Source organism: Acetobacter musti (assembly GCF_011516835.1).
In the GTDB taxonomy this organism is placed as follows: Bacteria; Pseudomonadota; Alphaproteobacteria; order Acetobacterales; family Acetobacteraceae; genus Acetobacter; species Acetobacter musti.
On sequence record NZ_WOTB01000003.1, the window covers coordinates 1 to 55,205 of the forward strand.

The 55,205-nt window shown below is 60.7% G+C and carries 55 protein-coding genes and 1 pseudogene (1 of these 56 running past the window's edge); 24 read left to right on the top strand and 32 right to left on the bottom strand.

Going from position 1 to position 55,205, the window contains the following annotated elements; genetic code table 11:
- Positions 1–320: 320 nt before the first annotated feature.
- Positions 321–1,004 (top strand): DUF2268 domain-containing putative Zn-dependent protease, encoded by a 684-nt coding sequence (locus GOB93_RS02815; protein ID WP_173582023.1) that lies wholly within the window; start codon positions 321–323, stop codon positions 1,002–1,004.
- Positions 1,005–1,148: 144 nt separating this feature from the next.
- Here GOB93_RS02815 and mscL read toward each other — a convergent pair whose 3' ends face one another.
- Entirely contained in the window at positions 1,149–1,613 is a 465-nt protein-coding gene (mscL, locus tag GOB93_RS02820; RefSeq protein WP_173582024.1) for a large conductance mechanosensitive channel protein MscL, read from the bottom strand.
- Between the two features lie 335 nt (positions 1,614–1,948).
- Here mscL and rpmE point away from each other — a divergent pair, with 335 nt between their 5' ends.
- Both rpmE and GOB93_RS02830 read left to right on the top strand, forming a co-directional pair.
- On the top strand, positions 1,949–2,179 hold the full coding sequence (gene rpmE, locus GOB93_RS02825) for a 50S ribosomal protein L31 (RefSeq protein ID WP_173582025.1): 231 nt from the start codon (positions 1,949–1,951) through the stop codon (positions 2,177–2,179).
- 250 nt (positions 2,180–2,429) lie between these two features.
- Positions 2,430–3,005, top strand: a complete 576-nt coding sequence (locus GOB93_RS02830; protein WP_173582026.1) for a DUF1013 domain-containing protein — start codon at positions 2,430–2,432, stop codon at positions 3,003–3,005.
- Positions 3,006–3,080: 75 nt separating this feature from the next.
- On the opposite strand, the gene GOB93_RS02835 is transcribed toward GOB93_RS02830, so the two are convergent.
- Complete coding sequence (locus tag GOB93_RS02835; protein WP_173575589.1) at positions 3,081–3,251, bottom strand: YdcH family protein; 171 nt, start codon at positions 3,249–3,251, stop codon at positions 3,081–3,083.
- Between the two features lie 378 nt (positions 3,252–3,629).
- Between GOB93_RS02835 and GOB93_RS02840 the strand changes: the two genes are divergently transcribed.
- Genes GOB93_RS02840 through GOB93_RS02850 form a run of 3 tightly spaced genes read left to right on the top strand, consistent with a single transcriptional unit; the run spans position 3,630 to position 5,558 of the window.
- The gene (locus GOB93_RS02840; protein WP_173575588.1) at positions 3,630–3,830 is read left to right on the top strand and encodes a YdcH family protein; all 201 of its coding nucleotides are present in this window, start codon (positions 3,630–3,632) and stop codon (positions 3,828–3,830) included.
- A gap of 32 nt (positions 3,831–3,862) precedes the next feature.
- Positions 3,863–4,414, top strand: a complete 552-nt coding sequence (gene purE, locus GOB93_RS02845; RefSeq protein ID WP_173582027.1) for a 5-(carboxyamino)imidazole ribonucleotide mutase — start codon at positions 3,863–3,865, stop codon at positions 4,412–4,414.
- Positions 4,398–5,558 carry a 5-(carboxyamino)imidazole ribonucleotide synthase gene (locus tag GOB93_RS02850; RefSeq protein WP_173582028.1) on the top strand — a complete coding sequence of 387 codons (1,161 nt, stop codon included), beginning with the start codon at positions 4,398–4,400 and terminating at the stop codon, positions 5,556–5,558. The genes purE and GOB93_RS02850 overlap by 17 nt, the downstream gene beginning before the upstream one ends.
- Positions 5,559–5,967: 409 nt before the next feature.
- On the opposite strand, the gene GOB93_RS02855 is transcribed toward GOB93_RS02850, so the two are convergent.
- The 3 genes from GOB93_RS02855 to GOB93_RS02865 form a co-directional block, all read right to left on the bottom strand.
- Positions 5,968–6,474 carry a peptide deformylase gene (locus GOB93_RS02855; protein ID WP_173582029.1) on the bottom strand — a complete coding sequence of 169 codons (507 nt, stop codon included), beginning with the start codon at positions 6,472–6,474 and terminating at the stop codon, positions 5,968–5,970.
- A gap of 172 nt (positions 6,475–6,646) precedes the next feature.
- Complete coding sequence (locus GOB93_RS02860; RefSeq protein ID WP_173582030.1) at positions 6,647–8,317, bottom strand: NAD(P)/FAD-dependent oxidoreductase; 1,671 nt, start codon at positions 8,315–8,317, stop codon at positions 6,647–6,649.
- 144 nt (positions 8,318–8,461) lie between these two features.
- Positions 8,462–9,625, bottom strand: a complete 1,164-nt coding sequence (locus tag GOB93_RS02865; RefSeq protein WP_173582031.1) for an acyltransferase family protein — start codon at positions 9,623–9,625, stop codon at positions 8,462–8,464.
- Positions 9,626–9,777: 152 nt separating this feature from the next.
- Here GOB93_RS02865 and GOB93_RS02870 point away from each other — a divergent pair, with 152 nt between their 5' ends.
- Positions 9,778–11,673 (top strand): tetratricopeptide repeat protein, encoded by a 1,896-nt coding sequence (locus tag GOB93_RS02870; protein ID WP_173582032.1) that lies wholly within the window; start codon positions 9,778–9,780, stop codon positions 11,671–11,673.
- Positions 11,674–11,767: 94 nt separating this feature from the next.
- Here the strand turns inward: GOB93_RS02870 and GOB93_RS02875 are convergent, their stop codons facing one another.
- On the bottom strand, positions 11,768–12,496 hold the full coding sequence (locus tag GOB93_RS02875; RefSeq protein ID WP_338422280.1) for a GNAT family N-acetyltransferase: 729 nt from the start codon (positions 12,494–12,496) through the stop codon (positions 11,768–11,770).
- Positions 12,497–12,783: 287 nt separating this feature from the next.
- Between GOB93_RS02875 and GOB93_RS02880 the strand changes: the two genes are divergently transcribed.
- A complete protein-coding gene (locus tag GOB93_RS02880) occupies positions 12,784–13,563 on the top strand; it encodes an SDR family oxidoreductase (protein WP_173582033.1) in 780 nt (259 codons plus the stop codon).
- Between the two features lie 3 nt (positions 13,564–13,566).
- Here GOB93_RS02880 and mazG read toward each other — a convergent pair whose 3' ends face one another.
- Together mazG and GOB93_RS02890 are read right to left on the bottom strand one after the other, a co-directional pair.
- The gene (mazG, locus tag GOB93_RS02885) at positions 13,567–14,361 is read right to left on the bottom strand and encodes a nucleoside triphosphate pyrophosphohydrolase (protein ID WP_408742346.1); all 795 of its coding nucleotides are present in this window, start codon (positions 14,359–14,361) and stop codon (positions 13,567–13,569) included.
- Positions 14,362–14,527: 166 nt separating this feature from the next.
- A complete protein-coding gene (locus GOB93_RS02890) occupies positions 14,528–14,995 on the bottom strand; it encodes an NUDIX hydrolase (RefSeq protein ID WP_173582035.1) in 468 nt (155 codons plus the stop codon).
- A gap of 83 nt (positions 14,996–15,078) precedes the next feature.
- On the opposite strand from GOB93_RS02890, the gene GOB93_RS02895 reads away from it, so the two are divergent.
- The gene (locus GOB93_RS02895; protein WP_338422281.1) at positions 15,079–16,782 is read left to right on the top strand and encodes a SulP family inorganic anion transporter; all 1,704 of its coding nucleotides are present in this window, start codon (positions 15,079–15,081) and stop codon (positions 16,780–16,782) included.
- Positions 16,783–16,816: 34 nt separating this feature from the next.
- Complete coding sequence (locus tag GOB93_RS02900) at positions 16,817–18,301, top strand: carboxypeptidase M32 (RefSeq protein WP_194299957.1); 1,485 nt, start codon at positions 16,817–16,819, stop codon at positions 18,299–18,301.
- Positions 18,302–18,329: 28 nt separating this feature from the next.
- Here GOB93_RS02900 and GOB93_RS02905 read toward each other — a convergent pair whose 3' ends face one another.
- The 3 genes from GOB93_RS02905 to GOB93_RS02915 are packed head-to-tail and all read right to left on the bottom strand — an operon-like array spanning position 18,330 to position 21,521.
- The gene (locus GOB93_RS02905) at positions 18,330–18,902 is read right to left on the bottom strand and encodes a phosphatase PAP2 family protein (protein WP_173582036.1); all 573 of its coding nucleotides are present in this window, start codon (positions 18,900–18,902) and stop codon (positions 18,330–18,332) included.
- Positions 18,899–20,314, bottom strand: coding sequence for a hypothetical protein (locus GOB93_RS02910; protein WP_173582037.1), 1,416 nt, complete (start codon positions 20,312–20,314; stop codon positions 18,899–18,901). Before GOB93_RS02910 ends, GOB93_RS02905 begins: the two co-directional genes overlap by 4 nt.
- A 37-nt stretch (positions 20,315–20,351) precedes the next feature.
- The gene (locus GOB93_RS02915; RefSeq protein ID WP_173582038.1) at positions 20,352–21,521 is read right to left on the bottom strand and encodes a glycosyltransferase; all 1,170 of its coding nucleotides are present in this window, start codon (positions 21,519–21,521) and stop codon (positions 20,352–20,354) included.
- Between the two features lie 225 nt (positions 21,522–21,746).
- Between GOB93_RS02915 and GOB93_RS02920 the strand changes: the two genes are divergently transcribed.
- Positions 21,747–21,938 (top strand): hypothetical protein, encoded by a 192-nt coding sequence (locus tag GOB93_RS02920; RefSeq protein ID WP_173582039.1) that lies wholly within the window; start codon positions 21,747–21,749, stop codon positions 21,936–21,938.
- Between the two features lie 219 nt (positions 21,939–22,157).
- On the opposite strand, the gene GOB93_RS02925 is transcribed toward GOB93_RS02920, so the two are convergent.
- Both GOB93_RS02925 and GOB93_RS02930 read right to left on the bottom strand, forming a co-directional pair.
- Positions 22,158–22,745: a polysaccharide biosynthesis/export family protein gene (locus tag GOB93_RS02925; protein WP_173582040.1), complete on the bottom strand. Its 588-nt coding sequence runs from the start codon at positions 22,743–22,745 to the stop codon at positions 22,158–22,160.
- A gap of 143 nt (positions 22,746–22,888) precedes the next feature.
- Positions 22,889–24,217, bottom strand: coding sequence for an outer membrane beta-barrel protein (locus GOB93_RS02930; RefSeq protein ID WP_242010499.1), 1,329 nt, complete (start codon positions 24,215–24,217; stop codon positions 22,889–22,891).
- Positions 24,218–24,776: 559 nt separating this feature from the next.
- On the opposite strand from GOB93_RS02930, the gene GOB93_RS02935 reads away from it, so the two are divergent.
- The 4 genes from GOB93_RS02935 to GOB93_RS02950 all read left to right on the top strand — a co-directional run bounded on the left by GOB93_RS02935 (position 24,777) and on the right by GOB93_RS02950 (position 29,146).
- Positions 24,777–25,376: a sugar transferase gene (locus GOB93_RS02935; protein WP_242010500.1), complete on the top strand. Its 600-nt coding sequence runs from the start codon at positions 24,777–24,779 to the stop codon at positions 25,374–25,376.
- Between the two features lie 85 nt (positions 25,377–25,461).
- Positions 25,462–27,672, top strand: a complete 2,211-nt coding sequence (locus GOB93_RS02940) for a GumC family protein (protein WP_173582042.1) — start codon at positions 25,462–25,464, stop codon at positions 27,670–27,672.
- Positions 27,672–28,751 (top strand): glycosyltransferase family 4 protein, encoded by a 1,080-nt coding sequence (locus GOB93_RS02945; protein WP_173582043.1) that lies wholly within the window; start codon positions 27,672–27,674, stop codon positions 28,749–28,751. The genes GOB93_RS02940 and GOB93_RS02945 overlap by 1 nt, the downstream gene beginning before the upstream one ends.
- Positions 28,751–29,146 carry a hypothetical protein gene (locus tag GOB93_RS02950; protein ID WP_173582044.1) on the top strand — a complete coding sequence of 132 codons (396 nt, stop codon included), beginning with the start codon at positions 28,751–28,753 and terminating at the stop codon, positions 29,144–29,146. Before GOB93_RS02945 ends, GOB93_RS02950 begins: the two co-directional genes overlap by 1 nt.
- A gap of 29 nt (positions 29,147–29,175) precedes the next feature.
- On the opposite strand, the gene GOB93_RS02955 is transcribed toward GOB93_RS02950, so the two are convergent.
- Positions 29,176–30,132, bottom strand: a complete 957-nt coding sequence (locus GOB93_RS02955) for an aldo/keto reductase (RefSeq protein WP_173582045.1) — start codon at positions 30,130–30,132, stop codon at positions 29,176–29,178.
- 156 nt (positions 30,133–30,288) lie between these two features.
- On the opposite strand from GOB93_RS02955, the gene GOB93_RS02960 reads away from it, so the two are divergent.
- On the top strand, positions 30,289–30,942 hold the full coding sequence (locus tag GOB93_RS02960) for a CatB-related O-acetyltransferase (RefSeq protein ID WP_173582046.1): 654 nt from the start codon (positions 30,289–30,291) through the stop codon (positions 30,940–30,942).
- Positions 30,943–31,058: 116 nt separating this feature from the next.
- On the opposite strand, the gene sucD is transcribed toward GOB93_RS02960, so the two are convergent.
- Complete coding sequence (gene sucD, locus GOB93_RS02965; protein ID WP_173582047.1) at positions 31,059–31,934, bottom strand: succinate--CoA ligase subunit alpha; 876 nt, start codon at positions 31,932–31,934, stop codon at positions 31,059–31,061.
- Positions 31,934–33,133, bottom strand: a complete 1,200-nt coding sequence (gene sucC, locus GOB93_RS02970; protein WP_173582048.1) for an ADP-forming succinate--CoA ligase subunit beta — start codon at positions 33,131–33,133, stop codon at positions 31,934–31,936. Before sucC ends, sucD begins: the two co-directional genes overlap by 1 nt.
- Positions 33,134–33,499: 366 nt before the next feature.
- Here sucC and GOB93_RS02975 point away from each other — a divergent pair, with 366 nt between their 5' ends.
- On the top strand, positions 33,500–34,288 hold the full coding sequence (locus GOB93_RS02975; RefSeq protein ID WP_173582049.1) for an inositol monophosphatase family protein: 789 nt from the start codon (positions 33,500–33,502) through the stop codon (positions 34,286–34,288).
- Positions 34,289–34,472: 184 nt separating this feature from the next.
- The gene (locus GOB93_RS02980) at positions 34,473–35,165 is read left to right on the top strand and encodes a YfdX family protein (RefSeq protein WP_173582050.1); all 693 of its coding nucleotides are present in this window, start codon (positions 34,473–34,475) and stop codon (positions 35,163–35,165) included.
- A 257-nt stretch (positions 35,166–35,422) separates the two neighbouring features.
- Here GOB93_RS02980 and GOB93_RS02985 read toward each other — a convergent pair whose 3' ends face one another.
- Genes GOB93_RS02985 through GOB93_RS02995 form a run of 3 tightly spaced genes read right to left on the bottom strand, consistent with a single transcriptional unit; the run spans position 35,423 to position 38,481 of the window.
- Positions 35,423–36,208, bottom strand: coding sequence for a 3-hydroxybutyrate dehydrogenase (locus tag GOB93_RS02985; protein WP_173582051.1), 786 nt, complete (start codon positions 36,206–36,208; stop codon positions 35,423–35,425).
- A gap of 11 nt (positions 36,209–36,219) precedes the next feature.
- Positions 36,220–37,590 carry a TIGR00366 family protein gene (locus tag GOB93_RS02990; RefSeq protein ID WP_173582052.1) on the bottom strand — a complete coding sequence of 457 codons (1,371 nt, stop codon included), beginning with the start codon at positions 37,588–37,590 and terminating at the stop codon, positions 36,220–36,222.
- A gap of 57 nt (positions 37,591–37,647) precedes the next feature.
- Positions 37,648–38,481 carry a BKACE family enzyme gene (locus tag GOB93_RS02995; protein WP_173582053.1) on the bottom strand — a complete coding sequence of 278 codons (834 nt, stop codon included), beginning with the start codon at positions 38,479–38,481 and terminating at the stop codon, positions 37,648–37,650.
- A 591-nt stretch (positions 38,482–39,072) separates the two neighbouring features.
- Between GOB93_RS02995 and GOB93_RS21920 the strand changes: the two are divergent.
- Positions 39,073–39,162: pseudogene (locus tag GOB93_RS21920) on the top strand (helix-turn-helix domain-containing protein); the annotation flags it as partial.
- Positions 39,163–39,234: 72 nt separating this feature from the next.
- Entirely contained in the window at positions 39,235–39,765 is a 531-nt protein-coding gene (locus tag GOB93_RS03000; protein ID WP_277877206.1) for an IclR family transcriptional regulator domain-containing protein, read from the top strand.
- 59 nt (positions 39,766–39,824) lie between these two features.
- On the opposite strand, the gene glmS is transcribed toward GOB93_RS03000, so the two are convergent.
- On the bottom strand, positions 39,825–41,648 hold the full coding sequence (gene glmS / locus GOB93_RS03005) for a glutamine--fructose-6-phosphate transaminase (isomerizing) (RefSeq protein WP_173582055.1): 1,824 nt from the start codon (positions 41,646–41,648) through the stop codon (positions 39,825–39,827).
- Positions 41,648–43,009: a bifunctional UDP-N-acetylglucosamine diphosphorylase/glucosamine-1-phosphate N-acetyltransferase GlmU gene (gene glmU / locus GOB93_RS03010; protein WP_173582056.1), complete on the bottom strand. Its 1,362-nt coding sequence runs from the start codon at positions 43,007–43,009 to the stop codon at positions 41,648–41,650. Before glmU ends, glmS begins: the two co-directional genes overlap by 1 nt.
- A 114-nt stretch (positions 43,010–43,123) precedes the next feature.
- Here glmU and GOB93_RS03015 point away from each other — a divergent pair, with 114 nt between their 5' ends.
- Entirely contained in the window at positions 43,124–43,792 is a 669-nt protein-coding gene (locus tag GOB93_RS03015) for an HAD hydrolase-like protein (protein ID WP_173582057.1), read from the top strand.
- Between the two features lie 37 nt (positions 43,793–43,829).
- Here GOB93_RS03015 and GOB93_RS03020 read toward each other — a convergent pair whose 3' ends face one another.
- The 5 genes from GOB93_RS03020 to GOB93_RS03040 all read right to left on the bottom strand — a co-directional run bounded on the left by GOB93_RS03020 (position 43,830) and on the right by GOB93_RS03040 (position 48,743).
- The gene (locus tag GOB93_RS03020; protein WP_173582058.1) at positions 43,830–44,732 is read right to left on the bottom strand and encodes a DUF3108 domain-containing protein; all 903 of its coding nucleotides are present in this window, start codon (positions 44,730–44,732) and stop codon (positions 43,830–43,832) included.
- A 68-nt stretch (positions 44,733–44,800) separates the two neighbouring features.
- Positions 44,801–45,625 carry an IclR family transcriptional regulator gene (locus GOB93_RS03025; protein ID WP_173582059.1) on the bottom strand — a complete coding sequence of 275 codons (825 nt, stop codon included), beginning with the start codon at positions 45,623–45,625 and terminating at the stop codon, positions 44,801–44,803.
- A 274-nt stretch (positions 45,626–45,899) separates the two neighbouring features.
- Positions 45,900–47,471, bottom strand: a complete 1,572-nt coding sequence (gene prfC, locus GOB93_RS03030) for a peptide chain release factor 3 (protein WP_173582060.1) — start codon at positions 47,469–47,471, stop codon at positions 45,900–45,902.
- Between the two features lie 133 nt (positions 47,472–47,604).
- Positions 47,605–48,222 (bottom strand): 30S ribosomal protein S4, encoded by a 618-nt coding sequence (gene rpsD, locus GOB93_RS03035; protein ID WP_173582061.1) that lies wholly within the window; start codon positions 48,220–48,222, stop codon positions 47,605–47,607.
- 191 nt (positions 48,223–48,413) lie between these two features.
- On the bottom strand, positions 48,414–48,743 hold the full coding sequence (locus GOB93_RS03040; protein ID WP_173582062.1) for an ArsR/SmtB family transcription factor: 330 nt from the start codon (positions 48,741–48,743) through the stop codon (positions 48,414–48,416).
- Positions 48,744–48,969: 226 nt separating this feature from the next.
- Between GOB93_RS03040 and GOB93_RS03045 the strand changes: the two genes are divergently transcribed.
- Positions 48,970–50,046, top strand: coding sequence for an alkene reductase (locus tag GOB93_RS03045; protein ID WP_173582063.1), 1,077 nt, complete (start codon positions 48,970–48,972; stop codon positions 50,044–50,046).
- Positions 50,047–50,101: 55 nt separating this feature from the next.
- Here the strand turns inward: GOB93_RS03045 and GOB93_RS03050 are convergent, their stop codons facing one another.
- Positions 50,102–50,533 carry a DUF4167 domain-containing protein gene (locus GOB93_RS03050; protein WP_173582064.1) on the bottom strand — a complete coding sequence of 144 codons (432 nt, stop codon included), beginning with the start codon at positions 50,531–50,533 and terminating at the stop codon, positions 50,102–50,104.
- On the opposite strand from GOB93_RS03050, the gene GOB93_RS03055 reads away from it, so the two are divergent.
- Complete coding sequence (locus GOB93_RS03055) at positions 50,504–50,659, top strand: hypothetical protein (RefSeq protein WP_173582022.1); 156 nt, start codon at positions 50,504–50,506, stop codon at positions 50,657–50,659. The two genes, GOB93_RS03050 and GOB93_RS03055, sit on opposite strands and share 30 nt — an antisense overlap.
- A gap of 183 nt (positions 50,660–50,842) precedes the next feature.
- Here GOB93_RS03055 and prmC read toward each other — a convergent pair whose 3' ends face one another.
- Positions 50,843–51,742 carry a peptide chain release factor N(5)-glutamine methyltransferase gene (prmC, locus tag GOB93_RS03060; RefSeq protein WP_408742337.1) on the bottom strand — a complete coding sequence of 300 codons (900 nt, stop codon included), beginning with the start codon at positions 51,740–51,742 and terminating at the stop codon, positions 50,843–50,845.
- An 87-nt stretch (positions 51,743–51,829) separates the two neighbouring features.
- On the opposite strand from prmC, the gene GOB93_RS03065 reads away from it, so the two are divergent.
- Positions 51,830–52,294: a hypothetical protein gene (locus GOB93_RS03065; RefSeq protein WP_242010502.1), complete on the top strand. Its 465-nt coding sequence runs from the start codon at positions 51,830–51,832 to the stop codon at positions 52,292–52,294.
- 32 nt (positions 52,295–52,326) lie between these two features.
- Here GOB93_RS03065 and GOB93_RS03070 read toward each other — a convergent pair whose 3' ends face one another.
- The 4 genes in view from GOB93_RS03070 to GOB93_RS03085 are tightly spaced (at most 6 nt apart) and all read right to left on the bottom strand, a layout consistent with a single transcriptional unit that may run on beyond the window.
- Positions 52,327–53,088 (bottom strand): ABC transporter ATP-binding protein, encoded by a 762-nt coding sequence (locus GOB93_RS03070; RefSeq protein ID WP_173582065.1) that lies wholly within the window; start codon positions 53,086–53,088, stop codon positions 52,327–52,329.
- Between the two features lie 6 nt (positions 53,089–53,094).
- Positions 53,095–54,168: an ABC transporter permease gene (locus GOB93_RS03075; protein ID WP_338422283.1), complete on the bottom strand. Its 1,074-nt coding sequence runs from the start codon at positions 54,166–54,168 to the stop codon at positions 53,095–53,097.
- Positions 54,110–54,550 carry an NUDIX hydrolase gene (locus tag GOB93_RS03080; RefSeq protein WP_173582066.1) on the bottom strand — a complete coding sequence of 147 codons (441 nt, stop codon included), beginning with the start codon at positions 54,548–54,550 and terminating at the stop codon, positions 54,110–54,112. The genes GOB93_RS03075 and GOB93_RS03080 overlap by 59 nt, the downstream gene beginning before the upstream one ends.
- A 5-nt stretch (positions 54,551–54,555) precedes the next feature.
- Positions 54,556–55,205: the 3' portion of an MFS transporter gene (locus tag GOB93_RS03085; RefSeq protein ID WP_173582067.1), read on the bottom strand. The gene runs 586 nt beyond the window's last position; only the last 650 of its 1,236 coding nucleotides appear in the window; the start codon falls outside the window, past its right edge — the gene reads right to left on this strand; its stop codon occupies positions 54,556–54,558.

Genomic DNA, 55,205 nt, shown 5'->3' on the forward strand with positions numbered 1-55,205 from the left:
GAAACATCCCGCCAGCAGAAGCTGAGGCACGCTTTTATGCACAACAGAAATCACATGCATTAGCCGCTTAAATCAGATAAAAAACGTCTCCACAAAACCCGGGGCAATTCAAAGGTTATGAATCGCGAAACGGCTGTCTGATTGGTTATTTCCTCCGCGAGAGACTGATTTATCAGGTTCATTACCGGGTAATGGCAGGGCTTACGCTCCGTGAAGTGATTTGCCGGTAATGGAAAAAGACGCCATCACGGTTCAGGTCATTCCGTACTTTTATTATCCTGGACTGACGTCCGGAAAGCACGGCTGAGGATCTGTTGCCGATGATATCAGATCGCGGTGATGCTGATCGCTGGCATCTTCACTGGCTGACAGCTGGCGGAACGCCGAATCTGCCGGTTCGCGAGGCTGTCATGGCCGGGCGGGATGAAGCCTTTCTGGCTCTGGCCGGTCTGCGTCGGCCTCCGGCTCTCGATATTCTTGTGAACTGCTCGCGCGCCGTTATCCCTGAGACCGGATGCGGTGGCCGGGCTCTGCGTCCTGACCTTTTTGAACTGCGGCTTGATCCGAAGAATGCTGCTCTGGGCGGCAATCTTGCCACGGGGGTGATCCGCCGGACTATTCTGCATGAAGTGCATCACTGCATGCGGATGGCCGGACCGGGTTACGGACTGACTCTCGGGGAAGCTCTGGTCAGCGAGGGGCTGGCGGGGCGTTTCGTGCAGCATCTTCTGCGCACTCCGCCTGAACCGTGGGAGTGCGCGGTCGGGGAAGAAGTTTTGCCGGATTTTATGCCGTCTGATGAGCAGCTGTGGACGCGGCCGTACGATCACGCCGGATGGTTTTTTGGGGCTGGCGGGCGGTATCCGCGCTGGCTCGGATACAGTCTCGGGTTCTGGCTGGCCGGATGCTGGGTTCGGAGCGTCAGACCTGAAGGCGAAGCGTGGACCGGGGTTTCGGCGCGGGAGGTCATTGAAACCGGGCGCCGTGTTCCGGACGAGAGCTGATCCGGCTCGTTCTGTTGCCGGTGTGTCTTGTGATTTTCATGTATTCCGGGCGCTAGCAAATTCCGCGGCTTTGTTTTTCGGAATACGGATAAAAAAAGGAGGCCGGAGCCCCCCTTTTTCAGATCGCTGCGAGGACTGAGCGTTTCAGCCGTGCGTCTGCTGTTTTGCGAGCAGGTCGCGGATGTCTTCGAGAAGGATTTCGCTTTTTGGCGGCGGAGGCGGCGCGGCGGGAGCCTCGTCTTTCGTGGTGTGCATCTTGCTCAGCAGGCGGACGACCCAGAAGATGACCAGCGCCACGATCAGGAACTGGATGACGGCGTTCAGGAAGACGCCGTAATTGATGGTAACGGCACCTGCTTTCTGAGCGTCTGCGAGGGTCGGCTCGACGGGGCCTTTCAGGGTGACGAAGAGATTGCTGAAGTCAATGCCGCCGATGAGGAGCCCGAGGAACGGATTGAAAACGTCTTTCACCAGGCTGTTTACGATGGCCGTGAAAGCCGCGCCGATGATGACACCGACGGCCATGTCGACGACGTTGCCGCGCATGATAAAGGTTTTGAAGTCGGCAACCCATCCCGGGGTGTGCACTTTCAGCTTAGTCTCGGCCATCTGGACCCTCAGAAGTTTTGTGTTCCGGGTCGTTATCCGGCTTTTCCGGTCGTTTTACAACAATAATGTTAAACGAACTGTAACATATTGCTGACATATTTCGGGTCTGACCGTTAATCTGGCGATATACAGAGTCAGTAATGCCTTAATGTTTCCTGCTGTAGATACGGATATTGCAGTTGTCATGTTCCGCATGGATGGAAACGCGGCGGAAAGTGCCGGATGCGGCGAATTTCCTCTCTGTCCGGGCATTGCAACGCGCGGATGATATCCCTATAGCATGCGGCAGCATGTCCCGGTCGGCATCGGGACTCTCCCCATCGAAAGATTCTGACATGAAGCCCAATATTCATCCCGATTATCACGAGATCAACGTCATTATGACCGACGGGACGGAGTTCAAAACCCGTTCCTGCGCCGGCGCGCCCGGTCATACGATGCGTCTGGACATCGACCCGAAGTCGCATCCTGCCTGGACCGGTGTCCAGCGTATGCTTGATACGGGTGGCCAGGTTGCGAAGTTCAACAAGCGTTTCGCCGGTATCGGCAAGCGCAAGCAGGACTGATCCCGCGGTCCTTCGTGGTGATTATTCAGCGGCCCTGCTTCCGGGAAGTCTCCCGGAAGCAGGGTTTTTTTATACCTGCCGGTCAGGCTCATTCAGATGATTCCGGCTTGACCCCGACGCATGTCGCGGCCATTACCGTTTCCCAAGAGCGCGCCGGCAGGCACGCAGGGACCGGAGCCCCGCTCCTGCCCGAAGACCGGAACCGGTGCCTGCGTGAGCGCCGAACGACACGCAGCAACAGGACCGATCGATGACGACGCTTCCCTTAATGCCAAAAGCGACGGCCGTCTGGCTGATCGAGAAGACCGCTCTGACATTTCAGCAGGTGGCTGAGTTCTGCGGGATGCACCCGCTTGAAGTGCAGGCCATCGCGGATGGTGAAGTCGCGCAGGGCATTGTGGGTTATGACCCGGTTGCCAATCATCAGGTGACGCAGGCGGAAATCGACCGCTGCGAGAAGGACCCGAACGCGCGGCTCAAAATCCTGAGCGCCAGCAATCCGGTGAAGCGGCGCGCCAAAGGTGCGCGTTACACGCCTGTGGCCCGCCGCAATGACCGTCCGGACGGGATTGCTTTTCTGCTCCGGAATTATCCTCAGCTTCAGGATCAGCAGGTTGCCAAGCTGCTTGGCACGACCAAGGACACGATTGCCAAGGTTCGTGACAAACAGCACTGGAACAGCCCGAACATCAAACCGCGTGATCCGGTTACGCTGGGGCTTTGCAGCCAGACCGACCTGAATGCGGCTGTGACGGCGAGCAATGAGCGTCTGGCGCGCGAGGGTCGCGAGGCCCCTGCCCCGCTTGAGATCGGCGACGACGAGTAAGACGGTGAGACCGCTTTCGCGGCCTGCCTCTGCGGGTGGCCGCGAAAGCGGATTGTGACGTCAGTTGGCGGGATATCAGATAGCGGAGCGAAGCCTGTCCATTTCCTCTTTCACGCGCAGTTTCTGCAGCTTGAGCGACATCAGCACGCGCTGATCGGGCATCGGGCGATGGCCTTCGTCATGGATTTTGGCGTCGAGTGTTGAGTGGCGGCGGTGAAGACTTTCGATCCGTGACTGTTTGCTCATGGTCACTCTCCCTGTTCTGGTGATGATGACGAACTGACGCTAACGCGTTTCCCTTCGGTTTTGTCATGAAAATTTGCTCATATTCGGGGGACAGGAGTGACGTTTTCGAGGGGCGCGGACGTGTGGTGGTCTGGAAGTGTTGTGTGAGGAACGCACAGGTCCCCGCGATCATCAGTGATGAGGAATGGTGGGCAAAAGGGGCGGCAGGAACGGGGTTCCGGAACGGCGACCCTTGCATGGAGACATCAGAACGGGGGTACTGGCGCGAAAGCGGAACGTGTCATAACGTAGCGGATACGTCGTGGGCGTGAACGACGGGCGCCTGAGGCGGGAGGACACGGACCTTGACAGAAATCGCCTTGCGAAGCCGGAGGTGGGATGCTGCGTGACCGGGACAGTATGCTGCGCAAGTTACATGAGTTGCGGAGTGAACACCGGGACCTGGATACGGTCATTGACCGCCTGGCCCTCGAACCGATGGACCAGCTCCATCTCCAGAGACTGAAAAAGCGAAAACTCCTGCTGAAAGACGAGATTTCCTGGATCGAGAGTCGTCTTATCCCGGACAATATAGCCTGACCGGGTTCCGGACCCGGTGAAACTGCTGAGCGATGAATGATACTGAAAACGTGCCGGTGACGGAGCGGGAACACGAGGCGGATATCGCCACGGGAGACAGCGGTCAGCCGCGTGTCGGCGTGATTATGGGCAGTCAGTCCGACTGGGAGACCATGCGTCATGCCACGGATACGCTGGACGCGCTGGCGATTGCGTATGAGGCGAGGATTGTTTCGGCTCACCGGACGCCGGACCGGCTTGCGGATTATGCGAAGACGGCTGCCGAGCGTGGTCTGTCGGTGATCATTGCCGGCGCGGGTGGCGCTGCGCATCTGCCGGGCATGTGTGCGGCCTGGACGCGGCTTCCGGTGCTCGGGGTTCCGGTCGAATCAAAGGCACTCAAAGGCATGGACAGCCTGCTTTCGATCGTTCAGATGCCCGGGGGCATTCCGGTCGGAACGCTGGCCATAGGCAAAGCCGGCGCGATCAACGCGGCTCTTCTTTCGGCCTCCATTCTGGCACTGGGAGATTCCGATCTGGCCGCGCGTCTGGATACGTGGCGCGCTTTGCAGACGGCGTCCGTGCGTGATGAACCCGAAGAATAGTCCCGGCGTGGCGCTGCCGCCGAATTCCGTTATCGGCATCGTCGGAGGCGGGCAGCTTGGACGTATGTCGGCCATGGCGGCGGCCCGTCTCGGGTTTCGTTCGCATGTGCTGGCGCATACGGAGGACGATCCCGGCGTGCAGGTGTCGCACCGGGCGACCATCGGGGCGTATGACGACCCGGATGTCCTGACGCGTTTTGCCGAAGCGGTGGATGTTGTCACGTTCGAGTTCGAGAATGTGTCCGCTGACGGGCTGGGGCTTCTCTCCGGTATCCGTCCGGTGCATCCGTCGGGAGCCATTCTGCGGATCAGTCAGGACCGGGAGCAGGAAAAGACTTTTCTCGGCTCGATCGGGGCTGAGGTCGCGCCGTGGCGGCTGGTGACGGATCATGACAGCCTGAGAGCGGCGGCGGATGCGCTGGGTTATCCGTTCATTCTGAAGACGACGCGGCTCGGCTATGACGGCAAGGGGCAGCGTCGGGTGACGGATGAGGCGGGGCTGGAGGCGGCCTTCGAGGCGCTGGCGCCGAAGCCTCTGGTGGCGGAAGGTCTGGTTGATTTCGGAATGGAAATCAGTGTCATGGTGGCGCGTGGCGTTGACGGAACAGTGCGCTGCTTTGATGTGACGGAGAACCGCCACAAAGATGGCATTCTGGATCTGAGCTTCGCTCCGGCGCGGATCGAGGCGCCTCTGGCTGAGAAGGCCCGCGATCTGACGCGGCGGATCGCCGAAGGTCTGGATCTGACCGGTATCCTTGGTGTCGAGATGTTTGTCGGGCGCAACGGGGAGGTTCTGGTCAACGAAATTGCGCCGCGGCCGCATAATTCGGGTCACTGGACGATGGATGCATGTCCTGTGGATCAGTTTGAGATGCATGTGCGCGCGGTGACGGGACTGCCTTTGCCGGAGCCGGTGCGGCATTCGGACGCGGTGATGAAGAATCTCGTGGGACCGGATGACATGGCGCTGTGGCCGGAGATTGTTGCGGCGCAGGGACTGATTCCGCATCTTTACGGGAAGCGGATGGCGCGGCGCGGGCGGAAGATAGGGCATGTGAACGTGCTGTTTCCGCGCGGCGGCCTTCCCGGAGAGTTCGGCGTACAGGCGGCTCTGGGGCCTCTGGCGGGGGATGCGGAGGATTAGCCCGGATCGGGGATCTGCGGGGTCTGGTCTGGTGATGCCGTAAATCTGCCTTGTCGGACCTGTTTCCTGCCCCGGCCTACTTTGCCGGGGAATACCGTTTTCGGAATTACTGAAGAACGATCTTTATCGCGTCCTGTGAGAATGGCAGGTCCGGTGTCGCCGTCTGTCGGCTGGCGCTGACTGAGCAATGTGACTACCCGGTGGAACTGCCTTGCGGCGTTTCGGGTTCCGGCCGGTATGTTCGCCTCTTCCATGGCTCTTGTCCCATCAGCCACATCATGAGGAGACCGTTATGTTTCCGGTGCGTCAGGATAATTCTTATGGCTGGTCCGCAGGAGATGTATCTGAGTCCGATTTTATCGTTTGTGAGGAAGGAAAAATCTGATTTGTGAAATCCGGATCGCCTCTTTTATTCTTTCCGGAAGCGTTTCTGTTTTTCGTATTGTGTCACGAGGCGATTGCGGCGCAGGGGTGAGAGTTTCTGAATCCAGAAGATTCCATTGAGCTGATCGATTTCATGCTGGTGGCAGACGGCGCGCAGGCCTTCGGCTTCTTCCGTTTGCTCCTGCCCGGCGAGATCCTGATAGCGCAGGCGGATCTTTGCCGATCGCTCAACCATGCCGGCGACGCCTTGCATGGAGATGCTTCCTTCTTCATGCCGGATTTTTTCCGACGACATGTGGATGATTTCGGGATTGACGTAAGTCTGAGGCCCGGAGGCGTCCGGGAGGTCGAGCACGACGATACGTTGCAGGACACCGATATGGGGGCCGGTGATTCCGATGCCGGGAGCGGCGCGCAGGGTGTCGAGCAGATCGGCTGCGAGGGTGCGGAGCTGGTCGTCGAAGAGGGTGACTGGGGTTGCGGTCTGACGCAGGCGCTGGTCGGGGAAGGCGATAATGGGGCGCACCGTCACATCGGGTCTCCGGCCTGGAAGGAATCAGATTACAGACTGGGGTGCGGGAGCCGCAATGCGCGGCATGCTTCCGCGTGAGGCTCCTGGCCGGGTCGGACAAAGTCCGGGTCTGTCTGATCCAGACCTGTCTGCCGGATAAAGGGAAATGCCACGGGCGACAGCATGATGTCCCCTACCCTGCCTGTTCGAGGCCGGAGCTGCCGCGGACGAGGCCGGTGGCTTTTTGTCCGGCCATAGCGAGGGCGACGGCTTCGGCGATACGGATGCCGTCGATGGCGGCGGAAAGGATGCCTCCGGCGTATCCGGCGCCTTCGCCGGCCGGGTAGAGGCCGGGGGTGTTGGGGCTGGCGCCGTCGGGTTCGCGGGCGATGCGGAGGGGCGATGAGGTTCGGGTTTCGACGCCGGTGAGGACGGCATCTTCGAGGGCGAAAGCGGAGAGCTTTGAGGCGAAGGCTGGCAGGGCTTCGCGGATGGCATCGGAGACGTAATCCGGCAGACAGGTTGTCAGGTCGGTAGGGGTGACGCCGGGGCGATAGGAGGGGGTGACATCGCCGAGATGGGTTGAGGGGCGTCGGGCGAGGAAGTCGCCGACGCGCTGGGCCGGGGCGCGGTAATCGCCGCCGCCGGCGAGGAAGGCCTGTTTTTCCCAGTGGCGCTGGAAAGCGATGCCGCCGAGGGGGGTGTCGGGGTAGTCCTCGCCGGGACGGAGTTCGACGACGATGCCGGCATTGGCGTTGCGTTCGGCGCGGGAATACTGGCTCATACCGTTGGTGACGACCTGGCCGGTTTCCGATGTAGCGGCGACGACGGTGCCGCCGGGGCACATACAGAAGGAGTAGACTCCGCGTCCGTTTGAGGCGTGGTGGACGAGTTTGTAATCGGCGGCGCCGAGGATTTCCGTGCCGGCCTGGGGGCCGAAGCGGTCTGCGTCGATCAGGGATTGCGGGTGTTCGATGCGGACGCCGATGGAGAAGGGTTTGGGCTGCATGGCCACCCCCTGCTCGTGCAGGGAGGCGAAGGTATCGCGGGCGCTGTGGCCGACGGCGAGGATGACGTGGCAGGCGGGGATGGTCTCGCCGGTGGAGAGGCGGAGGCCGTGGATGTGGCGGTTTTCGTCGAGGAGGAGTTCGTCGACGCGGGCGCTGAAGCGGTATTCGCCGCCGGCGGCTTCGATTTCGTTTCGGATGTGTTCGACCATTGAGACGAGGCGGAAGGTGCCGATATGGGGTTTGGAGACATAGAGAATTTCTTCCGGGGCGCCTGCCCGGACGAATTCTTCCAGCACCTTGCGGCCGAGATGGCGGGGATCGCTGACGTGGCTGTAGAGTTTTCCGTCTGAGAAGGTCCCTGCCCCGCCCTCACCGAACTGGACGTTGCTTTCGGGGGTGAGGACGGATTTTCGCCAGAGGGCGAAGGTGTCGGCAGTGCGTTCGCGAACGACTTTGCCGCGTTCGAGGATCAGGGGTCTGAGGCCTGCCTGGGCGAGGATCAGGGCGGCCATGAAGCCGCAGGGGCCGGCGCCGATGACGACGGGGCGGAGGAAGCCGGGGGCGCTGGCGAGTGCGGGGCCGTTTATGTCGGGGAAGTGGTAGGCCGTGTCCGGGGTCGGGCGGATGCGCTGGTCGTTGGCGCAGCGGGCGAGGAGGGCGGGTTCGTCGGTGACGGTGCAGTCGACGCTGTAGACCAGGGCGATGCGGCCGCGTTTGCGGGCGTCGTAGCCACGGCGGGCGATCCTGAAGTCGCGCAGTTCACCGGGGGTGATGCCGAGGCGGGCGATGATGGCCTCACGCAGGGCTTCCGGGGCATGATCCAGCGGGAGCCGGAGTTCGGTCAGTCGGATCATGATGGTGTTCCCTGAAAGTGTCGCGCGGGCGGCGCTGCATATCACGCCCGGGCGGTTGTCGCGACCCGGCGTGGTCTGGGTGTTGCCGGGTAGTTCTGGTCTGGCGTCGGATGCTCAGATGGCTGAGGGTCGGGCGCCTCGTGGTCAGGCGATAGCGGGGCGGGCTGTGCGTGTCTGTTGCAGCAGCCATAGGTCGGCGGGGCGTGAGAGTGACAGTTCGACGGCGCGGCCCAGACACCAGGAGAGGGCCAGCACGGGCGGGAACCAGAGCCAGCCCAGAGCCATGTTGCCGCCTGTGCGATGGAACAGCGCGACTGCGGGAAAGACGATGAACATGTGTGAGAGATAGATTTCGTAGCTCATGCGGCCGAACGACCGGAGCCAGCCGGTGCCGCGCGTCACGACGGTTGCGCCCCATCCCTGGCGGAACGCGACGAGGAGCGCGGCGACGGAGACTGTCAGGAGAAGGTCCGTGTTATCGCCCAGTATTCCGTAAAGATCGTGATAATCGAGCAGACATGCCGCGAGCGCGATGGTTCCGGAAAGGCCGGAGAGGGTACGAATTCTGCGGCTTTGTTCAGAGCCGGGTTTTGCGCGGCTGAATTTTCCGGCGATCAGTGCGGCGCATATGCCGGTCGCGATGGCTGACATGCCGGGCAGATACGCCTTGTCCTGCCAGATTTCGGAAGCATTTGTCAGAGCGCGGAGGCTCAGGGGCATGGAAAGAGCCAGTGCTGTGCATGCCATGATCAGTAAACGGGGAAACCGGGCGCTGAGAAGGCAGGCGAAGGGGAAAATGAGATAGAACAGCTCTTCGATCGAGAGTGACCAGAGGATATCCCATCCGCCGGGGAGCCATGAGGTCCGCCCTTCGTACCGGTTCAGAGTCATAGTCAGGGCGGAGAAGATGGCACCCCCGAGCGACTGGTCCGGGCGGGTGATCGTGTAATCGGGAACCTGGAGCAGATCGAGAAAACTCAGGATCACGATCAGAACGAGAAGGCATGGTATGATCCGTGCCGCGCGTCTGACCATAAAGGCTCCGGGCGGAACGGATGCCAGGCTGCCCCAGCGGCGGATTGTTGTTTCTGTAATCAGGAAGCCTGAGATGACGAAGAACATGATGACCGCGTTATGGCCGTTCCAGTTCAGCGCGCGCAGGAGCTGAGCGGGGAGAATGCCGGCGAGGGTGGTTTTTCTCAGTGGAATCCGCAGGGCGACGTGATGGATGACGACGAGCACGATGGAGAGACCACGGAGCAGATCGATTCCTGCGTTGCGGTTCGTGGTCGCTGATTCGTTCCGCATCTGGGCTCCGTCTTTGTATTTTGTTTCCCATGTGGAGTGAAATTCTGACCTGAGTGTGGCTGTCGGTCCCTGGCGGTGCCGGACCGGTGTGAGATTTTGCAGTTGCGCCGTTCAGTCCTTATGACCGGAGGCGTCCTGAGGGAGAGACGGCCATGGCACGCCCGGGTGAGAAAGCGAGACAGGCGTTGAGGGCACGCATTTCAGAGGCGCTCCGGCATCTGGACGGGGGCGACGCCCGGCGGGCTTTCAGCGAGCTGACTGTGCTGCGGGCGGAGGCGCCGGATGATCCGCTGCTGCTGCATGCGCTGGCGCGGGCGGCTTACGGGCTGGGGCGTTTCGATCTGGCGGCTGGGTTCGCGGGACAGGCGGTGCGGCATGATCCGCGACCGGCGTTTCATATCACGCTGGGTCTGGCGCTTCTGGCTCTGGGGCATGTCGAACCGGCGCGGGCGGCGCTGCATGTGGCGGTTCTCGGAGCGCCTGATCTGCCGGAGGCGCGTCTGGCTTATGCTGAGGGACTTGAGGCGGCAGGACAGTTTGCGGAGGCGGAAACGGAGCTTCGGGAGGTAGTGCGATTGCGGCCTCTGGAGGCGGGGATGCGGCTTGTGCTGGCCCGGTTTCTGGCGCGGCGCGGGCGGCCTGACGAGGCGCTTCGGGTTCTTGGCGACGCGCGGCGTCTCGCGGCGGAAGACGATGTCGCGATCCGTCAGGAACAGGTGTCTCTGCTTGCGCTCACCGGTGCGATGGATGAGGCGGTTCGGGTTTCAGCTGAGATCTGCGCCGTTCTGCCGGACGATCCGGCGGCGGCAGCGAATCATGGTGCGGTGCTGTTCAGCGCCGGGCGTCCGGAAGAGGCCAGGGCCGTGCTCGGACGTGCTGTTTCTCTGGCGGCTCCGACGGCGGAGACGCTGACCAATCTGGCGCTGGCGGATATGGCGCTTGGTGATTTGCTGTCTGCTGACCAGGCTTTTTCCGAAGCGGCGCGTCTGCGTCCGGACGATACGCGGATTGCGCTGAATCGCGGAACGTTGCTGAACGAGCTTGGTCAGCGCCGGTCCGCCGAAATGCTGTTCGACCGGGTGATCGCGGCGGTGCCTGGCACGATGGATGCGGCGCGCGCGCGGTTTAATCGCGGAACGACTGAACTCGCGGAGGGGCGGTTCAGGGAGGGCTGGCGCGATTTCGAGGCGCGGCGGTCTCTGCTGGCTTCGTTGCCGCGTGCGGATCTGCCGGACTGGAATGGGCGGGAACTGGCGGGGCGCATTCTGCTCTGCGGGGAGCAGGGGCTGGGCGATTTTATCCAGTTTCTGCGTTATGTGCCGCTGGCGCTTGAGCGTGCGCCGGTCTGTCTTGTTGTGCCGGAGGTGTTGCTGCGGCTTGTGACGGAATCGCAAAGTCTCCCGGTGTGGAAAGAGTATTTCCGGTCCGGGCGACTGGTGGTGACACAGAATGTCCCGGTGGAGGGCGTTGTCGCGAAGGCGTCCCTGCTCAGTCTGCCCTGGCTGCTCGGTCAGGGCGCGCCGCCACCTTTTGCGCCGTATCTTCAGTCCCGGAGCGGGGCTGTGGCGGACCGGCTGCATCCGGGGCTGCGGGTCGGGCTTTGTCATGCCGGCAGTGCGGCTTACCGGTTCGACCGGCGGCGGTCGGTTCCGCTGGCGGATCTGGCGCCGCTGCTGGCCGTGCCGTCGGTTCGGTGGGTTTCGCTTCAGCCGGGGGAGACGCCTGAGGGTTTTGAGGCGCTGCCTGCTGGGGATATGGCGACGACCGCGACTGTCATGGCCGGGCTGGATCTCATCGTGACGGTTGATACTGCGATGGCGCATCTCGGGGGGGCGACCGGACGGCCGGTCTGGCTGCTGAACCGCTATGGCGGGGACTGGCGGTGGGCTGAGGGCAACCGGGCTGACGGCCCGGACGGCGCGCCGCGGAGCCTGTGGTATCCGTCGGTCCGGATATTCGATCAGGTGTCACCGGATCTGCCAGTGGTGGCGTGGCGGGAGCCGGTCGGAGCGGTGGCCGGGGCGCTGCGAACTCTGGTTTCGGGCTGAGAGGCTGAGGCGCCGTTTATGTGAAGTGATGGTTCGGATGTGAGTCCAGGAAACGTATGGCGGGTCTCGCCGGTGGGGTTTTCGATACAGGCTTTTAAGGATCGCGGCGGATGACGCTGGCGGTGATGGACTGGAACGGGGTGAAACCGAGGGTTCTGTAGAGAGCGATGGCGCCATGATTGGTGGCGTAACAGTGCAGAAACGGTGTCTCGCCTCTTGCGAGGATAGCGGACGCGACTTCCCGCATCAGGAAGCCGGCATAACCGCGACCGCGAAAGTCGGGATGGGTGCAGACACCACTGACTTCGCAGAATTCGCCGGGTTTTGTGCGTTCGCCGGCCATGGCGACGAGGCGCCCTTCTTCACGGATGCCGATAAAGCCGCCGAGCCGCCATGTTCCGTGGCGGAACGGGCCGGGCGCGGTGAGCGTGGCGAGGGCCAGCATGTCTTCGGCGTCGGCTTCACCGAGTGGCACGGCGTGGAATGTATTTGCGCCGGCCGTAATCGAGCAGGCGGTCATCTGCACACATTCGGTTTCGCGCAGCAGCGTCATGCCTGGCGGAACCGGTGGCGGGGTTTTTTCGAGAAACCATAGTTCCTCGCCCTCCCCTGCCAGATTGCGCAGGGCGGCCATGTCTGAGCCGGAAATATCTGATCCGGACGGGCCGGCGGCGGCGAGAGGACTGACTTCCGTGCGGAAGCGCAGCGATCCTTTGAGGTGACCTGCGGCATGGGAGACGAAGTCTGACGCGAAGTCTGACTGGCGGCCTGTCAGGGCGGACCAGACCGGGCGGTTCAGCGGATGGGAGTCGGGAGCGTGCACTGGTGGGAGCGGGTCCGTTTCTGTGACTGTTTCTGTAATTGTCGGCTGATTCTGTGAGCGTGGGCCGGGATGTGGGTCAGGTGTGTCCGGGATATTCCGGACCGGAATGCCCCGGATTGGGATGCCGGTAAACGGTCACAGATTGTGGGAACCGGTCTGTTTTTCATTCCGGTAATTTACGTAATTCTTGCGCCGGGCATCGTGCGGGTCAACTCTTTTGGCGGACGTCAGTAACCAGACGGTGATAACGGGCGTTAATGCCGGATATCAACACGGGAGATTGCTCCATGGATCTTGGAATTGCCGGTCGCAGGGCCATTGTCTGCGCCGCTTCGAAAGGGCTGGGCTATGCTGTCGCGGAGCATCTCGCGGCGGCCGGGGTGCATCTGACCATCAATGCCCGCAACGAGGCGACGCTTCAGGATGCGGCTGATCGTCTTGCGATCTGTTATGGCGTCGATATTAATTTTGTTGCCGCGGACATCACCACCCGGGAGGGGCGCCGGGCGGTCATGGAGGTTGAACCGGCTCCGGACATTCTGATCAACAATGCGGGCGGCCCCCCTCCGGGCAATTGGGCGGACTGGGATGAGGGTGACTGGCTCGCGGCGATCAACGCGAACATGCTGACGCCGATCATGATGATGAAGAGTCTTCTGCCGGGAATGATCGGGCGGAAATGGGGACGTGTCGTCAACATCACTTCGGCGGCCGTGAAGAGTCCGATTCCGGATCTTGGCCTGTCCAATGCCGCGCGGTGCGGGCTGACCGGTTTCGTTGCCGGGACAGCGCGGCAGGTGGCGCGGCATGGTGTCATCATCAACAATCTGCTGCCTGGTCCGCATGAGACGGACCGGCTGCGCGGCCGGATGAAAAGGGAGGCCACGCAACGCGATATTACGGTCGCTCAGGCGGCCGAGGCTGTCGCGAAGAGCATTCCGGCGGGGCATGTCGGGCGTCCGTCGGATTTCGGGGCGACGGCGGCGTTTCTCTGCAGCGAACATGCCGGTTTCATGGTGGCGCAGAACGTGCTGCTGGATGGCGGTGCGTTCAATTCCACGATGTAATCGTCAGAGGATTTTTGTTTTTGCTTCTGTCTCGCGCTGTTTGACCTCGCGCCAGACGGCGTCCAGGTCGTCTACGGACTGGCCGGCGGGAGTGAGGCCACGTGAGGCGAGGATGGCTTCCAGGGCCTGAAAGCGGCGCGTGAACTTGTCGCTGGCCTGTCTCAGGCAGGCTTCCGGGTCGAGGTCGAGACGACGGGCGAGCGTCGCGACGGAGAAGAGGAGATCGCCCATCTCGTCCTGGAGGGCGGTGCGGTCTCCGGACTCGATTTCGGCTTCGACTTCGGCCAGTTCCTCGTGGACCTTGGCGACGACGCCGGAGACGTCCGGCCAGTCGAAGCCGACACGGGCGGCGCGGGCGGCGATTTTCCGGGCACGCAGCAGGGCGGGCAGTGCGCGCGGGATGCCGGCGAGCGTGCCGTGTTCGGCGCGGGCGATCCGCTCCTGTTCCTTGCCGGCCTCCCATTGAGCGAAGACGGCGCTGCTGTCACCGGTGGTCGCAGGGGTTGTCTCGCCAGAGGTATGGGAGCCGAAAACATGGGGGTGGCGGCGGATCATCTTATCGGTGATCAGGCGGGCGACGGTTGCGAAGGCGAAGCGACCTTCCTCTTCGGCCATGCGTGCCTGATAGACAACCTGGAGCAGGAGATCGCCGAGTTCGTCCGCGACGTCGTCCCAGGCGCCACGGTCGATGGCGTCGGCGACCTCATAGGCTTCCTCGATCGCGTAGGGGGCGATGGTCTGCGGAGTCTGGTCGATATCCCATGGATAGCCTGTCGCGGGGTCGCGCAGCCGTGCCATGACGCCGATCAGCCGTTCCAGTTCCCGCGCTGCATCGGCGGCGGTATCCGTTGCAGTGTCCGGGATGGCGGCTGTGATTGCATCCGGACGGGAGCGGTCGTTTTTTGTGGCCGGGAACGGCGTTTCGCGGGTCATCGGGCGGTCTCCGGGCGGGATGGGGCTGGGGTCATGACGGGTTCTGCAGGCGGGTCAGGACGTCGCCGCAGTCTGTTTCGGCCATTGGCCCTTCATCGCTGAGCGCGGCGCACAGAGGCAGGACGTAATCCCGTGTCAGTGGCGCCAGGATGATGTCGCCGGGCGCGGACGGGTCAACCCAGACCATCTCCTCGATTTCAGCCTGAATTTTCGGGCTGACGGAGCGGGTGACGGCGAAGAGATCGGCCTGGACCCCGAAGCCTGGTTCGTTTGCGGCCGGGGCGGAAAACTGCCCGAGCGTGACGAGGTCTTTGGGGTGCAGATGCAGGGCGAGTTCTTCCTCGAGTTCGCGCAGGACGGCCTGCAGCGCGGTCTCTCCGGCGTCGATTTTACCGCCGGGCTGCATAAAAGCCTGGGTGCCGCGTTTGCGGACCAGCAGCGCCCGTCCGTCGGAATCGCGGATTAAGCCTGTTGCAATGCGGATAATACGTTCAGCCATGAGCCTGTCATTCGGAAAACCGGTCTGTTCCGCTACACTGCGGAGAGACGCCTCAGGCGAAACGTAAAACGAGGTCTGCCCGCGTGACTACCCCTTCGCCGCTGCAAGGCAGGTCGGTTGCTTCTGTCTGCCGGGATGTGCTGGCGGGGATTACGCTGGCGTCCGTCAATATTCCGCAGGTTCTGGGATATACGCGCATCGCGGCCATGCCGGCTGTGACGGGACTTTATACCGCATTGCTTCCGCCTGTTGCTTTTGCGTGTCTCGGATCGTCCCGGCATCTTGTGGTTGCGGCGGATTCTGCGACGGCGGCCATTCTGTCCAGCGCGCTGGCGCCGCTTGCCGCTCCGGGGTCGCCGGAATACGTGGCGATGGTCAGTGTCGTGGCCATACTCTGCGCGGCCTTTCTGGCGATCGGACGGCTGTTCCGGCTTGGTTTCCTTGCGGATTTCATGTCCAGGACGGTTCTGGCCGGATTTCTCGCCGGGGTTGGAATTCAGGTCTCGATCACCATGCTGCCGGAGATGCTCGGGATTATGACGGACGATCATAATCCTGTTCTGATACTCTTTGATATTGCAAAACGATTTTCAGATATCCATGGACTGACCGCCGGCATTTCCGCGGGCATGGTTCTTCTGCTGGTCGCGGGGCGTCGTTTTCTGCCGCGTCTGCCGGTCCCGATGCTGGCTGTTATCGGTTCGGTCATTGCCAGCAGGACGCTGTATCTGGGTACGCAGGGGGTGGCGACGATCGGGCCGGTTGCGGGAGGTCTGCCGGATTTTCATATTCCGCTGATCGGCTGGAACCGGACGCTTGCCCTGCTTCCGGTGGCGGCGTCCTGCGTGTTTGTGATCATTGCCCAGAGCATTGCGACGTCGCGCAGTTTTGCCGGAATGTTTCATGAAAAGATCGACGCCAATGCTGATATTCTCGGACTGAGCGCGGCCAATCTGGCGGCGGCGGTCAGCGGTGCATTCACGGTCAATGGCAGTCCGACCCAGACGGCGATGGCGGTGCGTTCGGGTGCCCGGAGCCAGCTTGCGCAGGTGACGTTCGCGGTGGTGGCGCTGGGCGTTCTTCTGTTTCTGACCGGTCCGCTGGAATATCTGCCGCGCTGTGTGCTTGCCGCGATCGTCTTTCTGGTAGCGATCGACATGATCGATGTGCGCACAGTGCGGGCTATCCGCACGGAAAGTCCGGGGGAGTTCCGTCTGGCGCTCGTGACGGCGGCGGCGGTTGTCGGGATCGGAGTTCAGCAGGGAATTTTTCTGGCCATTGCGCTGTCGCTGTTCCGGCATGTGCGTCACAGCTATGAGCCCCATACCATGCTTCTGCATGAGGACCCGGGAATGCATGCGATTGAGGCCGGTCCGGTGGTTCCTGGCCAGGAGACGGCGCCGGGACTGGTGGCTTACCGGTTCAGCGCCGATCTGTTTTACGCGAACAGCGCGCGGTTTTCGGACGATATCATGACGCTTGTCGATCATGCGCCCGATCCGGTCCGCTGCATCGTGATTGATGCGAGCGCCATGACGGATATCGACTATTCCGCCGCCGCTGTGGTGCGGGACCTTCTGCACGGGCTGGAAGAGCGTGGACTCTCGGTGTATTTCGGCCGGGTCAGTTCCTATCTTCTCGCCGACATGAAGCGGCATCGGATTACGACCGTGGTGCCGCCGGGCAATATTTATCCGACGCTTCACAGAGCGCTCGATGCGGCGCGGGCGGAGATTGCCAGGGGTGGGAATCAGGACTCCCGCCCTGCCCCGCCGTCGAAGAGCTGATTTTACCTTAATCGTTCACAGGATGATGTGCATCATGACCGCTTTTGACTCGCTTGAACGTCTCTTCAGCCGTCTCTCCGCTCTTGATGATGCACTTGGCATTCTGTCCTGGGATCGTGATGTGATGATGCCCGGCGGAGCGGCGGAGCGGCGTGGCAGCGGAGTGGCGACGCTGGAGGGGCTGCGGCATGAGCTGCTGGTCAGCCCGATGACGAATGAGTGGCTCGCGAAGGCGGATGCGGGCGGCGATCCGTGGCGTGAGGCTGATCTGAAGGAGATGCGGCGGCTCCATGCGCGGGCTGTTGCTGTTCCGGGGCCGCTTGTCGAGGCGCTGTCGAAGGCGTGTTCCCGCAGCGAGATGGCATGGCGCCGGGCGCGAGATGCTGATGATTTCGCGGCGCTGCTGCCTGATCTGCAGGTTGTGCTGGATCTGACGCGGGAGAGTGCGCAGGCGATTGGTGAGGCGCTGGGCCTGTCTCCGTATGACGCGCTTCTGGACGGATTTGATCCGGGCATGAGGCAGGCGGCGATTGCGCCGGTTTTCGCCACTCTGGCGCATGATCTGCCGCCGCTTCTGGGGCAGATTCTGGAGCGTCAGGCCTCCGCTCCCGAGGTGGGGATGGTCGGCAGAGCCCCCTTCCCTGTTGCGCGACAGGAAGCGCTCGGTCGCTGGATGATGGAGCGCGTGGGCTTTGATATGACGCGGGGCCGGCTCGATGTCAGTGCGCATCCGTTCTGTGGCGGTGCGACGAGCGATGTGCGGATAACCACGCGCTATGACGAGAGTGATTTTCTGCCGGCGTTTCTTGCGGTGCTGCATGAGACGGGGCATGCGCTTTATGAGCAGGGTCTGCCGGCGGCGTGGCAGAGCCAGCCGGTCGGACGTGCGCGCGGGATGACGTTGCATGAGAGTCAGTCGTTGCTGATTGAAATGCAGGTGACGCGTTCGCGGGCTTTTGTGGATTTCGCGGCACCGGTCATGGCGCGGTTTTTTGATGATGGCGGCGACTGGAGCCCGGAGACGCTTTATCGCCATATGACCCGTGTCGCGCCGGGATTCATCCGTGTCGATGCGGATGAAGTGACGTATCCGGCGCATATCATCACGCGTTACGAGCTTGAAACCGCGATGATCGGGGGAAATCTTGCTCTGCGGGATCTGCCTGAGGCGTTTAACGCCCGGATAAAGGATCTGCTTGGTCTGGATGTGCCGGACGACCGGCGGGGCTGTCTTCAGGACATTCACTGGCCGCTTGGCCTGTGGGGATATTTTCCCTGTTACGCGCTTGGCGCGCTGACTGCGGCGCAGCTTTTCGAGGCGGCGCAAAAGGATAATTCCGGTCTGATGGACGCGATCCGGCGGGGTGATTTCTCGCCGCTCACGGGATGGCTTCACCGCACTGTGCATGAACGGGCGAGCAGCGCGTCCACGATAGAGATTGTGGAAGACGCGACGGGACGTCCGCCCGGGGCGGAGAGCTATCTTGCGCATGTCCGGAAGCGTTATCTGGAGGACTGATTCCCGGAGGATTGACCGGGGACTTTCGTCATTTACGGCAGAAAAACGGGCCGAATACATGACGCGCGGCAGTCTGAATCCAGGCTTCCGCGCCCAGCCGGTATCCATGCAGACCGAAGGCGACAGCGCAGATCAGAGCCAGGGTGACCGGCACGTTCATGCGTGGTCCGGCCATGTCTTTACCGTTCAGAGCAAATCGGAGAAGGCAGACGACAGCGAGACCGACGACGCTGCCGGTAATGACTTCGCAGGTGGTATGCACTCCAAGCGCCACGCGCGACCAGGCGAAAGCGACGGCGAGCAGAATGGTTCCGGCGGCGAATACCCATGTGCGCCGGCACAAAAGCGCCAGCAATCCGCCATAGACCATCGTGCCGCCCATGGAGTGGCCGCTGGGGCTGTAGAGAACGCGGTGGGAAGGGATGCCACATCTCTCGAACCAGAGTTTGAGGATGACGATCAGCGTAGAGCCGGCGAGCATAGCCAGGCCCCAGGATGTTGCGTCGCGTCTGCGGCCGGACAGGGTGAGCGAGAGAAAAACCAGGATTTCGACGGGAATCAGGATGCTCTGATCGGCAAAGTCACTGAACGTTCCGATCATACGGCAGTGATGGCTCCGTTCGGAACTGTCTGTTCCGCCTGGCTGGCCGCGACGCGGATCCTTGTGATGGCTGCTATCACGACGGCGATCATCACGTAGAAATCGGGCATGCCGATTGTGGGGGCTGAGACGATGGCTGAGATCAGACGACCGAGAAGGGCTGCCAGCATTCCTTCTGTCACGAGACTTTCGGCGCATCCGGGTGCGATTTTCAGAGCCTGGCCGGCGGCGCTGACGAGGCGCCAGTCGAACACCAGCAGGCCGATCACGCCGATTGCGCCGACGGTTGCCAGCAGGCCGGGAACGAGGCTTGACGATCTGTTGCTGCCCCATCCGACGCCGAGGCCGTATGTATCTGTGAACTCTTCGATTGAATCCGCATCGGCCTGGCTGCGTTCTTTATAGGAGGCGCTGTCCTTTTTCTCCGCTGTGCCTGAGATCACGTCCTGCGCGCCGCTCACGGCTTTCGGCACGAATGTTACCACGAGGAGGCCGCCGATCCCGAGCAGAACAGCAGCGATCATGGCGAGTTGTCCGACGCGGCCCAGCAGCCTGGCGGCCCCGGTCGCGACGAGCATGACGGGCAGTAGCAGAGCGCCGATCGCGACTGTGGCGAATCCGGTCGTCGACGTCGTGAGACAGAGGCACAGCGCGGACGCGGCGATAAGCGGCCTGACCCATCGGACACGGTAGCCTTTGAGCGTTATCCAGACGGTGGAAAAAAGGACACCGGCAAGATAGGTCGCGCAGGCCGCGGGTTCGGTAAAGCTTGCGTTGATCCTGGGGACAGGTCCTGTCATCTGGGTATCGAGTACGGCCCAGCTGGTATTGGAATACAGAAACGTTTTTGGAAATGGGACGCCGCCGACGCGTGCAGCGAATTGCCAGACACAGATGACGACGACCATCCATCCGGCAACGAGAAAGGCGTAATACAAACGGATAATACTGACCTGCCATCGTGTCAGATATTGCGCACTGCAGACCATCAGCATCACGTTCAGAAGAAGATAGACATCCTGGGTAATGTTACCGAAGCTTGGGGCGAGCAGACTTCGCGCACCGGATGCATCATTTTTCTGGGGCCAGACCAGAACCTGATTCTGAAATAACCTGGGCATCACGAATGAGCCAAAAATGGCCCAGGCGGCGCAAAAGATCATAGGCGCACACAGTCTCATAACGCCGGACTGTCCTGGATAGCGTGCGCCAAGCAGTTTTTGCAGAAGGAAGTAAGAGAGGAATGCCAGACCGGGCGCGAGCGATGGCTGGACGGCCAGTCCGCCGAGAATGAGAGCGGCGGCGGCAGGGAAGATGCCGGCAACAAGAAGAATTTCCAGAAGCCGGTCAGGTTTCATCCAGAAAAGCAGGCAGAGTGGAAACAGGATTACTCCCATAAGCGGAAGCGACATCAGATTTCTCTTTCCGGCGACTTTGCGCTCATGCTGGTCAGATCGCTTCCGCATTGTTTTCGTCGAGCAGGCGATCGACGAGTTCTTCGATATGACCCTGAAATGCCTCCCTTGAAAACCGCAGGGCGTTGTTGCGGCAATTCTCTGCCGTAACCTGATCACGGATCGTCTCGAACCGGCTGACGGCGTCGATGATGGACGCTGCGGTCTGCTGTCCGAATAATACGCCGGAAACGCCTTCCGGACATCCTTCTTCACGCACGATATCCTTCGCGCCGCCTCGGCCAAAAGCGATGACGGGCGTGCCGCAGGCCTGCGCCTCGACCAGCGTGATGCCGAAATCCTCCTCGGCGGCGAAGACAAAGGCACGGGCCTGTTGCATCATGGTCAGCAGTTCGGCATCCGGGACCTTACCGCGCAGGATGATGTTAGGCGCGTCGGCTGCGATCGCGGCGATCCTGTCGTGTTCGGGGCCATCTCCGGCAATGATGAGTTTCCGTCCAGGCATCTGACGGAATGCTTCCGCCACCAGATCGACCCGTTTGTAAGGAACCTGACGCGCGGCGACGAGATAAGCGTGTCTGTCAGGCGAATCCTGTGCCGGCAGAAAACGGTGAACATCCACGGGAGGGTGGATTACCGTCGCGTGACGGCGATATACTTTACGGATGCGGCGCGCGATATAGGCTGAATTGGCGACGAACGCATCCACACCAGCGGCTGACCGCACGTCCCAGTTGCGTATCCGGTGCAGCATCCAGCGGACAAAAAAACCTTTCAGACCATGTTCGAGACCGCTCTGCCGCAGATAGGATGTCTGCATGTCCCACGCATAACGCATGGGAGAATGAACGTAACTGATATGAAGCTGATCTGGCCCGGTAATGATCCCTTTCGCCACAGCGTGATGGCTGGAAAACACGAGATCGAATCCGGCGAGATCGAGTTGCTCTACCGCAACGGGCATCAGGTTGAGATAGTTACGGAAATGCTTTCGTGCGAAGGGGAGTTTCTGAATGAATGTTGTCGTGACTTTTCGTCCGCCGAGGAAAGCCCGTTCAGATTCCGGCAGAAAATCGACCACGGCAAACACTTCGGCGTGAGGAAATATCCTGAGCAGTTCTCCGACCACCCGTTCCGATCCGGCGTAATGTTCCAGCCATTCATGTACAACCGCCACTTTCAGTCCTGAGACGGATACTGTCACACCTGCTTCTCCCAACTCATCTGTCTTCTCTGGCCCGCATCCGGGCCGTCGTCATGTTTCGCAAACATCTGAAGCACGATGCAACATAACTGCTCTCTAGGATCGGTCACTCCCGGACTGATCCTGTCATCGACAGCTTTTCTTCACCAGCCGACGCAACGTTAGCACGACGTTAACACTTATGAACGATTCTGCCGGAACACCGTTATAGAAGTCTGAAAAATCATGAGCACTTCATCCTCGACAGGCATGTTACAGACAATGAATACGGAAGCGGATGCACTGCCTCCGGAGACAGGCGACCCCGCCCGGGCGGCACGTGGGGTTCTGATAGCAGTGGCCCTGGGCGTGGCGGCCTGGTATCCGATTATTTCAGGTGTTGCTGTGACGCTGCGCCATATTCGCCGGGGTTTCTGACCGTCGGGTATAACGGCTTCCTTAGACCTTCCGGCGGAATGACATTTCCGGGGAATGGCTGTACACGCTGTCTGGTCGGGTCCTCATTCTTCCTGCTGGATGTGGTGGCATTTATGCCTTTGGACCGGGTTGTTGCTGTAATCAGGGGTGCCGAACGGAGTATTCTCGGTCCGCCGCTACGGCACTAAAACAAAGGCCCTCAGAGTTTGGTAACTCTCTTTAAAAATGGCGCTCGTAAATCTTCAGGACGTCACCAGGTTTGACGTAATCCTGTGGTTTCAGTTTACCGACAACAGTATGGTCGCCCTCCTGACGTACGACATATGCGCGACTTTCAAGCGAGCGGTAGGTAAAGCCTCCGGCAGCGGCAACCGCGGTCAGCATCGTCATACCAGGCTGATAGGGATACTGGCCGGGTCGTGCGACTTCGCCCAGAACCGCGATCATGCGATATGCCGTTATCTCGACGGAAACTTTCGGATCGCGCAGCATACGTGACTTTTCGAGTGCTCCACGCACCTCATCAGCAAACTGCCCTGTTGTCAGCCCTGCGGCCTGCAGGCCGTCGGTCAGCGGAAAGGCGACCTTGCCATTACTGTCGATCCGGAAATCAGAACTAAGCTGATCCTGACCATAGGTTATGACGCGGATCTGGTCGTCGACACCGAGCGTGTACTGACCCGGATCATAGTGAGGCACTGGTCGCAGCCCGGAACCATCTGCACAGGCTGCGAGAGACAGCGCGATGCAGCCCATCGGCACGACCGATCGCCTGATCCGGCGAAAACTGAAACCCGACGCCGCCATATTTGAAATCCTATCTCTCAGCGTTGACAACGAAACTTTCAAAAAACTCTTACCCACTCGCATGAAAATCGGTTCAGAACAAAAAAGCAGCGCTTCGGGTTTTGAGCCTGTTTTTCCTGCGTGGCATTTTCGCAACGGAAGCTTCAGAGCGCGAAATGAACGCCTCCCATAATGTAATGAACCGGGAACATCGGACCCAGATATGCGCTCTGACTGGAATAATCGTAGGATAAGGTCAGAGAAATGTGACGATTGAGATATATTGTACCATTAATACCGAATCCGTACATATTCTGGTCATGTGCCGGCTGATAAATCGGCGTCCCGACAAGGGCTGACGATGTAGCGGGATAAGCGGCGCTGCTGACCTCTCCATGGACCCCGAAGACAATATTACGGGAAAAGGCATGCGTCACCGTGACCCGGGCCTGAGTGTTCGTGTAACCCACGACTGATTCGAACGCAGAATCCTCAATGCCATGCGTAACGCTTATAACGGCCGATGTAAGTCGGGTCGGAGCCCAGCGCAGCGATGCTTCCGCGATTGGCGAAGTGATGCGCCCGTAAAGCTGCGCAGAATAGTTTCTTAGCTGATAGCCGACAACGGCACGGAACGTAATGGGACTGGCCTCATTGGAATCGAAGCCTCCCAGGACAGAAAACCCGTTAGAATTTCTGGCAGGATAACCCGGATTAGATTGCTCATACTGAATTTCAGTTCCCCGCGCGATAAACAGCAGATGGCTGTTTTTCAGAAGTTCGTAACGGGCAGTAAATCCTTCATTGACAATAACTCTGTTACGATAGCCCTGGCTCTGGGGGGGGGAAGCGCTGTCTGTGACAGGAGGATTTCCGAAATAATAATGCTGGACATTCAGTTCCGGGATAAAGCTTAGTCGGCCACGTGTCTGAAGCAGATAGCTGACACGACCGTCATCAAGATTATACGGAATCCGACCCACGAGAATAAGCGCGCCTGATTCGGTCGGTGTCTGAACAAGCGACAGATGCGTAAAAGCTGCCCCAAGCACGTCGCGTCCGAAATGGTGAGTTGCGCCAATACTGGCATTCCAGGTAGTCCGGTTCTGCAGGGATCGAGACGGATATCGCGTGTCATCAACGCTGATATCCGCATGTGCCTGATTGTCATGCTCGAACATTGCTACGACACCCAGATGACCCTGGGTCTCGATGGACGCACTGCTGTGTCGCACCTGGGGAAGAAGGTCGACATTGCTGGCGTATCCGATTGTCTCGGTACCGTCTGCCTGTATTGAAAGAGGACCCCATCGCGCCCCGAGGGGCTGGTAGGATTGAGTTGCACGAATCTGTGCTGGCTCCTCACTGAGTTCGCCGGCTCCGGTGCCAAGTGCAGGAAAATACTGATCCACGACCTGGCCCTGAGCGGCTACCGGAATCAGTAAAGCGGCAATGCCAAGAACCCGGTGAAGCATCGACATGTTATTGCTCATGCCTTTTACCCGGACCCCTTCCGCACCACAGGCTGAGACGATTCTCAGCACGGAGCAATGCGAACTCACTTACAGCCGGCTGTAACCCTGCGTCCATTATAAAAGTGATAAAGAAGCCAGTTTGATGACTACTTCACATCTGGCGCTATGTTGAGTCGTTAATAGCTCGTTTTCACATCTTCGTGATAGACGGCCCGGCTTTGTTTTTGGTATTGTCGCACGAGAATTTACATATGAGCCCGTGGCGAGAGATTTATCCGTAAAAATACTCTGTCGTTTTTTTTCGGAATTAAGCTGTGTTCTCGACTCATTACAGCTTCATCAGAAGCCAGAATGTTGCATCTGGAGGTTAACAATGCGTTCGTCTTTCTCCGGTGCGGCAAAAAAAGATCATAAAGATAGTGCGTTATGGTTTCGCGGCGGCAGCGCAGAAAAACAGAACAGAAACAGTTACGATACCGAACCTGGTATGACGTCAGCACCTGATTTGTCCGATAAATTTCCTCGCGATATCTCTGCTGCGGAGGCTGACCCGGCTGTTCGCAGAACGGGCAGCCAGTTGGCGAAAGTTGTTTTTGATGTGACGATTTCAACGCTTTTATTTCTCATGGCGCTGCCGGTTTTCGCGGTGATCTGGTTTCTTGTCCGGCGGGATGGTGGCCCGGGTTTTTACGGTCATCTGCGTGTCGGGCAGCATGGGAATATGTTTCATTGCCTGAAATTCCGTACCATGACCGTGAATGCTGATCAGGCTCTTGCTGACCACCTGGCCTCTGATCCCGTTGCTGCGGCTGAATGGTCAGTCTGCAGGAAACTCACGAAAGATCCACGCGTTACACCGGTCGGCCGCTTTCTGAGGCGTACGAGTCTTGATGAGCTTCCGCAGCTCATCAATGTGATGCGCGCTGAAATGAGTCTTGTAGGACCCAGACCGGTGGTTCGTGATGAACTGAAATATTACGAACAGAATGCTCATTATTATGAGGCGGTTCGTCCTGGCATTACCGGTCTGTGGCAGATAAGCGGTCGCAGTGACACAAGCTATGATGAGCGGGTTGCTCTGGATACTCAATACGTCCGCGAATGGAGTTTCCGGAACGATCTTGTTATTCTTGCGCGGACATTGCCTGCGGTTCTTTTGCAGAGAGGCGCCAGATAGCGGTAAGGGCTTCTCTGTCGTTTTCCTGGTGCGACGCCTGAAAATCTGATTCCGTTATAACCGTCTGTCGTATGGAAACGTTCCGATGAATGCCGTTCAGCTGCCGCCGTTCAATGGTCCTTCCCGTCATGAGACTCATGATCCGTCGACCGTTTCGCCGCTGAAGATTTTCAGTGTCGTGCGGCGGCACTGGCTGGCGGTGATGATCGTATTTCTTGTTATCGGACTGCCGGCCTGTGTCGGCATTAAGATGATACCGCCTTATTATGACTCGGTGGCGGCGCTGATAGTCGGGACCCATCAGGCTCAGTTTCGGGATCTTCAGGCGACGCAGACCTCGCTGGATGTCGATACTGTGGCGATCAACACGGAAGTCGGCATTCTGAAAAGTCCGGCGACGGCTATGTCTGTCGCAGAGCGCCTGAAGCTGGTTGATGATCCGTATTTCCGGAAGCTTACCGACTCCGTGCCCCTCAAGGCCCGCATCATGACGTGGATCCTGACCAGGTTTGGCAGTCCGCCGGATAACAAACCTCTTACTCCGGCCGAACGCCTGCAGGTTGCACGCGACATTCTGATGAAGCATGTCACCATTCTCAATGACGGCCGGTCCTACATTATTACTGTCACTGCTCGTACAGACCGGCCGGAACTGAGCCAGAGTATTGCCAATACCTATGCGGACGTTTTCTTGGACTTTAAGCGGCGGATGAAGATCGACGCGACGTGGCGGGCGAACGGTCTTCTTGATGAGCAGATTGTACCGCTCCGTGAGAGGCTCCGGAAGGCCGAGCAGGCGGCTGAGACATATCGGGAGAAAAACGGCCTGATCTCGGCGGAAATGGAACATTCGGGCAGCCCGGGCACCCAGGGCAGCAGTATTACGGTAGCCGATCAGCAGCTTGTGGAGACCAATCGTGAGTTGATTCGCGCTCAGGCGGACCTGGATGAGAAACGCGCGAGGGCCAGCCAGATGCGTGATAACGGTGGAGCTTCCAACACTGTCGAGGCGCTCTCGTCTCCGCTTGTGCAGCAGCTTCAGGGGCAGGAGACGCAGCTGAATGCCCGTATCGCTAGTCTGGCGAGCACAGCAGGGGATGCGAATCCTGAGCTGCTGGCGGCCCGTGCGGCTGCGGCCCATGTGCATCAGCAGATCGGTGTGGCGATCAGCCGGATTTCAAGCAGCAGTTCCAAGGATCTTGAGAGTGCGGAATCCCGTGTCAACGAGCTTACTCTTGAAGTGAGAAAGCTCGAGAGTCGCGTTGCCCAGGAAAATGAGGCGAATGTTACACTGAAGCAGCTTGAGAGCGAGGCGAATGCGGCGCGGGCAGTCTATCAGGACTATCTGGGCCGTTTCGCGCAGACTTCCACGGAAGCGACATTACAGGAGCCCGAGGCCGAGCTCATTGCAAGAGCAGAGAAAACGCTTGGTGTGTCTGGACCGCCGCGGACACAGTATATGGCCATTGCACTGCTGTTTTCGGGAATTGTGGGAGTTGGCACGGCTCTTGTTCTGGACCGGATTAAACAGGGCATGCGTAGTCCATCCGAGATGGAATCTGTTCCTGGCCTGTTCACTCTTGGTTTTCTGCCGTCTTTTACCGGAGGTCTCGCGAACCTTTACCGGACGCCTGGTTCATCCGTGTATATCGAAATGGTGGAAGCGGTCCGGACGATTCTGTCTTTTGGGCAAAGTCGCCTGCGGGCGAAAACGATTGTTGTGACGTCTCCGGGACCGGATGAGGGTAAAACGACATTTGCGCTGTCGCTGGCCGGTAATACAGGCCGTTCGGGCAAACGGGCGCTTGTGATCGACTGCGATACGCGAGGGCCTTCAGCCATGCAACTGGTCGGGCTGGCTCCCCGGGAAAGTCGCGGAAAAAAGACACCGGCTGTCATCCGCCATGATGAACTGGCGCGGGATGTTCTGCCTGGTGTGGACGTTATGACGATTGCGGGCTGGAAATCACCGAGTGACAGGATGGTGTCCCCTTCCGTAATCCAGCTCATCCTGACAGATCTGAGTCCGCATTACGACATGATCGTGCTCGATACGCCCCCTGTCCTTGCTTTCCCGGATGCGGCTGTTCTGTCTCATGAAACGGACGGTGTCGTGATTGTTGCGAAATGGGGTGTCACGACACCGGCTTCAATGAAAGAGGCAATGCGACAGATGCAGACATATGATGCGCGTGTTCTCGGGGGTGTGCTGACCCAGGCTCCGATGCGGGGACCTGATGGCGTGGCGAGTAATCCCATTCAGATTTATCAGCATTACGGGCTGCTTGCATCCTGATGGCGGATACAGATGGTCTCGTCATAAACGGGCGGTTCGCCACGCAGACACTCAGCGGTGTGCAGCGTTTCGCGGGCGAGATGACCCGTGCTGTCGCCCGCATCTGGACGGAGCCGTCAACGCTTCCGCATCTTCTTGCGCCCCGGGGCCGGCTGGCGAACAGTGCGGGATTTGGTCTGCCGGTGGAGCAGGCCGGCCGGCTGACCGGTCAGTTATGGGAGCAGATCGAACTTCCGCGCTTTGCGGGCAGGCGTATACTGATCAGTCTCGGCAATACGGCACCGCTTTTCGCCCGCCGCCAGCTTGTCGTGCTGCATGATGCAGCCGTATTTGCACAACCGTATGGTTATTCATGGAAATTTCGTCTCTGGTACAGGTTTTTGCAGAAATCTCTGTGCCGGACGGATGCGCGGCTCGTCACGGTTTCTGAATTTTCCCGGCGGGAGCTCGCCCGTTATCTTGGCGTTTCAGTAAGCCGGATCAGCGTGATTCCGGAAGGCGGTGAGCACATCAGGCAGACGCCTCCCGATCCGTCGGTTCTGATGCAGTACGACCTGTCTCGCCGCCCTTTTGTTCTTGCTGTCGGGAATCTGGCTCCGCACAAGAATCTCCGGTCTCTCTCGGCTCTGGCGGCGACGCTGCATGAGCGCGGGATTCCGCTTGTCATCAGCGGTGGCGCGAATCCTTCTGTTTTTGGTGCCGAAGCGGTGCTTCCGCAGCCTGCGCTCTATGTTGGCCGGGTGACGGACGGTCAGTTGCATGCACTTTATCAGGCGGCGTCCTGTTTCGTCTTTCCGTCTCTTTATGAGGGCTTTGGGTTGCCGGCGGTTGAGGCCATGGCATGCGGCTGTCCTGTGGTGGCCGCAGCGATTCCGTCTTTACAGGAAGTCTGCGCCGATGCGGCGGTTTATGCCGATCCGGATGAGCCGGAAGCGATTCGGGCGCGGGTGCTGCAGGTTCTGGACGATTCGCAGTTGAGCGAACGGCTGCGCGAGAACGGTTATCGTCGTGCAGACTTCTACACATGGGACAAGGCGGCGCAGGCGCTCCTTGCCCTGACACACTCCGGATCACGCTGATGAGTCTTCCCGCGCGCTGTCTGGCAGGTCTGGCCGTTCTGTTCCTGCTGTCTCCTGTCGTGAAAGCATCCGCTCAGGACGATGATTTTCTTCCATCCGGATCTCCGGCGACCCGCGCGGGTGTGACCGCATGGTGTACCGCCGAGAATAGCGAGCGCGGGGAATTTTATCTGAGTGCGCCGAGGAGGCTGCTCAGTTCTTCCCCGATGGCCGTCGGTCTGCTCAGCGGGCATTTTGCTCAGACGGTCAATGCACGGTTTGGGATGCATCTTGCGATGAATGCACCTCACTGCCAGGTGTTCCGGACGGCTGCCGCTTCTGAATCCGCGCGGTCCGCCATTGTCACGGGAGCCTCAAAACGGTCTCTGACGATCAGGGACCCTGGAATATTCTGAGGCATCCGGACAATGGCGGGGAGCGCGTGTTACGAAGCGCCAGCCTGTTCGAGGATTTCCATATCGTTCTCTGACAGAGACAGAGTCGCGGCTTTTGCGAAGCTTTCGACCTGTGACAGTTTCGTGGCGCTCGCGATCGGGGCGGTGACGCCTTTGCGTGCGATCAGCCAGGCCAGTGCCACCTCGGCATCTCCGGCGTTATGCCGCTCGGCGACCTGATCGAGAGCCGCGAGAATTTTTGTTCCTCGGGGATTCATATAGGTCTCGACGCGGGTTTTACGTTTGCTGCTCCCGATATCCGCTTCGCTGCGATACTTTCCGGACAGGAAACCGGACGCCAGGGAATAATAGGTGACGACACCGAGATTTTCTTTGAGGCAGAAATCCCGCAGGGCGCCGTCATAGGAGGCGCGGTCACAGAGGTTATATTCCGGCTGCAGTACCTGATAGGCGGGCAGTCCGTGCTCACGTGATGTGGCGAGGGCCTCTTCCATCTGGGCGGCATCGAAATTGGAGGCTCCGATCGAACGGATCTTGCCGGCTTTCAGAAGTCTGTCATAGGCGCCGAGTGTTTCAGCCTGCGGCACATCAGGATCGAAGCGGTGGGAGAAATAAAGATCGATCTGTTCGATTCCGAGTCGACCGAGCGATTCGTCGACCGCCTGCAGGATTCGTTTTTCGGACAGCCCGTTTTTTCCGGGCTGCTGCATATCCATTCCGACCTTTGTAAAGATTTTCACGCGGTCACGCATTCCGGGACGTGCTTTCAGCCAGTTTCCGATGATGGTTTCTGACTCACCACCTTTGTTTCCCGGCGCCCATACGGAATATACGTCCGCCGTGTCGATGGCATTGAAGCCATGATCGACGAAAGCATCGAGGACGGTGAATCCGGTCTTTTCGTCGATTGTCCAGCCGAGGACGTTGCCGCCGAAGACGATGGGGGCAATGTCAAAACCGGTATTGCCGAGTGCGCGCTTTTTCATGGTCTGCTCTCCTCTGCATGGGGTCTGTCCGATGATAACGAACCGGACGGTCCTGTTGTCATGGAGCGTCTGATCAATCCGTGGTCTGATAACGCGTCTGACGCCTGTTCGTCACTTTTCTGGCTGTCACTGATCGCGGTCCACGGAGACTTATTCATGTCTGGCACAAATTCCTTTTCGCTGCTCACCCGGCACGCTCTGTCATGGATGATCGCGGACAAAGGATGGACGATCGGGGACCATACTTACGGCGCGCCGGTGATTCTGGAATCCGAGTATGCCGGGCTCGAAATCGGGAGATTCTGTTCCATCGGTCCGGATGTAACGATGATTCTTGGCAATCACCGCACGGATCTTGTCACGACATATCCGTTTAAGACGCTGTCCCATTTCTGGCCGACGGCCGCTCAGGGCGAGGATGACCATACGACCAGGGGCGATATTGTTATCGGCAATGATGTATGGATCGGGGCTCGCAGTACCATTCTCTCCGGAACCAGAATCGGGGATGGCGCTGTCATTGCGGCCGGGACTCTGGTGCGCGGAGAGGTCGCGCCTTATGCGATCGTCGGCGGCAATCCGGCCAGGACCATCCGGCATCGCTTCAGTCCGGAAATCATCTCGCGTCTTCTCGATGTTGCCTGGTGGGACTGGCCGGAGGATGTGCTGCGGGAGCGGCTGCCGAAACTGATGAGCACGGATATCGAGGCGTTTCTGGCGGTGGCCGCGGGTCAGGCGGGCTCTGGTGGTCAGGCGGAGGGTGGTCCGGCAGTGACATCATCGCCTGACCTGAAGCCAGGCGATGTGTGAAGGGAACTGCGACTTGGCTGGCGAGACGGCCTGCGATGAGACGGGCTGATGAAATGGCCTGATAAAATGTCTGGCGGGAGCCAGGCCGTGTCATGAGAACGGGGCTGCTCCGGTCTTCAGCCGCGCAGAACCTTTTGCAGGGTTGTGCCGAGTTCCGCCGGGGTTGGTGCGATGTGGATACCTGCGCCTCGCAGCACTTCGATCTTGGCCTTTGCGCTATCGTTTCCGCCGGAGACCACTGCGCCGGCGTGGCCCATGCGGCGTCCGGGAGGCGCTGTGATGCCGGCCACCAGAGCGACAACCGGCTTTTTCACCCGGCTGTTCTGCAGCAGATAAGCTGCGTCGTTTTCCGATGTTCCGCCGATTTCGCCGATCATGATCATGGACTCCGTTTCCGGATCGGCCAGGAACATTTCGATTACGTCGGTGAAGTCGAGCCCCTTGATGGGGTCGCCACCAATGCCGATGCTGGTGCTTTGTCCCATGCCGAGCGCGGTGGTCTGGGCAACGGCTTCATAGGTCAGTGTGCCTGAGCGGGACACGATGCCGACATGGCCGCGCCGGTGGATCGGGCCGGGCATGATGCCGATTTTGCAGGCGTCGGGGGTGATGACGCCAGGACAGTTCGGGCCGATGAGAAGGCTCTGTGAGCGGGCCAGTTCCGCACGGACGCGGACCATGTCCTGGACCGGGATTCCTTCGGTGATGCAGACGATCAGACGGATCTCATTCGCGATCGCCTCAAGGATGGCATCGGCAGCGCCCGGAGGTGGCACAAAGATGACTGTCGCGTCTGCTTTCAGCTCCTTCTGCGCCTGCTCGACGGTGTCGAACACGGGCAGATCTAGATGTGTCTGTCCGCCACGGCCGGGTGTTACGCCGCCGACGATTTTTGTGCCGTAGGCGAGTGACTCCCGGGAGTGGAATGTGCCCTGCGCGCCGGTGAACCCCTGGACGAGGACTCTGGTGTCGTGATCGACGAGAATGGACATCAGGCAATCCTCCGGGCACGAACGGCGGCGACGATTTTGCGGGCCGCGTCTCCGAGATCTGTGGCGACGATGACGTCCAGTCCGGAATTTCTGATCAGGGTCATCCCCTCCTCCACACGCGTTCCGGCGAGACGGACGACGAGAGGCACTTTCAGCCCGACCTCGCGACAGGATGAGATGACGGCATCCGCGATGATGTCGCAGCGCATGATGCCGCCGAAAATATTGACCAGGACGCCTTCGATCCGGGGATCGCCCAGGAGAATGCGGAAGGCGGCGCTGACCTTTTCTTTCGAGGCACCGCCGCCGACATCGAGGAAGTTGGCGGGGGATTCCCCTTCCTCGTGGATAATGTCCATGGTGGCCATGGCGAGGCCGGCGCCGTTGACCATGCAGCCGATGGTGCCGTCGAGCCCGACATACGACAGGCCGAAGCGGGCGGCTTCCTGTTCGCGCGGGTCTTCCTCGTTCGGGTCGCGGAGCTCCTGGATGTTTTTGTGCCGGAAAAGACCGTTATCGTCGAAGGCCATTTTCGCATCGAGCGCCATCAGGGACCCGTCTTTCAGGACGACGAGGGGATTTGTCTCGATCATCGAGGCGTCGAGCGTTGTGAAGGCCGTCCAGGCCGACCGCACGATTTCCGCGAACTGATGAATTTGCGGTCCGTGCAGACCGAGCCGTGTCGCGAGTTCGCGCGACTGGTGATCCGCGAGGCCGAGCAGCGGATCAATCGCGACCTTGCGGATTTTTTCCGGCATTTTCTCCGCGACGTCCTCGATGCTCATGCCGCCGGCTTCGGACGCGATAATGACGATGCAGCGTTCGGCACGGTCGATCAGCATCGAGAAATAGAGTTCCCGGTCGATCGCACAGCCGGCCTCGACGTAAAGCTTGCGCGCGACGCGGCCATGCGGGCCGGTCTGACGGGTGACGAGGATGCGGTCGAGCATTTCATAGGCGGCGGCTTTTGCTTCATCCGCCGTTCTGACGAGCCGGACACCGCTACATGCGGGTTCACCCACGAAATGTCCGGCGCCACGACCGCCGGCATGGATCTGCGCCTTGATGACGAACAGGCTGCCGCCGAGGGATTTCGCGGCGTCCCGTGCTTCGTTCGGGGACTGGACGACAATGCCGCGCGGAACGGGCATACCATAGGATCGGAGAAGTTCCTTGGCCTGGTATTCATGAATATTCATTGTTCTGTCCTGAAGCCGGTTGGAACAGATCCCGGAGACTGTCCGGGCGGCTACCCGCGGTTTCGGGCTTGCGGCCCTTCTTGCCGGCCGTTCCGAAACCTCTGCTGCATATTTTCTGTTTTTTCTTCATGCCGGCAGGTGGGATGCGCATTACGACGCTAGGTGCCCTGACTGCCTGCGACAAAACAAAATCCCGTGCTTATCTCCGGTATTCTGCTTTCCGGTGTTCTGTTCCCCGGTGTCCTGGCGGGCCACGGGGTCGACTTTTCGGACTTCAGGGGCCTATCTGGATATCTTTCGTGACCGGAATTCGCCGTTTGCCGGCGTCTTCGCAGCAGAGGCCGGCCTTTGCGCCGGGAGACTGGAATGTCAGCCGCTCTTGAACGCCGTTTTGAAGCCGCCCGCGCTGTCGTGGATGATGCCGCCCGGATGGCGCTCGCGATGCGTCCTCCTTCCGGAGGCCCTGTCGCCATTCAGAAATCCGCGCAGGACTGGCTGACGGAGACGGACGGTGCCGTTGAGGCGTTCATCTCGCAGCGGATGCAGGCTCTGTTTCCGGAGGACGGGTTTCAGGGCGAGGAAGGCGGAAGGGCGCGGGAGGGCAGTCTTCGATGGGTGGTCGATCCGATTGACGGCACGTCCAACTATGCGCGGGGGCGCAACCGGTGGTGTGTTTCCCTCGGACTGCTTGACGGAGATGAGCCGGTGGCGGGGGTGATTGCGGCCCCTGCCCTGCGCGAAACATATACGGCGCTCAGAGGGCATGGAGCGCGGCTCAACGGCGAAAAAATTCATGCGTCGAATGTGACCGATCCGCGCAGTGCGATGATCGAGATGGGATGGAGCAACCGCGTGCCGAAGCCGGTCTTCATGGAGAAGATCGGTGCCGTTCTCGATCTGGGCGCTATGCCACGCTCGGGTGGTTCAGGGGCGCTGGCTTTGACGGACGTGGCCTGCGGACGGCTGGATGGTTATATCGAGATCGTTATCAATCTCTGGGATGTCGCCGCGGCGCTTGTCATTCTGTCGGAGGCGGGAGCGCGGGTTTCGCCGTTTCTGCGGGATGGCGGCCTTGACGGACCGGGGACCATTCTGGCGGCGGCGCCGGGGATTGCCGGAGAATTATCGCAGGCTGTCGGGATTTCGCTGGCGTAAATTTTCAGGGTGCCAGAATTCGTGTCCGGTTATTTTTGTGCGCCATTGAGAAGGTGCGGCGCTGGCCGATCGGCAGAGAATGGCTGGTATACGCTGGTGAAGCGGCGCTTTTTTGTCCGATATGCAATACGATATCATAGACGAGCAACTAAATGTTACATTTGATTGTCGGGATACTGAGTTTATGAAACGTTTTTCTGCAATGCTTCTCGCCGCTGGTCTGGCCGTGGCACCGACCTTTGCCCATGCCGGTTCCATTCATACAAACTGGGAAAAATATAAGGCCGGGCGGGCACTGAAGCATCTGTCCAATGATGGCCAGCGCGCGCTTGTCGATATTCTGCAGGCCCGGGATCTGCTTTCGGCCGGAAAGACCGACCAGGCCATTCCTGCGCTTTATGACGCTACGAAGCGACTGGAAGCAGCGAAAAAGGCTGACACGAAGCTGACGGCTGCTGAGAATGCGCTGACGCCTGCACCGCAGCATCCAGCGGCGCCGTCTCATGTTCCGTCGACAACGCCGACCGAGTGGGTTCCGGTCGGTGGTGAGTGGATTGCCAGCGAGACGCTTGCGCCTGAGAAGAAAGCCGCTGTCGGAACGGCCAACGGTCAGCTGAAGACCGGCACGACGCAGCAGGCAGCCGAGACGATGCAGGTCGTTGGCGAGGATGTGGACTTCATCGTGGCTCTTGCGCCGATTGCCCAGACCGAGGGAGCGGTGAACCGCGCGACCGTTTTCACGGAAGGTCGTGATGCGAAGAGCGCTGTTGATGCACTGAACTCTGCGCTGGGCGGAATTGTGTTCGTGTCTGACGATTTCGTCGATTCAATGAGCAATAACGCTCCGGCCAAGGGTGCGACTGCGAAAAAGTCATGATTTGCGAATGCTGCGGCTGACCTGCCGCAGTGGAAGAATGAGTTTTTGCGGACCGTGGCCCTTTATCGGGGCCACGGTTTTTTTGTGTTTATCTGATCCGGTAACAATGGACAGGGCTATGCCCTCCCCTTCCGTCATGACCTGAACGAACCCGGATCAAAGGGACCGCGTTTCCTGTGGGGTTCGGGGCAAAGCTCCGAAAAGCCGCTCCGTATATATTTGCAAGGTATCCGGGCGCCTTTTTCTTCTGTGACGGTTTATCTCGCCGTGTAGCCGCCATCCATCATGTAATTCGATCCGGTGATCTGCGCGGCTTCTTCGCGGCACAGGAACAGCGCCAGCGCGGCGATCTGTTCGACGGTGACGAACTGGCCCGATGGCTGGGCGGCGAGGAGGACGTCGCTCAGGACCTGTTCGCGGGTCATTCCCCTTGTCTTCATCGTGTCGGGAATCTGGTTTTCGACCAGGGGTGTCCAGACATAGCCGGGAGAGATCGCGTTGATGGTGATGCCTGATCCGGCCGTTTCCAGCGCGGCGGTTTTTACCAGGCCGGCGAGACCGTGTTTTGCGACGACATAGGCGCTTTTGAAGGGGGAAGCGATGACGGAATGAACGGAGGCGGTTGCGATGAAGCGGCCCCATCCTTTTGCTGTCATGAGTGGCAGGGCGGCCTGCATCAGGTGAAAGGGCGAACTGAGATTGACCGCGAGAATCCGGTCCCACTGTTCAGCGGGAAATGTGCTGATCGGCGCGACATGCTGGATACCAGCATTGGCGATGACGATATCGGCGCCGCCCAGCCTGTCGGTTATTTCGTGAACCAGTGCTGTGTTGTCTTCCGGTCTGCTGACATCGGCCGGGATGAACAGGGCTTCCGTCCCTGACAGTTCCGAGAGGGCGCGGCGTTCCTTTTCGATGTCATCGGGGTTTCCGAAACCCGTGAGGATGACGGTTGCACCTTCGGCCGCGAGGGCTCTGGCGCAGGCCAGTCCGATTCCCGAGGTGGAGCCGGTGACGAGGGCCGTTCTGTCTTTGAGAAACATCGTTTTTTCCTTCAGCCCAGCAGGAAGACGGAGACGCAGCAGATCACGAGGGAGATCAGGAATGTGATGGAGGTGAAGGCCATCACGCGCTGGATGCCTATGCCGGCGATGGCGACGATGGGGACCGCCCAGAAAGGCTGGAGCATGTTTGCGACATTCTCGGCGATGGCCACGCCCATGATGACATGCGGGATCGAGGCATGCAGGCTCATGGCGGCGGGAACCACGAACGGCCCCTGCACGGCCCAGTGTCCGCCGGCGCTGGGAACGAGAAATGTGATGATAAGCGAACTGATGAAACTCCAGAACGGCAGTGTCTGCGCGGATGCGACATGCACGAAGAATTCGGAGATGACGCCGGCGAGCCCGGTCGCGGTCATGATCCCCATGATTCCGCCATAGAACGGAAACTGCAGCAGGATCGGGCCGGTTTGCGAAATGGCTTCCCGAACCGCGCTGACATAGGCGATCGGGGTTTTCTGGAGCATGAGGCCGAGGATCAGGAAGGTCAGGATGAGGCTGTCGATGTCGAAGCCGAAACCGTGCTCGTACCAGCGCAGGACCAGGGCGGCGAGAGCGAACAGGGCGATGGCGAAGGACAGAATGACGGAATGTTCGGTGGCGCTGCGCGGCGACCGGGCGATCGGAGACGGTGCGGAGGCCGGGATGTTTTCGTTATGCACATCGAGGCAGACGGATTGTTCCGGCGCGGGACAGAACAGCGGGAAGACAAGAGCGGAGGTGATGACGGTCAGGATGGTCGGCACGACGGTGAAGGCGGAGAACAGGGAGGCGCTGAGCGGGACCATCTGACCTGTCAGCTGTTCGACGATGTTCATCGGGTTGCCATGGGTTGCCTGCGACAGGGCGATCGAGCTGGACAGGCCGCTGTTGCAGATCCACCAGGCGGTGTAGCCGCAGGCGACGAGCCAGCCGTAATCCACCCGGACGTGTCGCGCGATTTCGCGGGCGACGAAAGCGCCGACGACGAGGCCGAGTCCCCAGTTGAGCCAGGTGGCGGGCACGACGAGCAGGAACATCATCAGGACTGCCTGGCCCGGCGTGCTGACGCCGGAGACGAGCCGGCTCAGGGCGCGCCTTACAGGCGCGGCGCCGGCCACGGCGTGTCCTGTCACGAGGATCAGCATCATCTGGAAGGCGAAGGCCACGATCTTAAACGCGCCGCCATACCATGCGTCGAGAATGGCTGCCGGTGAGCGATGCGGGGCCAGGACCATTGCGAGCGCGGCCGTGACAAATGTCAGCAGCAGGGCGATCACGAACGGATCGGGCATATAGCGTTCGAAGAACATGACGGAAAAATCGACGAGAGCTCTCTGGAACGAGCTCCGCGTCATCATCGCTGCGGATTTTTCTGACATTGGAGACTGATCTTTCAGGTCTGCGTCCGGTCCCCGTGAGGCCGGGTGACGGGGGAGTCAGACTGCTTCGCGGAGACCGAGCATGTGTCGTGCTTCCGCGGGTGTGGCCGGGCGGCGGCCATGCGCGGCAAGGCGTTCCGCTGCGATCTGAACGAGTTCCGCGTTGCTGCTGGCGAGTCTGTCACGACTGACCCGGATATTGTCTTCAAGACCGGTCCGGACTCCGTCACCGTCCCGTACGAGAACCCAGTCCATGACCATGGTCTGGAATTTGCCGATCCCGGCGGCTGTCCAGGTTGCATGCGGCAGAACGCGCTGTTTTTCCGCGAGCAGGATGTCGAGAAGATGCTCTTCCGCCGGCATGGCGTTCTTCACGCCCAGTACGAACTGGACATGCGGGCGCGGGCTCATGAGGCCGGCATCGATCAGCCGGCGGGCGCCATGGATATGCGAAAGATCGAAAATCTCGATTTCCGGGGCCACGCCGTATGTTTTCATGGAGGTGGCGAGGCTTGTGACCAGAGCTTCTCCGTTTTCGTACACGATTGTGGGGAAGTTCACCGAGCCGGTTGAGAGCGATGCCATATCCGGGCGGAGCGGCAGGGCGCTGCCACGTGCGCCGGCGTCACGACCGCGACCGCCGGTCGAGAACTGGATGATCATTCCGGGGCAGTGCCGGGACACGCCTTCCTGGACTGCGCGGAACAGATCCGGGTCTGAGGACGGACTCTCATCCGGATTCCGGACATGGATATGAACGAGCGATGCGCCGGCTTCAAAAGCCTGATGGGTGGATTCGATCTGCTCCGACGGGGTGACGGGCAGTGCCGGGTTATCGGATTTGCGTGGTACGGAGCCTGTGATGGCGACGGCGAGGACGACTGGGCGCATGGGGTTTTCCCTTTTTGTGACATCCCTCTCCGGGGACTGATCCAGGTGTTGAACATTTTCAGGCGATAAACATTTCAGACAGTGAAACGACGCGTCATCACGGAAAAGATAACGGGCCGGCGCTGGACGGATTTTCCGTCCGGGATGATCCCCCTGCCCTGCCGGCGGGTGCAGGTTTTGTTTTCGTTCTGCGATATTCTTTGTTCAGAACGATGAGTTTCCGTTGTTACTGCCTCCGTCGGGACGTCATTTTTCTGTGCCTTTTTTGCGACGGATGCGATGTCGTCCCTGGACTGTTCCGGCACTGATGCAGCCTGTCGTTTTTTATTTTGTGCGTATATCGCACTTATGGGCGTATAATGAATTCCATTCAGCACCTCTCTCCTGCTGGCGGCAAGGGCGAAATCCGTCCTCCCCTTGTTGTGAAATCATGGCTGGACAGGCGGGGTTATCCGGCTTGCCGCTTTCATGGTCTCTGGGGCACAAAGGGTTTATGAATCGCGCGGAAGCAGCCTCACAGGACGTCGCTATTGAAAGCCGGGATTTCGTTACCGGTCTTGCGCGGACTGGACGTCCTGCGCGTCGGCTCCGGAGGGGCTCACGCTTTCGGATGTCGCGCATTTGGTCGATCTGCCGCGCGCCGCTGTTCGCCGCTCGCTTCTGACGCTTGTCGCGACAGGTTATGTGACACGAAGCGGGCGTCTTTTTCAGCCGACGCCGCGTGTGCTGGGGCTCTCGGCGCGAGTGGCCGATATGCCGCTGCCCCGTCTGGCTCAGCCTGTTCTCGATGACCTCAGCCGGTCGATTGATGAAAGCGCGTCGCTGGCGACTCTGGACGGGCCTGACATTCTCTATATCGGGCGGTCGGAAACGCGGCGGATTCTGGGTGTGGATCTGTCGGTCGGATCACGCCTGCCGGCATGGTGCACTTCCATGGGCCGCGTTCTTATTGCCGCTCTGCCTGCTGCTGAACGACAGGCGCATATTCCGGCGAATCTGACGGCGCGGACGCCGAAGACCATTACTGACCATGCCGAACTTGACGCAGTGCTGGATGGCATTGCTGCCGATGGATACTGCATCCTTGAGCAGGAACTGGAACTGGGGCTTCGCTCCGTCGCCGCGCCGGTGCGTGATGGCACGGGACAGGTTGTGGCGGCGCTCAATGTCGGAACTCAGGCGGCGCGGACGTCGTTGCGGGATGTTCGCCGGATCATTGTTCCGGCTGTGATCCGTGCGGCGGCCACTCTGACGGAAGCGATCAGGCTGCAGCGGCGTGGCTGACGTGGCGCCGCTGCAGCCGGGTTTTCTGTCCGTGTTTCTCCCGGTGTTTCCGTCCGGCATTATTCGACGGTGACGGATTTTGCGAGGTTCCGGGGCTGATCGACGTCCGTGCCTTTTAGCAGGGCGGTCTCATAGGCAAGGATCTGCACACCGATGGTCTGGATGACCGGTGTGACGAACGGATGGACCTCTGGCAGGGCAATGGTGTGTTCGGCGATGGCCGAGAGCCGTTCGGCGCCGGCTTCATCGGTGAAAGCGAGCAGGCGTCCACCCCGTGCCTTCGCTTCCTGAAGGTTTGACAGGGTTTTTTCGAACAGGGGTCCGGAGGGAATGGTGGCGACGATCGGCACGGTCCGGTCGATCAGGGAGATCGGGCCGTGTTTCATCTCGCCGGCGGCGTAGGCTTCGGCGTGGATATAGGAAATTTCCTTGAGCTTCAGCGCGCCTTCCATGGCGACGGGATAGGCGCTGCCGCGGCCGAGATAGAGCACGTCACGCGCTTCCGCGACGATGCCTGCCATTTTGCGGATATCTGCCTGGTGCGAAAACACTTCAGCGGCTTTGCCGGGAAGGTCCAGCAGCGCGGTGACGAGTTCGTCCTCACCGGCTTCGTCCAGGGTGCCGCGGGCGCGGCCCATTGCGATGGTCAGGCAGGCGAGGACGGTGAGCTGCGCTGTGAAAGCTTTTGTTGAGGCAACGGAAATTTCCGGTCCGGCGACGGTGCCGAGGACCAGATCGCTTTCCCGCGCCATGGTGCTGTGTTCGGCGTTCAGGACGGAGAGCACCGGCAGGCCGATTGCTTTCAGAGCGCGCAGGGCGGCGAGCGTATCGGCTGTCTCGCCGGACTGGGAGATCAGCATACCCAGCGAGCCGGGTGTCAGCGGTGGATTGCGGTAGCGAAGTTCACTGGCGACGTCGATATCGATCGGCAGGCGGGCGATTTCCTCAAGCCAGTAGCGGCCAATCATGCCGGCATAGTAGGCGGAACCGCAGGCGGTGATGACACCGCGCGGGATTGTCGCGAGATCGCATGGCAGAGGCGGCAGCACGACCTTGCGTGTTGCGGGATCGACCATACGCTGGAGTGTCTGCCCGATCACCAGCGGATGTTCGTGCAGTTCCTTTTCCATGTAGTGCCGGTAACCGTCTTTTCCGACCGCACCCGCAATCAGGGCCGTGACCTGAATTTTGCGCTCGACGGGCTCGCCGGTGTGGTCGAAGAATTCGGCTTTCTCCGGTGTGATGACGACGCAGTCACCGTCATCGAGATAGGCGATGCGGCGGGTGAGAGGGGCCAGGGCGAGGCTGTCGGAGCCAAGAAACATCTCGCCGTCACCGAAGCCGACGGCGAGGGGCGCGCCGTGACGGGCGCCGATCATCAGGCCTTCATGGCCGGCGAAGATCATGGCGACGGCGTATGCGCCTTCAAGGCGGCGGAGCGTCGCGAAAGCCGCCTCACGCGGCGACTGGCCGGCTGCGAGGTAATAATCGACCATCTGCGCGATGGTTTCGCTGTCGGTTTCCGTCTCGAAAACCTGACCTTCGGCTTCGAGTTCGGTGCGAAGGGTCTCGAAGTTTTCGATGATGCCGTTATGCACGATCGCGACGCGGCTGGTGCCGTGCGGATGGGCGTTGTTCTCAGTCGGCGCGCCATGTGTAGCCCAGCGTGTGTGACCGATGCCGGTCGTGCCGTAAAGGGGCTGGGTTTCGAGGACGGCGGCGAGGTTGTCGAGTTTGCCCGCCGCGCGGCGGCGCTCAATACGTCCCTCATCCAGCGTGGCGATACCTGCGGAATCGTAGCCGCGATATTCGAGCCTGCGCAGGCCTTCAAAGACGATGGGAGTTGCGGGACGATGTCCGACGACGCCGCAGATGCCACACATCAGCTTTGTTCCTTCTTTGCCCGGAGCGCCGCGCGGAATCGCGCCGCCCATCCCGGTTTGTTGACCTGCGTGCCTCTGGCGACGGCGAGCGCGTCCGGCGCGACATCGTGAGTGATAACGCTTCCGGCGGCGATGAGGGCGCCGTCACCGATTGTCACAGGTGCGACAAGAATGGAGTCTGATCCGATGAAGGTATTTTCACCGATCGTCGTCCGGTGCTTGAACACGCCATCATAATTGCAGGTGATGGTCCCTGCCCCGACATTGCTGCCCGCGCCGATACTGGAATCGCCGAGATAGGTCAGATGGTTTGCTTTCGCGCCGGCGCCGAGCGTCGTGGCTTTCAGTTCGACGAAATTGCCGACATGGGAGGCCTCGCCGAGGCTGCTGCCGGGGCGCAGGCGTGCGTAAGGTCCCACGAGGGCGCGCGGGCCGACCTCGCAGCCTTCGAGATGGCTGAAGGCGCGGATTTCGGCTCCGCTGCGGACGGTGACGCCCGGACCGAATACGACATTCGGCTGCACCACGACATCCGGTTCGAGCAGTGTGTCGAAGGAGAAAAAGACTGTTTCCGGCGCTGTGAGCGTGACGCCGGCCAGCATGGCGTTCTGCCGCAGCCGGGCCTGCACGATCGCTTCGGCTTCCGCCAGTTCGGGGCGTGAATTGATGCCTCGCAATTCGCTTTCCGGCGCTTCGACGGCGCGGACGATAGCGCCCTCGTCGCGGGCGATGGCGACGACATCGGTCAGGTAATATTCGCCTTTGGCATTGGCGTTGCCGACACGATGCAGCCATTCGCGGAAATGTCCCGCTTCAGCGCACAGGACGCCAGCGTTGCAGAGATCGACATCTCTTTCCGCCTCGGTTGCGTCCGCCCATTCGACGATTTTCCCGACAGTGCCGTCCGGAGCGGTGATGACCCTGCCATAGCGGGCGGGATCGACCGGACGCATGGCCAGCAGGGCGAGATCTGTCCGTTCCGCGCCTGTGCCGGCGCGGCGCGTGGCGAGCAGGCGGGACAATGTTTCGGGCGTGATCAGGGGGTTGTCGGCATAGAGGACTGCGACGTCACCCTCTCCGAAGAAGGATTCGGCCTGGAGGGCGGCGTGGGCGGTGCCGAGGCGGTCATGCTGAATGACGGTGGCATGGGGTGCGGCGAGTGCGGCGACATCGTCCATACCTGGGCCGATCACCACGACCACACGGCTGAAGACTTCAGCGGCGCTGACGATCAGGTGGGACAGCATGGGCTGTCCGGCGAGTGGCTGCATGGCTTTCGGCAGTGCGGATCGCATCCGGGTGCCGAGGCCGGCGGCGAGAAGGACGGCGGTTGACGGAGCGGGAACCTGTGAATTTATCATGGTATTTCTGGCGGTAGGCCAGCACCGGGATGCTGTCAAACCTCAGGGGTGCCGCGGGCTTTCACTTCGCGTTACGATGATTTTCCGGGCAGGTGACCGGAAAAGGGGACGGGCATGCGGCTGGCGGTTTTTGATCTCGACGGGACACTGATCGATTCTCTGCCGGATCTCGCCGACAGCGTGAACAGTCTGCTGCGTGGCTACGGCCTGACGGAACAGGACGATGGTTCCGTGCGGGGGATGATCGGGGACGGTGTGGCGGTTCTTGTGCAGCGCGCTCTTGCCCGCTGTGGCGATGCAGCTGCCGGAATTGACCGGGCTGAGGCGACGAAGCGGTTCATGGAGATTTACGGGCCGCGGGCAACGGAGCGGTCGCGGCTGTTTCCCGGTGTGAAGGATGCGCTTACTTGTATGCGCGACGAGGGCTGGCGGCTGGCGGTCTGCACCAACAAGCCTGTGGCGGCGGCTCACGACATTCTCGACACGTTCGGGCTGAGTGATCTGCTGGTGGCTGTCGGGGGTGGCGATTCCTTTGCGACGCGAAAGCCCGATCCGGGACATCTGCTGGGCACGATCAGGATGGCGGGCGGCGATGTTTCGCGCTCGGTCATGACCGGCGATCATGCCAACGATATCAGGGCAGCTTCCGGGGCGGGCGCCCGCTCGGTTTTCGCGGAGTGGGGTTACGGCGTGCAGGCTTTTGCGGAAGGCGCGTCGGCCTGTGCGGCGTGTATGGCGGATGTGCCGGCGATTGCGGCGCGGCTGGTGCCGGCGGTGTCGTGAGTGGTGGGCACCAGAAAGGGTGGCATCGGGAGCGGCGTTATTGAACCAGAACCGGGTCTTTAGTCAGCAATGCGGTGGCTTTGCCGATTTTGGGGTGTTCCATTTCGACTCTGACCGCGACGGGGCCGAAGCCCGGGATGGTCTCGAACCAGATCGATCCGCCATGGGTTTCCCGCAGGCTGGTCGTTGTGTGCCCTTTGATGAAGCCGGCGATCTGACGGCCTGAAAAATCGCAGCGCAGGGCGGGTGCGCTCCATTCTTTCCGGACGTTCGGCGGCGCTTCCGTTCCGGCGCTTCGGAGGGTCATACGGGTCAGGCGGATGCCGTCGAAAATATCGAATGTTCCGTCACAGCGGCCGGTCTGCCTTACCTCGGCGAGGACTCTCATCATGGCTCCGAGGATATCGACGGCTGCCTTTTTCTGGTCGTCCGAAACGGGTTCACGGTCCGTCTCGGGCGGGTCCTGTATCACGATCCGGGGGCCTGATTGCGGGTAATCGATCATGACATGCCGCATGGCATGGCGGCTGAATCCGCCGCTGTCATAGAGCTGTGGCTGAACGACGCCGTTCTGCACGCTGCCTTTCGCCAGTGAGTGGATGTTCATCCGCATGAACAGGCTGACCAGGCCACCGGCATGGGCATTCATGCTGGCCTCGTAATGAGTCGAATCCAGCAGATAGTCGGTGCTGATGTCCAGCACGGCGAACCAGTGCGAGTACAGCGTGTAGGACAGGCGGGTCTTTGCGGGGGACAGCGTGGCTGCGGGGGCTGCGGCTTCCGGCGCTGTCTGCGCGCGGGCTGCGTCTGTTCCGCACAGACTTATCAGGGCGGAACAGAGGAGCGGGAAAAAGACCTGGCGGAACGGGCGCCGTGCCCGGATCGCCGGAAGACCATGCAGGCCTGTGCGGCCTGCCGTCCGGATGTTGACCTTTGTCATCCGCCGGAGTTCAGCACGGCGACATACGGGACGGCAAGATGGAGCGGTCTGGATGGTCGCCTTCGGGTTCAGGCGCCGCGATAGCCGAGACGGGCGGAAAGGCTGGCGGCCACGGAGGTGGTCAGATGGCCGATACGGTCCCGCATTTCATCGGCGTTTGCGGGCTTCGGCTGACTGATTCCGAGTCCTGCAACCGTGTTGCCGCTCGAGTCATAGACTGCTGCGGCGAAGCACCAGACGCCGAGATGAATCTGTCCGTCATCGATGGCGTAACCATCTTTCTGGGCAATCCTGATCTCTTCCATGACTTCTTCGGGAGTGATGGTGCTGTGTGGCGTCGGGGCGGGTGGCCAGGTGGCGAGCGGATAAAGCGTCAGCCACTCGCGAAACGCGGCGCGGTCCATGGCGCTGAGCTGCGCCTTGCCTGTTGCGGTATAAACCGCCGGCAGATGCAGTCCGACGCTGTAATGCACGCCCAGCCCCTTTTCGCTGGCGCGGCTGGCGAGATAGACCACCTCGTCGCCATCGAGCGTGCTGAGACTGACGGTATAGGGCGCGAGTTCCGGATGCGTTCCGACGATGTGATGAAAGGCACCGATCAGATCCTGGCGGGAGCTGACATGAGCGGCCCAGTCGAGCAGGCGCGGACCGAGGCGGTAGCCGGAGGCGTGACCGGCGGCGGATTCGAGCAGGCCGAGTTCGGTCATCACGCCGATCAGCCCGTGGGTGGAACTGCGGGGCAGGTCCAGGAGGCGGGCGATTTCCGCGGCGTTTGGCGGTGTCTGCTGCGATCCGACGAGATCAAGGATTCTGACGGCCCGTCTCAGCGCCGGAACGGATTCGTTTTCTTTTTCTTTTATTGTCACCAGATGTTCGTCCTTGACGCGGCTCATGGGAATCGCCTATATCCGACATACGGGATCGTGTTCAATATAATGAACAATAAGAAACTGAACACGATTTCGTCGTTACTTTCCGAAAAACATTGTTCAGACCGGATGTTACGGAGATTCTTCGGGTCTCCGTACGGGACCGGCTGTCTTCGGAAACGTCATTTCCACGTCGGATGATGAAGCGTGACTCCTTCTGCATGTACGGTCTGGCCGGAATCTGTGCGGATTCCGGGGATCTGGTAAAGGGGGCTGACGGAGAAGCCTGATATTCCCGTCAGCCGACGGCGAGGCCGATCTGTTTGATGTCGTGGAATTTCAGATCCGGATTCATTTCTTCTGTGCGCCGCATCATGAAGGCCGAACTGGCGAGAAAGACCGGATCGCCGTCCAGGTCATCCGCCATTGAGGAACGGTTGGCCTGTGCGAAAAGATCGAGTTTCGTCCGGTCGCCTGTGACCCAGCGCGCGAGGGAGAAGGGAGTGGAATCGAAGCCAATGGCGACGCCGTATTCCCCTTTCAGCCTTGCCTGCAGCACGTCGAGCTGAAGGGTTCCGACCACACCGACGATCGGCTGCGCCCCGTCCTGAGGACGGAAGAGCTGCACCACGCCTTCTTCCGCCAGTTCCGTGAGGGCCTGGCGGAGTTTTTTGGCTTTCATCGCGTCTTCCAGCCGGACGCGGCGCAGGATTTCGGGGGCGAAATGCGGGACGCCGGTAAAGCGGATGTTCTCACCCTCGGTCAGCGTATCGCCGATACGGAGCGTGCCGTGATTGGGAATTCCGACCACGTCGCCGGCGAAGGCTTCCTCGGCGATCTGACGGTCGCGGGCGAAGAAGAACTGTGGCGTGTGGAGAGCGAATCCCTTCCCGGTGCGGGTATGGTGCAGGCGCATACCGCGTGACAGGCGACCCGAGCAGACGCGCGCGAAGGCGATGCGGTCACGGTGATTCGGGTCCATATTGGCCTGAATCTTAAACACCAGCGCGGTCATACCCGGCTCGTCGGCGTGAACGGTGCGGGTTTCTGTGGCCTGATCGCGGGGTGACGGACCAAAAGCCACGAGGGCGTCGAGAAGATCAGTGACGCCGATTTCCTTCATGGCGCTGCCGAAGAACACGGGAGTCAGGTGGCCGGCGTCGAAGGATTCCCGGTCGAATTCGGGAAGCGCGGCGTCGATCAGTTCGAGATCCTCGCCGAGCTGGATCATACGGGGGTCGGCCTGATCCAGCGGCGTTGTGGTGTGCACTTCGCGGGTGCGCAGGTCATAGGTGCCGACGAAGGTGGCGGCGCGGCCGACGGGCCAGGTGGCGGGTGTGGTGTCGAGCGCGAGGGAGGACGATATCTCGTCCAGCAGGGCGAACGGGTCCTGGGCTTCGCGATCCATCTTGTTGATGAAGGTGACGATCGGGATATCGCGCATGCGGCAGATTTCGAACAGCTTGCGTGTCCGGTCCTCGATGCCTTTGGCGGCGTCGATCACCATGACGGCCGAATCCACGGCGGTCAACGTGCGGTAAGTGTCTTCCGAGAAGTCCTCATGACCGGGAGTGTCGAGAAGGTTGAAGACGCAGCCGCCATATTCGAACGTCATGACCGAGGTTACGACGGAAATGCCGCGATCCCGCTCAATGCCCATCCAGTCCGACCGGGTCCGGCGGCGCTCGCCCTTGGCCCGCACATTGCCGGCGAGCTGGATGGCGCCGCCGGCGCGCAGGATGCGTTCGGTCAGCGTCGTCTTGCCGGCATCCGGGTGCGAGATGATCGCGAAGGTCCGGCGACGGGAGATGGCATCGCGGATTTCGTCCGGTGTCTCAGCCGGTGCGGCTGCGGTCTGGGTATTGGTCATGATGGCTGATCATCCTGCGATGGATGGAAGGCACGGAGATGTGGCCTGAAAACGGCAACGCCGGACGGAGAGAGACTCTCCGCCCGGCGCCAGAACGGACCCGGTCGGTGAGGACCGGGCAGTCTCGCAGGATTTAGCGCGAGTAGAACTCGACCACGAGGTTCGGTTCCATCTGCACCGGATACGGCACATCGGAGAGACCCGGACCACGGAGGAATGTGCCCTTCATCTGACGATGATCGGCTTCCATGTATTCCGGAACGTCACGCTCGCCGGACTGGGCGGCGTCGAGGACGGCGGCGAGCTGCTTGGACTTCTCGCGGACTTCGATGACGTCACCTTCGCGGACGAGGTAGGAAGGAATGTTCACCTTCTTGCCGTTCACGAGGATATGGCCGTGGTTGATGAACTGACGGGAGGCGAACGGCGTGATCGCGAATTTCAGGCGATACACGACGGCGTCCAGGCGACGCTCCAGCAGGTTGATGAGGTTCTCGGAGGTATCGCCCTTGCGACGCACCGCTTCCTCATAATACTTGCGGAACTGCTTCTCGCTGATGTTGCCGTAATAGCCTTTCAGCTTCTGCTTCGCCATCAGCTGGACGGAGAAATCCGAAGGCTTGCCCTTGCGGCGCTGGCCGTGCTGGCCCGGTCCGTAGTCACGGCGGTTGACCGGGGACTTCGCGCGGCCCCACAGGTTGACGCCGAGGCGACGGTTAATTTTGTATTTGCTCTCAAGGCGCTTGCTCATCGTGCGCGCTCTGCTTTCATCTTTTGCGACGTGACGCGGACGTTTATGTCCCCTCACCCGCAGTGGCACCGGTAGTCTCTGACCAGCATGGTTCAGAGCGGGCGCGTTCCGTATTACCGGCCCCGGGGAGCATGATACCCGCTGGGCCGGCCGGTCCGTCCACGTTCCCGGCAATGGGTGGCGCCTATAGGTCAGGAGGCCTTTTGTGTCAATTCCGATGATGCGTGCGTATCCAGAACCAGCGCGATCAGCCCTGGGAAGCGACGTTCCAGCTCATCTTTCCGCAGGGTGTTGATATGTTCGGTGCCCTGCGTGGTGGTTCTGACCAGTCCGGCCTCGCGCAGAACGCGGAAATGGTGAGACATGGTGGAGCGTGGCCGGTCGCAGCTCAGGGCGGCGCAGTTCAGCGGGCCGCGCCGGGCGAGGGTGCGTACGATGTCGAGGCGCAAAGGATCGGAGAGGGCGTGAAACACCGCTGAGGGCTCGACGGTGTCGATGGATGGATGGCTGTAGCGTTCCATGGCCCCCTGCCCCGCCGGTTTTCTGTCACCGGTCCCTGTTACCGGCCAGCTGTTGTGTCCGTCCGGTCCCTGCCCGCTTGCGACATCTGTTTATTATGCAGAAGGATCCGTCGGGATGCGAGGGGTTCGTCATTATCTTCCCAACGAGCCTCCATCGGAATTTGAAGTTCGATAAAATACGAACTATAGAGCAGGTGTGTCGATCACCCAGAAAGGGATGCATGCGATGACTACTCTTTTCGATCCCATCCGCATCGGCGCCATCAGTGCGCCGAACCGGATTATTATGTCTCCGCTGACCCGGGGCCGCGCGACCCGCGCGCATGTCCCGACGCCTGTCATGGCGGAATATTACGGCCAGCGCGCCAGCGCGGGGCTGATCGTCTCGGAAGCCACCGGCATCAGCCGTCAGGGACTGGGCTGGCCCTACGCGCCCGGACTCTGGTCCGATGAACAGGTTGAGGCCTGGAAGCCTGTCACGCAGGCGGTCCACGATAAGGGTGGTCATATTGTCGCCCAGCTCTGGCATATGGGGCGTCTCGTTCATTCCTCGGTGACGGGACAGCAGCCGGTTTCTTCTTCTCCTGGCGCGGCGCCGGGCGAGGTTCATACTTATGAGGGCAAGCGTCCTTATGAGAGTGCGCGGGCGTTGCGGATCGACGAGATTCCAGGACTTCTGGAGGATTACGGGCGGGCGGCGCGCAATGCGCGCGCGGCAGGCTTTGACGGTGTGCAGATTCATGCCGCGAACGGCTATCTGATCGATGAATTTCTGCGAAATGGCGTCAATCATCGTGACGATGCCTATGGCGGCGCGCCGGAGAATCGCATCCGGCTTCTGCGTGAGGTTACCGAGAAGGTCATAGCGACCATCGGGGCGGACCGGACGAGTGTGCGGCTCTCGCCTAACGGGGAGACGCAGGGGGCTGACGACAGTGATCCGGCGGCGGTTTTCGTGCCGGCGGCGAAGATGCTGTCCGGACTGGGGATCGCCTCTCTCGCCTTGCGCGAGCCGGGGCCGGACGGAACATTCGGGGCGACGGATGAGCCGAAACTGTCACCGCAGATCCGCGAAGTGTTCGATCAGGTTCTGATTCTGAATTCAGACTACACGCCGGAAGCGGCTGAAGCGGCGGTTGCCTCTGGTCTTGCCGACGCGATCGGCTTCGGACGGCCATTTATCGCCAATCCGGATCTGCCCCGTCGCATCCGCGAAGGGTTGCCGCTGGCCACGTCGGAGATGAAGACCTGGTATTCTCAGGGGACCGAGGGATATATCGACTTCCCGCCGGCAACCGCCTGAAAGTATGCCAGGGAGGGGGTTTGCGCCCCTTCCCTGTGGCCGGTCCGGATACCTGTCAGGATGCGACGGCTTCTGATTCAGGCTGCGCCTCACCCTGCTGGTCGCTGTGGTTTTCTTCGGCGCCGCCGGCTGACTCGTTCTGCTGGTAATTTGGCCGTGAACGCGTGGTCCGTTCCTGCCGCTCGATCTGGGCCTGCTGCGCGGCCTGGTTCATGGCGTTCAGAATACGGAAGTAATGTTCAGCATGCTGGAAGTATGCTTCGGCGGTGACCCGGTCACCACCGGATGTCGCATCGCGTCCAAGCTGGAGATATTTCTCGAACAGCTGCTGAGCCGTGCCGCGGATACGAACTTCGGGACCGTTACTGTCGAACACATGGTTCCGGTTAAGGGGGACCTGCCCGTTATGGAGGCGTGCCCCGCTGCTTCCGCCGTTATTATTACTTCCGGGCCGGTGATGACGGCTGCGCGTGCGTTTCATATTCATGGTGTTACCACGACACTTTCCTGTCTTTACGCAGTCAGCGCGCATTTTACTGTTCTGCTGACCGACTACTCGAAACCTGTATTTTTCGGGTTCAGGCTCGGCGCGACCGCAGAAGCGCATCGCTGACACAGGCCTTTCTGGCCGTCGCTGACGTTAGTGGCGATCTGTATCGCGCTGGCTACAGCACGATACGCCATGGGAACGTCAGGCGTTCCGAAGCCCTTTGGAGCACAGGCGGCGCGCCGGCGCAAGCAAAGATATGCATCATGTTATGAATACCTGACAGGTCAGGCTATGGAGTTGCGGAGGTCAGAGCGTAAAGACCACTGCGCGGGGATGCCCGCCGAGATCGGAGCGGATATCCGCAACGCGCAGACCAGCGGACCGGCCCAGTTCCGGCACGGTTTTATCCTGACCGATGCCGATTTCGAAAACAGCCAGACCACCGGGCGCCAGAAGCCGGGTCAGGGCTGGCATCAGCACACGATAGTCGTCGAGTCCGTCCGCTCCGCCGTCGAGCGCGCTGAGCGGTTCGTAGTCGATGACGTCGCGCATGAGATCGGGGATATCGCAGCCTGGAATATAGGGCGGGTTGGACAGCACGACATCGAAGCGGCCGGAAATGGCGTCGTCCCAGCGGCTGACGATGAAAGAACAGCGCTCCGCAAGGCCGTTCGTGCGGGCATTTGCCGCGGCGAGCGCCGTGGCTGCCGGAATACGGTCCACGCCGATGCCGGTTGCGTGCGGGTATTCACTGAGCGCCGCGAGCAGCAGGCATCCGGTTCCGGTTCCGAGATCGAGAACGGAGCGCACTGCTTCCCGTTGCGGGCGATGGGCCAGAAGGGTTTCGATCAGTGTTTCCGTATCGGCGCGTGGAATCAGCGTATCAGCGGAGACGGCCAGATCCAGCGTCCAGAAGCCCTGTTTCCCGGCCAGATATGCGACCGGTTCGCCACGGGTGCGGCGAGCGACAAGCGAAAGGAACAGGTCGGGTTCGGCGATCACGCTGTCGCCGTGTCCGAGTTGCCAGCCAGTTGTCATTCCGAAGGCGATCTCCAGAAGCAGGCGGGCTTCCCGGCGCGCGTCTTCGATGCCTGAGGCAGCGAGTTCCGTCGTCGCCCGGGTGATGAGGCTCATGACGGTTGCCGAAGATGACGCATGCGGAACAGGGGTAGTGGTTGTCATGGCCGGGAGCAAAGACGGAGTCATGCCTCCGCTGTCAATGTCGCAATCCTTTCATGTGCCTTTCCGGTTCAGGCCGGGCACGTGTCGGGCTATATTGACGGGATGACAAAGATGTTCCGTTTCGCCCGACGCTCCGGGGCGCTTCTTACCGCGGCTTTCCTTGCAATCGGCATGGTTTATGCCGGGCAGGCACAGGCCGGGCAGTTTTCGGTGGTTGATGAAAAAGCGCCGCAGGAAATTTCCGAGGTGTCACGTCTGTATGTGGACGGCGAGCTGGCCGCGACATTTATCCTGAACAGCGACACGACGCAGAAGAGCGAGACGATCCACACCCCCGCCGGCCGGGTCGAGCATACTTATGCTCTTTGCGGTGAGATTGTGATCCGCACGCCGGAAGGACGGACGGAGACGCATAATGTCAGCAGCGCCGGTGTTCTGCACAATCCGGACGGGCATGTATTCCAGGCTCTCGGAGCGGAGAATTTCACCGATTTCTATCTCATCGATCCGACCGATCCGGATGTCGCCCAGCATCGGCCCGGACGTGCGGAGGCCTGCACGGTTGCGACGAGCTGACTGAGCGGAGCGGCCGGCCTGATGTTTCCGGTTCAGGATTCAGCTTCGAGATAGGCGGGCAGCACCTGATCCGTCGGGCCGTCCATGACCACCCTTCCCTGCTCCATCCAGAGCAGGCGCGTGCACCATTTTTCGACGATTTCCGGCATATGGGTGGAGATGACGAGAATTTCCGCGCCTTCCACGAGGCCAGAGATCCGTTGCGCCGCGCGTCGCATGAAGGATTCATCGCCGGCCATGAACCATTCATCCATGATCAGCACCTGCGGCATGATCGCGGTTGCGAGGCCGAAGGACAGTCTGACGCCCATGCCGGAGCTGTAGGTTTTCAGTGGCAGGTCCATAAAGGACCCGAGACCGGCGAATGTTTCGACGTCCTGCTCGACCTCGGTGATTGCTTTATCGGATAATCCGAAGAACAGACCACGCAGCCGGATATTCTCGCGGCCCGATAATTCGGGGTTCATGCCGAGCGACGTATCCAGCAGAGTGCCTATCCGTCCCCGGACGAGCACACGGCCTTCCACGGGTTCGTAAATCCCGGCGAGTGCGCGCAGGAGCGTGGTCTTGCCGGCCCCGTTCCGGCCGATCAGCCCGAGACGGTCTCCGGGGCGAAGGGAGAAGCTGATATCCGTGAGAGCCCGGACGGTCACCCGGTTACGGTTGTCCTGTGCGAACCGGCCTGACAGCCGGCGCCCGCCGAGCGCGCCGCTGAGCGTTTTTTTCAGGCTGCGGGCGTCGCCGTGGTAGAGCGGGAAGGAGATTGTAAGATTTGAAACGTCAACGCCTGCCATGTCCGCTTATACCCAGTAAGCCAGCCGCGCGCGCATGCGTGCGAACAGCAGGAAAGAGATAAACCACAGAATCATGCTGTAGAGGATGGCCATAAGCCAGATCGAAGGGCGGACGGGTGTTCCCATGAATGTGCCGCGGATGATTTCCAGAAATGGAAAACATGGGTCCAGCAGCATGTACTGACGGCCGGTATAGATCAGATCGGGTTTCCAGAGGACGGGCGTGACGAAGAACAGAATCTGCATCACGCTCGCGCTCACTGGCGGGATGTCACGGAAGCGGGCGCCGAGAACTCCGACCAGCAGGGTGATTGCGTAAAGATCGACGCCCCAGAGCATGAGGCTGGCCGGAATCTGCCAGTTCAGTGTCGGCGTGATGTGAAAAATCATGAAGACGATCGCGATGACGCCGACGCTGTGAAGGAAGGTGAGAAAGTTCCGCACGGTTACGCGCAGCACGTGAGTGCTGAACGGCATCCGTACGGCGTGGATCAGCCCGGCCGATCTGGTGAAGGTGGCGCAGCCTTCGGAGACCGTGCTGCCGAGCAGAGCCCAGAGAACGAGCGAGAAGGACAGGAACGGCAGATAGACGCGCAGTTCGATATGAAACAGGGCGGCATAAAGCACGCCCATCGAGCCGACCAGGACTGCTGTTGAGATGGTCATCCAGAATGGCCCGAGCATCGAGCCACGGTAACGGAGCTTGATGTCCAGCCAGCCGAGCATCCAGCCGAGCCTGAACAGGGCCATGCCCTGACGGAAATCCCGCAGCGCATGCAGGATATGCGCGAAGCCCTTTTCGGGCCGCAGATCGAGAACCGGTTCGGGTCCCTGCGCTGCGATTTCTGCCCGCAATTCGGGTTCGGCGGAGACTGCCGGATGATCGGGCGCAGCGGAGCCGGCTGCCATCGGAGCGTCGCCTGACTGCGTTCCGGCGTCCGCGTTTTCGTCGCTGTTCATGGCAGCGCGATAGACAAGGCGGCCGGCGAGCGCAAGCGCCGTCCGGTCACGCCGGATTGTGTCACGTCCGCGCCTCAGCCTGCAGTGCGAGAGGCAGAAGTCCGGAGCTTGCGGCCGCACCCAGCGACCGGATCTGCTCGATATCGAACCAGCCGACTTCCAGAGCATCGTCACCCGCACGCGGGTTCAGCTGTTCCAGGCTGGCTGTTACCCGGCAGCGGATGACCGCGATCAGATAGTGAAACAGGAGGGCTCCGTCCTTGTCGCGATGGATCGACTCCAGGACCGTAAGCACGTCTTCACCCAAGGCTTCCACTCCGGTTTCCTCGGCGAGTTCCCGTGCCGCGGCGATGCGCATTTCTTCTCCTGGTTCGATCCTGCCACCGGGAAATCCCCATAATCCGGCATCCGGTGCATTGGCCCTTCGGACCAGTAGAAACGCGCCGTCTGTTTCGCGCCGTACGACCGCGAGAACTCCCCCGCGGGGGCGTGGTTCAGTCATATGCCTCAGTCACTTTTAATTTCATCCAGTCTGTCGAGATCCCGCAATCCCGGAAAGAAGCGCATCCACAGCACCGTTACGATCAGTGTTCCGACACCACCGAGGACGACGGCGGGAATTGCGCCGATGGTGCTGGCGAGCATGCCGCTCTCGAACTCGCCGAGCTGATTCGATGAGCCGATGAACAGCATGTTTACGGCTGAGACACGACCACGCATTTCATCGGGCGTACCAAGTTGCACAAGAGCGCCACGCACCATGACACTCACCACATCCGCGGCACCGAGGACCATCAGCGCGAAAACGGACAGGGCGATGGAGCGCGACAGTCCGAAGACGATCGTCGCCACGCCGAATATGGCCACGCTCAGAAACATGAACCGGCCTGCGTGACGGTTGAGGGGCCACCGGGTCAGAAGGGTGGCCATGATTACCGCCCCGATCGCGGGGCCTGCCCGTAGCAGGCCGAGGCCGACGGGGCCGGCATGAAGGATTGCATCGGCATAGAGCGGAAGGAGCGCGGTGGCGCCCCCCAGAAGAACGGCGAACAGATCAAGCGAAATAGCGCCCAGCATGGCGGCCTTGCGGCGCAGGAAGGCGATACCGCCGAAAACGGATTCGAGGGTCATCGGCTGGCGTGCCCGCGCGGCGAATT

Excerpts from the sequence above, each read along its gene's own strand:
- GOB93_RS02870 (WP_173582032.1), top strand. The coding sequence starts at position 9,778 with ATGGCACGCCCGGGTGAGAAAGCGAGACAGGCGTTGAGGGCACGCATT.
- sucD (WP_173582047.1), bottom strand. The coding sequence starts at position 31,934 with ATGTCCATTCTCGTCGATCACGACACCAGAGTCCTCGTCCAGGGGTTC.
- GOB93_RS02925 (WP_173582040.1), bottom strand. The coding sequence starts at position 22,745 with ATGGCGGCGTCGGGTTTCAGTTTTCGCCGGATCAGGCGATCGGTCGTG.
- GOB93_RS02940 (WP_173582042.1), top strand. The coding sequence starts at position 25,462 with ATGAATGCCGTTCAGCTGCCGCCGTTCAATGGTCCTTCCCGTCATGAG.
- GOB93_RS02945 (WP_173582043.1), top strand. The coding sequence starts at position 27,672 with ATGGCGGATACAGATGGTCTCGTCATAAACGGGCGGTTCGCCACGCAG.
- GOB93_RS03025 (WP_173582059.1), bottom strand. The coding sequence starts at position 45,625 with ATGAGCCGCGTCAAGGACGAACATCTGGTGACAATAAAAGAAAAAGAA.
- GOB93_RS03050 (WP_173582064.1), bottom strand. The coding sequence starts at position 50,533 with ATGAATATGAAACGCACGCGCAGCCGTCATCACCGGCCCGGAAGTAAT.
- rpmE (WP_173582025.1), top strand. The coding sequence starts at position 1,949 with ATGAAGCCCAATATTCATCCCGATTATCACGAGATCAACGTCATTATG.
- GOB93_RS02905 (WP_173582036.1), bottom strand. The coding sequence starts at position 18,902 with ATGATCGGAACGTTCAGTGACTTTGCCGATCAGAGCATCCTGATTCCC.
- mazG (WP_408742346.1), bottom strand. The coding sequence starts at position 14,361 with ATGGCACGGCTGCGCGACCCCGCGACAGGCTATCCATGGGATATCGAC.
- GOB93_RS02835 (WP_173575589.1), bottom strand. The coding sequence starts at position 3,251 with ATGAGCAAACAGTCACGGATCGAAAGTCTTCACCGCCGCCACTCAACA.
- mscL (WP_173582024.1), bottom strand. The coding sequence starts at position 1,613 with ATGGCCGAGACTAAGCTGAAAGTGCACACCCCGGGATGGGTTGCCGAC.
- GOB93_RS02980 (WP_173582050.1), top strand. The coding sequence starts at position 34,473 with ATGAAACGTTTTTCTGCAATGCTTCTCGCCGCTGGTCTGGCCGTGGCA.
- GOB93_RS03000 (WP_277877206.1), top strand. The coding sequence starts at position 39,235 with ATGCCGCTGCCCCGTCTGGCTCAGCCTGTTCTCGATGACCTCAGCCGG.
- glmS (WP_173582055.1), bottom strand. The coding sequence starts at position 41,648 with ATGTGTGGCATCTGCGGCGTCGTCGGACATCGTCCCGCAACTCCCATC.
- GOB93_RS03020 (WP_173582058.1), bottom strand. The coding sequence starts at position 44,732 with ATGACAAAGGTCAACATCCGGACGGCAGGCCGCACAGGCCTGCATGGT.
- GOB93_RS03055 (WP_173582022.1), top strand. The coding sequence starts at position 50,504 with ATGACGGCTGCGCGTGCGTTTCATATTCATGGTGTTACCACGACACTT.
- GOB93_RS02815 (WP_173582023.1), top strand. The coding sequence starts at position 321 with ATGATATCAGATCGCGGTGATGCTGATCGCTGGCATCTTCACTGGCTG.
- GOB93_RS02890 (WP_173582035.1), bottom strand. The coding sequence starts at position 14,995 with ATGGCTGAACGTATTATCCGCATTGCAACAGGCTTAATCCGCGATTCC.
- GOB93_RS03080 (WP_173582066.1), bottom strand. The coding sequence starts at position 54,550 with ATGACTGAACCACGCCCCCGCGGGGGAGTTCTCGCGGTCGTACGGCGC.
- GOB93_RS03015 (WP_173582057.1), top strand. The coding sequence starts at position 43,124 with ATGCGGCTGGCGGTTTTTGATCTCGACGGGACACTGATCGATTCTCTG.
- prfC (WP_173582060.1), bottom strand. The coding sequence starts at position 47,471 with ATGACCAATACCCAGACCGCAGCCGCACCGGCTGAGACACCGGACGAA.
- GOB93_RS02950 (WP_173582044.1), top strand. The coding sequence starts at position 28,751 with ATGAGTCTTCCCGCGCGCTGTCTGGCAGGTCTGGCCGTTCTGTTCCTG.
- GOB93_RS02830 (WP_173582026.1), top strand. The coding sequence starts at position 2,430 with ATGACGACGCTTCCCTTAATGCCAAAAGCGACGGCCGTCTGGCTGATC.
- glmU (WP_173582056.1), bottom strand. The coding sequence starts at position 43,009 with ATGATAAATTCACAGGTTCCCGCTCCGTCAACCGCCGTCCTTCTCGCC.
- GOB93_RS02920 (WP_173582039.1), top strand. The coding sequence starts at position 21,747 with ATGAGCACTTCATCCTCGACAGGCATGTTACAGACAATGAATACGGAA.
- GOB93_RS02985 (WP_173582051.1), bottom strand. The coding sequence starts at position 36,208 with ATGTTTCTCAAAGACAGAACGGCCCTCGTCACCGGCTCCACCTCGGGA.
- GOB93_RS02930 (WP_242010499.1), bottom strand. The coding sequence starts at position 24,217 with ATGAGCAATAACATGTCGATGCTTCACCGGGTTCTTGGCATTGCCGCT.
- GOB93_RS03065 (WP_242010502.1), top strand. The coding sequence starts at position 51,830 with ATGTTCCGTTTCGCCCGACGCTCCGGGGCGCTTCTTACCGCGGCTTTC.
- GOB93_RS02910 (WP_173582037.1), bottom strand. The coding sequence starts at position 20,314 with ATGTCGCTTCCGCTTATGGGAGTAATCCTGTTTCCACTCTGCCTGCTT.
- GOB93_RS02900 (WP_194299957.1), top strand. The coding sequence starts at position 16,817 with ATGACCGCTTTTGACTCGCTTGAACGTCTCTTCAGCCGTCTCTCCGCT.
- GOB93_RS02975 (WP_173582049.1), top strand. The coding sequence starts at position 33,500 with ATGTCAGCCGCTCTTGAACGCCGTTTTGAAGCCGCCCGCGCTGTCGTG.
- GOB93_RS02840 (WP_173575588.1), top strand. The coding sequence starts at position 3,630 with ATGCTGCGTGACCGGGACAGTATGCTGCGCAAGTTACATGAGTTGCGG.
- GOB93_RS02865 (WP_173582031.1), bottom strand. The coding sequence starts at position 9,625 with ATGCGGAACGAATCAGCGACCACGAACCGCAACGCAGGAATCGATCTG.
- GOB93_RS02860 (WP_173582030.1), bottom strand. The coding sequence starts at position 8,317 with ATGATCCGACTGACCGAACTCCGGCTCCCGCTGGATCATGCCCCGGAA.
- GOB93_RS02955 (WP_173582045.1), bottom strand. The coding sequence starts at position 30,132 with ATGAAAAAGCGCGCACTCGGCAATACCGGTTTTGACATTGCCCCCATC.
- GOB93_RS03045 (WP_173582063.1), top strand. The coding sequence starts at position 48,970 with ATGACTACTCTTTTCGATCCCATCCGCATCGGCGCCATCAGTGCGCCG.
- GOB93_RS03070 (WP_173582065.1), bottom strand. The coding sequence starts at position 53,088 with ATGGCAGGCGTTGACGTTTCAAATCTTACAATCTCCTTCCCGCTCTAC.
- sucC (WP_173582048.1), bottom strand. The coding sequence starts at position 33,133 with ATGAATATTCATGAATACCAGGCCAAGGAACTTCTCCGATCCTATGGT.
- purE (WP_173582027.1), top strand. The coding sequence starts at position 3,863 with ATGAATGATACTGAAAACGTGCCGGTGACGGAGCGGGAACACGAGGCG.
- GOB93_RS02960 (WP_173582046.1), top strand. The coding sequence starts at position 30,289 with ATGTCTGGCACAAATTCCTTTTCGCTGCTCACCCGGCACGCTCTGTCA.
- GOB93_RS02850 (WP_173582028.1), top strand. The coding sequence starts at position 4,398 with ATGAACCCGAAGAATAGTCCCGGCGTGGCGCTGCCGCCGAATTCCGTT.
- prmC (WP_408742337.1), bottom strand. The coding sequence starts at position 51,742 with ATGACTCCGTCTTTGCTCCCGGCCATGACAACCACTACCCCTGTTCCG.
- rpsD (WP_173582061.1), bottom strand. The coding sequence starts at position 48,222 with ATGAGCAAGCGCCTTGAGAGCAAATACAAAATTAACCGTCGCCTCGGC.
- GOB93_RS02990 (WP_173582052.1), bottom strand. The coding sequence starts at position 37,590 with ATGTCAGAAAAATCCGCAGCGATGATGACGCGGAGCTCGTTCCAGAGA.
- GOB93_RS03040 (WP_173582062.1), bottom strand. The coding sequence starts at position 48,743 with ATGGAACGCTACAGCCATCCATCCATCGACACCGTCGAGCCCTCAGCG.
- GOB93_RS02995 (WP_173582053.1), bottom strand. The coding sequence starts at position 38,481 with ATGCGCCCAGTCGTCCTCGCCGTCGCCATCACAGGCTCCGTACCACGC.
- GOB93_RS02880 (WP_173582033.1), top strand. The coding sequence starts at position 12,784 with ATGGATCTTGGAATTGCCGGTCGCAGGGCCATTGTCTGCGCCGCTTCG.